Here is a 57,671-nt window from a genome sequence, read left to right as displayed (position 1 = left end):
CCTGGCTCACTCACCACGTCAATACGTCCCTGATGCAGTTCGGCAATGCGGCGGCAGATGGACAACCCAAGTCCGAAGCCATCGTGTGAACGCGCATTGTCGGCCCGGTAGAAAGGATCGAAGATATGGATTAGCTGATCGGGTGAAATTCCGATTCCCTCATCAGCTACCCTGATCCGGCAGTTAAGCGAGTCGGTATCAATCTGAACCTCAGCCCGGTGGTTTTCGCTGTACTTGCAGGCATTGTCAAGCAGGTTAAGCACCATTCGCCGTAGCAACGCTTCATCACCAAGTACCTGTGGGTAGTCATCAGCCTGCGACAAATTCATAAGATTCACATCGACCCGGTAGTGCGGGTGGGCGCTACACAGTTCGTCAAGCGCAGAAAACACCACATCGTCGATCAGGACGGGTTCACGCAGTAATTGAAGGGGGGCATCGAGCGCGCGAGCCAATAACAACAGGCTGTTGGTCAGGTTAACGATCCGGTCTGTATCTGCGGTAAGCTGACCCAGGATAGCCCGGTACTGCGGCACCGACAATTCATGGCGCAAGCCAAGCTGTAATTCTGATTTGAGGGCGGTCAGGGGCGATCGCAGTTCGTGTGAAGCGTGCGAAATAAATGTGCGCTGCTGCTCGAATGCCTGTTGAAGCCGCCCCAGTACCCGGTTGAAATTGATGGCCAGTTGAGCCACTTCATCCTGCCGATTTCCTTCGTCGAGCCGTTTCTGTAGGTTGCCCGCGTTGATACTACTCACCTCCTGATTGATACGGCTGATAGGTCGGAGTGACTGTCCGGCAAATAAAATACCCAGCCCGACAGTGAGGCCAATGCCAATCAGTAAGCTCCAGCTCAGAGTGCGGCGCAGGTCGAGCATGTCAGCCTCGCCAGACCGGTCTCGCGCCGAAGCCACTACAGTGAGTGCCTGCTTTCCTTCGGGTGCATACAAGCCAAACACCTGTTGATCAGCCAGTTTTAGTTTTACAATCCCTTTGCGCCGAATGTCGGTGAGCAACCACGCAGGTACCGCCAGCGAGTCATCGTCAATGCTGGCATAGAGTAACCGGTTGCGGGCGTCGAACACCAGTACCTTCTGCTCATACAGGGTAATGAGCGTGTTGCGGTCAATGACGCGCAGCAGGTTTTGGTCCAGCTCTTTTACCTCCGTCAGGAACCGGACAGTAGTACGTGCCCGCTGTTCAAGGCGATTGTAGAATTCCCGCTGGCGGTACTGCTCAGAGCGGACGTACGTATTCAGCGAAAAGACGAGCAGAATACAGGCTACAATGAGCGAAAACTGAAGCGCAATCCGGTCACGAATGGTCATGGATTACTCGTTTTTAAGCACGTAACCAAACCCGGAGCGGGTGTGAATAAGCTTGGGCACAAAATCACGGTCGATTTTGCGGCGTAGATAATTGATGTACACCTCCACCACATTTGTCCCCGAGTCGATGTGCAGGCCCCAGACGTGTTCGGTCAGGTCGGCCCTGGATACGACTCGCCCCTGATTCTGCAACAGATAAGCCAGCAGGGTAAACTCACGCGCGGTCAGCTCGATGGGTACGTCGCCCCGACGAACAAGTTTAGTCGACATATTCACCACCAGGTCAGCTAATTGCAGGATTTCCTCCTGTGGCGACGGACGTTGCCTCGATGAACGCCGCAGTTGGGCCGCAATGCGGGCACTTAGCTCGCGCAGGTCGAACGGCTTCACCAGATAATCGTCAGCTCCCAGTTCCAGCCCCTCTACTTTATCTTCAATTTCGCCCAACGCCGTGAGCATGATGATCGGGAGGTCTGGTTTTTTACTCCGCACACCCCGGCACACTTCGAACCCGTTAAGCCCCGGCAGGTTGATATCCAGAATTAATAGATCAATCGGCTTGTCGAGTGCCAGTTGCCGACCAGCATACCCCTCATAGGCTACCTCGGTGAGGTAGCCTTCGTCGCGGAGACTTCGGCTAATATTCTGGGCAATACGGCGATCATCTTCAACAATTAATATAGTTTGCATACAGGAATTCACAGCCATTGAGTCACCTATCAGCACGCCAGAACCGGTTAATTCAGGCTCATTGCGCCATCGACAGAATCAACTAAAAAGCGCGGCAGATAGTCGCAAATGTTATTAAAAACACGTTAAAGAACTGCGTGTCACTGCACAGCCTGAATGGGTTCATCAGCCAGAATGAAGTATCTTTGCCCCTCTTTTCACAGGCACAGCACAACCAGTCAATTGGCCGTTCAGGACCAGACAAAGCTGCTGCAACAGGTATTTTTCCCGTATGCAACAACCACCCGACAGACACCAGATTACCACGTACCTGCAAGGTCTTCAAGAGCAAATCTGCACCGCGCTCGAGCAGGCCGATGGGTCAGGTACGTTTCGCGAGGACCATTGGCAGCGCCCCGGTGGTGGAGGCGGCCGGTCGCGCGTGCTGGCCGACGGGACAATCATTGAGAAGGGAGGTGTTGGCTTTTCGGCCGTTGAAGGTGAGGCGTCGGAAGCGACCCTCCGGCAGTTGAACCTGACTGACCGGGCTGCCGGACCACCGCCGACTTTTTACGCCACAGGCGTTTCCATCGTGATTCACCCGCGCAATCCGCGTGTGCCGATCATCCACATGAACGTGCGCTACTTTGAGCTGAGCAACGGCACTTACTGGTTTGGTGGCGGTATCGACCTTACGCCGCACTACGTTGTGCCCGACGATGCGCGTTGGTTCCATCAGCAGCTTAAAACCGTTTGTGACCAGCACGACCCGAGTTATTACCCGCGCTTCAAAACCTGGGCCGACGACTATTTCTTCATCCCGCACCGGCAGGAAACACGCGGCGTTGGCGGTATATTTTTCGACTATCTGAAGGAAAGCGACACGGTCAGTAAGGCTGATCTGTTTGCCTTTCACCGGGCAGTAGGCGAATCGTTTGCGCCCATTTACACGCATTTCATGCAGCAAAACCACAACCTCCCCTACTCGCCCCGCGAACAGCACTGGCAGGGGTTACGCCGGGGCAGGTACGTTGAGTTCAACCTAGCCTGGGACCGGGGTACCAAATTTGGGCTGGAAACAAACGGCCGTACTGAGTCGATCCTAATGAGCATGCCCCCGCAGGCCAACTGGATCTACGATTACCACCCCGAAGCGGCCTCACCCGAATCCGATACGCTGGCTTGGTTACGAAAGGGCGTCAATTGGGCAGACGTGTAGGGGGCGGTCCCTACATGCCCGCCATCTTGGTCATCAGGTAATAATTGGCGTCGATGTTGACGTCTTTTACGTTGGCCTGCCGGAGAGTCTGCCAGTTGGTCGACGGAGTTACGGTGCGCACCGGGCCGGCATCGTTCAGACAAATCTGCACGGGCATAGTGAAGCCTTTCTGGCAGTCGGTGAAGCGGTAGGCTACACCCTGGGGTGTCAGCTTATACTCCAGCGTAGGTACGCGTGCGTCGCGGAGATACTGATCGAATACCGGTTTCAGGGGCAGGCCCGTTTGTTTGGTCAGGAAGGTCTCAATCTGCTGCGTTGTCACGGTCTGGTGGTAGAAGGTCTTGTTCAGGCCCCGCAGAATCTGCCGCCACTTCTCGTCGTTACCCACCCATTGCCGAATCATGTGCAGCATGTTGGCTCCTTTGTAATACATATCGCCCGACCCTTCGCTGTTGACATTGTAATCACCAATGATCGGCCGGTCATTACGGATGCCTACGCGTGTACCGATCACGTATTGGGCTCCGGCGTTTTTACCAAACAGCGCTTCGGTATAGAGGTTCTCCGAGTAAGCCGTAAAGCTCTCGTGAATCCACATGTCGGCGATATCTTTGTAGGTAATGTTATTGGCGAACCACTCATGCCCTGATTCGTGCACGATGATAAAATCCCAGCGCAATCCCCAGCCCGTCCGGGACAGATCGCGACCCAGGTACCCGTTTCTGAAGCGGTTTCCGTAGGTAACCGAACTCTGGTGTTCCATACCCAGGTAAGGCACCTGCACCAGCTTGTAGCCATCTTTATAGAACGGATACGGCCCAAACCAGTTTTCGAATACGCGCAGCATCGACTTTGCCTGCTGAAACTGTTCGCGTGCGGCGGCTTCGTTCTGGGGCAGGGCGTAGTAGGATAACGCCAGTGGCCCGGCCTCACCCTGATACGTTTCATTCCAGGTTACATACTTCGCAATGTTGACGTTGACGCCGTAGTTATTAATCGGATTTTCGACCGCCCAGTCGTAAGTACGTGTCTGATCGGCATTGGTGACCACCCGCCGTAGCGTTCCGTTCGACACGTCCATGTAGGGCTGAGGCACGGTCACGCTGATCAGCATCGAGTCGGGCTCATCGGCCATGTGGTCTTTACAGGGCCACCATACGCTGGCACCCAACCCCTGGCAGGAGGTGGCGATAAACCAGCTTTTGGTAGAGTCGCGTGCCCACGAAACGCCGCCGTCCCAGGGGGCATTGCGGGCCACGCGGGGTTTTCCGGCATACTCCACCGTGATGGTTTCAGTGCGGCCGGGGCGTTGTGGTTTAGTCAGCGTAACAAAATGCGCGTTGCCGTCGGTGCGCACGGCCAGCGGCTTTCCATCCTGCTCGGCCCGAATCAGCTTCATAGGCGATTGCAGATCGATCTGCATAACCTGGCCGGCTTTCAGAACCCGGTAGCGGATGGTGTTGCGGCCAGCAAACGTACTATCGTCGGGCGTAACACGTACCTGTAGGTGGTAATGGTTCAGGTCCCACCAGCTTCGTTCGGGGGTCATGGTGCCGCGCAGGGTATCCTGACGGGTGTAAGCCTGTTTGTCGACAAGTAGTTGACCAAAGGCGGGTATCGAGCCGATAAAGAGCAGGTAACCCACCAGCAAACTGGCAGGAAGGCGGAGACAAGCAGTTGATGGCATGTGTTAAAAAAAGGAAATTCAGACTATCGTAAACCGGACTACGGGCGCAAGCCATTCAGGTGCCACGGGGTAGCCGGGTCATAACGCAACGTACCCGCGTCGATGCGTAGCGGGCTGCTGATGTTGTTATGATACAACTGACCGGTACCAAGCCCCTGGGGAATCAGGTTCTTAAACTGCGATGCGTACTGGGCAATGGCATTCAACCCGATATTTGATTCCAGCGCCGACGTGATCCACCAGCCGATAGACAACCGGTTAGCTAGTTCAATCCATTCGTCGCAGTGACGCAGGCCACCCAACAGGGTTGGTTTCAGAATGATATACTGCGGCTGAATCTTCTTGAGCAACCGAAATTTATCGACGTATTCCATGTGGCCGATTAGTTCCTCGTCGAGGGCGATGGGCAGGGGCGTTTGCCGGCAGAGGTCGGCCATAAGCTCGTGCTGACCGGCGGCGATGGGCTGTTCAATGGAATGCAACTGGTACTTAGCCAGTCGCTCCAGCTTCGCCAAGGCCTCGTCGGGCCGGAACGCACCGTTGGCATCAACGCGCAGGGTGATCTGTTCGGGGCTATATTGCCCGCGAATGTAGTCGAGCAGTGCGCACTCCTTGTCGAAGTCGATTGCCCCGATTTTGAGCTTGATGGTGGTATAGCCCGCCGCAATCTTCTGATCGATCTGTTCGCGCATGGCTTCGTGAGAGCCCATCCAGACTAGCCCGTTGATGGGGATCGCCCGCCGACCGTGCACAAATTCAGTATCACGAATAAGCCGGTTTCCGCCCGACAAAAAGTCGTGCATGGCCGTTTCCAAACCGAATAAAATGCTGGGGTGCTGCTGACTGATAAGCTGGTTCAGTATAACCGTAACATTCCAGTCAAACAATTGGAGGTCAAGGTGATTGAAGTACTGGCAGTATTCCGAGAGCCGGTCTTCAAAATCAGGAATATCGTCGAGGCTCAGGCCGCGTAGAGGACCACATTCACCGTAACCAACTACATCGGGTTGGTCAGAATCGACTAAACGAAGAAAATAGGAGTCTTTTTGGGTAAGCGTCCCCCGCGAGGTGCCAGCCTCGAAGGTGAAGTTAAGCGTATATTTCAGGTAGCTGACCCGGAGACTCATTGGATACGGTGGCGGAGGGAAACAAACCGTTAAAACTACTACTTTTGACCCCACCAGCAAAAACATGTTACGAAATTGTTGCCCGAAATGTGACTTACAAATTTCTGCTAAAACCGCTGTCTCTAGCGTATGGAGGTCTCTTATCAATCCGGAATTCGCTATATGACCATCAGCTTGTCGCTACCCACATTCCTACTCAACGGTGCATTTCGGTGGGTAACCTCACCGTGGGTGGCACGGGTAAAACACCGGCGGTAGAATACCTGCTCAGGTACCTGCTTACATTAGACCAGCAGTTGACCGGCAGCATTGCCACCCTCAGCCGGGGTTACGGCCGAAAAACCCGCGGATTTCGTATCGCCACCCCCGCCGATTCGGCCGCTGCCATTGGCGACGAACCCCTGCAGCTATTCCGAAACTTTGCGCCTCAGGTCTGTATCACCGTTGGGGAGCGCCGCGCCGAAGCCCTGCAGCAACTAGCCATGATTCGGCCCGACATCCGTACGGTGGTGCTCGACGATGCCTACCAACACCGGGCTGTGCAGCCGCAGTTGAATGTGCTACTGTCCGATTACAATCGCCCTTTTTATACCGACGATCCGTTTCCGGGTGGGCGGCTTCGCGAACGCCGACAAGGTGCCCGCCGCGCCGACGCCGTCCTTGTCACCAAATGCCCGCAGCCGCCCTCACCGGCCGAGCGGATTGCTATTACCAACCAGATCCGCCGGTATACCGAATCTCAACCTGGCAAAGCCGACGTACCTGTTCTGTTTGCCGGACTGGCCTACGACCCGCCCCGTCCCTTTAGCGGCCAGCCCGCCACATCCATTACAGGCCCCGTGCGTTTAGTGTCGGGTCTGGCCAACGCCGAACCGCTGGTCAGGTACGTGACGGCTACCTGGGGACTAGCCCACCATGACGACTTTGGCGATCACCACGCCTACACCCGCGACGATGTGACACACCTGCTCAGCCAGACCCCACCCGATACCTGGCTACTGACGACGCAGAAAGACGCCGTAAAACTGGACCCGTTATTAACCGACGAAGAGCGGCAGACCCGGCGCCTGGCGTACGTGCCGGTGGGCATGCGTTTGTTCGAGCCCGACGACGAAGCCACGCTGGCCCGTTTAGTCTATGACTGCCTACGCGGCCCGGCACTTAAAAATCGTTAACCACTAACCTCGGCGCGGCCCGGCACCCGTTTTGGCTTATTTTTGCGTATGCAGTTTTCGGCACTACTTTTTCTAGCCTCATTTCTTTGTGTGTCCACCCTGGGTCTGGCGCAGCAATTCCCCGGCGGCGCAGGTACCTTCCCTACCACTCCCGGTAGTTTTCCCGGCACAACGAGCCCCAACGGAGCGGGCCGCCCCGGCGGTTCGGGCGCAGGCGTGGGCATCGATGATTCAACGAAAGTGATCTATGGGCCTACAACAGCCCGTTTTTTTCTGGAGAGCGACGTATTCAACAACCGGAAGAAATTGTACCTGACCGACACCTCGCTGGTTGGTACCCATCAGTTCGAATTCACCAAACGCAACGATAACCGCTATACGGATTTGGGCAATCTGGGCACCCCAATGCGGCCCGTTTTTTACGAGACACCCACCCAGATAGGCGAACAGCAGGGCTATTACGTGTTTTCGCCCTACGCCTTTCAGACAAGTCAGGTACGGTATTACGACACTAAATCGCCGTTTACGGATATGTATCTCGTGCTGGGACCGCGCAATCAGAACATCCTGAACTTCGATTTTAACCAGAATATTAATCCACGGCTCAACGTAGGGTTCAACGTGCAGCGATTTACCTCCGAGCGGCAGTTTGGCACCAGCGCGGCACGTACCCAGACCGAACGGCTGCTGGCACAAAACTGGGGTGTGCTGGTTCATGGCAACTACCGCACCCAAAACGACCGGTATACCCTGCTGGCTCATATTAACCACATGAACCACAGCCTGCCCGAGCAGGGCGGCAACGTGTTTAGCCGCACCGCCAGCGGCGACACGCTGGCTTTTGATTATGAGGGACAAGCCCGGCTGGCGAGCACCCTGGGCTGGGAGCGCCGCACCAACGTTCACCTGTATCACCAATACGCACCGGTCGATGGTATCCAGTTCTTTCACCGGCTTGACTATCAGACGAATATAAACAACTATAAGGACGATGCCCTGACTGCTAATCAGCAGTTTTCGAGTTTTTATCCACGGATCATCAACGATTCGACACGTACCCAGCAGGATGTTTACTGGAGTTCGATCGATAATACGTTTGGCGTGAAGGGCATCTATAATCGGGGGAAATCGGCGTACAACTACCGCCTGTTCTACCGCCAGCGGATATTCAGTCAGAAAAGCGACTACAACCTGTCTGCCGCATCGTCCAGCACGGCACTCAGCACCAGCACCAATCCGCAAAACCTGAATCGCTACACGGCCTCCGGTTTCGAAAACTACATAGGCGGCTGGCTGGGTTATTATTTCCCCGATAGCCTGTCGCGCCTCACGGCTGAGGCCGAATACCTGGTCGGCACCGGTGCTTTCCGGCTCAATGGCCAACTGGAAAGTCGCCTGTTTACCGTAGGGTTCACCACCATGCTGGCCGAACCCACCCTGATTTCGCAGCGGTTCTCCAGCAACCATTATGATTGGAATAATACACGTGAGTTTGGCCTTCGGGGTACCCAACATGCCTACGGCCTGCTAAATGTGCCGTATAAAAACTGGACTGTTTCGCCGGGGGCCGACTTCTGGCTACTCAACAACTACGTGTATTTCAACCAACAAGCGCAACCGGCGCAGCTGGCAACGGCCTTCACCATGTTTCGGGTCGGGCTGGGGGCCACCTACACCCGGGCGCGTTTCAGGGCAAGCACGCAGTTGTATTACACACCTCTCAACGCGGGCAACGACGTATTGCGGGTCCCGACCTTCTTTGCCAACGGTCGGGTGCAGTATGATTTCATTTATGCCAAGGTGCTGCACATTCAGACGGGCCTCGAACTACACTACAAATCAGCGTACTACGGCGACGCCTACTCACCCGTTACCCAGCAGTATTATTTGCAGGACCGGCAACTGGTTGAAGGCGCACTACTGGCCGACGCCTTCGCCAATATGCGCGTAAACCGGGTACGTTTCTTTCTGAAATTCAGCCATGTCAATCAGGGGCTATTTCAACCGGGCTACTTCGTGGCACCAGGCTACCTGCAATTGCAACGCGGCTTCGGCTTCGGCGTCGATTGGCTCTTGTTTGACTAACCGAGTCGGAACCGACGGCAAACGACTGCTTCCGTCAACTTCTACGCTTTCTATTTCATCAGACTAATGCGCTTTTTCCTCGCGATCACCCTATTTTTTGCCACACACGTTGGCTATACCCAGGCTTATCAGCCAGAACCTATTACGGCCCTACTCGGTGCGTTTGGGCCGGAGGTCGAGTTGGTCGAAAAGCAGTTGCAGAACCCGGTGGTGGTAATGAAGAACGGCATTCGGTTCGTAACGGGTCGCCTTGGCAGCCAGCAGGTAGTGGTAGCGCTGACCGGTATTGGTAAAACCAATGCGTCTATGGCGACAGCCTTCACACTGGCGTATTTCAGGCCCCGGCAGGTGATTTTTACGGGCATTGCCGGCGGGGTGAGCCCCGATCTACAACCCGGCGATCTGGTGGTGGGCCGCGAAACCGGTTACCACGACTACCGTTGGATGACCTTCGACAGCAAGCCGACCAACCAGACGCGCAATGTGATTACGGGCGAGCTGAACCCCGGCTATTTCCCCGGCGACTCGGCGCTTCTGTCGCTGGCGCTACGCACCGCCAAAGCCACCAAACTTGAAGCCATTCCCGGTTTGCCGCGTGCCCCAATTGCTGTGTCGGGTCGAATTGTGACCGGCGACGAGTTTGTTAATTCAGAGCAACGTGTAAACCAGATTCGGGCCGAGCATCAGGCCGACGCCACCGAGATGGAAGGCGCCTCTGTGGCACAAATCTGCTACCAGCAGGGCATTCCCTGTCTGGTGATCCGCAGCCTCAGCGACAAAGCCAACAGTTCGGCCCGAGCCGATATGCGCACGTTTCTGGCCATTGCTGCCCGCAACTCAGCCCAACTGGTGGTATCAATGATGGAAGCCAGCCGGTAAGTGACAACGTACTGGAGGCTTCTACTATCATTTTCTCGAATCGGTATACAACTTGTGGGCCTGCCAACGGACAGACCGTTAATTTAGCCGGACTTTTGCTCTTCATCCAGTACAACCTGATCTATGATTGACCTCCGCAGCGATACCCTTACCCGCCCCACCCCTGCCATGCTGGCCGCCATGATGGCTGCGCCCGTTGGCGACGATGTGTTTGGCGAAGACCCCACCGTGAATGCCCTTGAGCAGAAAGCCGCCCGCCTTTTTGGCATGGAAGCCGCGCTGTTCTGCCCATCGGGTACCATGACCAACCAACTGGCGATACGTACCCACGTTCGGCCCGGTGATGAAGTCATCTGCGATCAGATCTCACACATCTACCTCTACGAGGGCGGTGGCATCGCTGTTAACGCGCTGGCATCAGTGGCCTTACTGGCGGGCGAGCGGGGTAAGCTCACGCCTGAGCTTATTGCTCCGGCCATCAACAATCCCAACGACGTTCACCGACCCATTACACGGTTGGTTTCGCTCGAGAACACGGTAAACAAAGGCGGCGGCTGCTACTACACCCTGCCCGAGCTGGCCGCCATTCGGCAACTCTGCGACGAACACGGACTGGCACTGCACCTCGACGGAGCCCGGCTCTTCAACGCGCTGGTTGAAACCGGCGACGCGCCCGAAGCCTACGGCCGGGTGTTCGATTCGATCAGCATTTGCCTGTCGAAAGGCCTTGGCTGTCCGGTGGGCTCGTTGCTCGTGGGCTCAGCGGCGTTTATCACCCAGGCCCGGCGATTCCGAAAACTGATGGGCGGCGGCTGGCGGCAGGCGGGTTTTCTGGCGGCGGCGGGCATCTACGCGCTCGACCACCATATCGAACGCCTGAAAGTCGACCACTCGCGCGCGCGGCAGATTGGGCACATTCTGGCTAACCAGCCCGAAGTGGCCGAAGTATTGCCGGTTGAAACCAACATCGTTATTGTTCGGCTGGTCGATGGCATCACCAATACCGATTACCTCGCCAAACTGAACGACCAGGGCATTCTGGCCGTAGCGTTTGGCCCGCAACTGGTACGGTTTGTGACGCATTTGGACTTGACCGACGATGACGTAACCCTGTTTGAGCAGTCAGTATCCAAACTGGCTACCGCGGCATAAGGCCATTGCCCCGCTGGTACCAGAAGTAACGTGCAAGTTGGGTCAGATCAATTAATTTGCAGACTACCACTACCCTGGCCACCTACCATGCGCGTTGTCTTCCTGTTTTTACTGTTAGCCCTCAGCCATTGCGGATTGGCTCAGCAAGGGGTATTCAAGATAGACAAAGTGCCCAAAAAGGGGCTAACCCCCAAGCTGGCGTGGCGGTGGCGGGCAGGCGATCAGGCAGCCTGGGCCTCCCCCACCCTCGACGACAGCCGCTGGGACACCATCAAGGCGTCGCGTCCGATTGATCGGCTGCCGCAGGTAGCCACCGCTGGCATCAGCTGGTTTCGAACAACCATCCAGCTCGATTCGGCGGTGGCCAACCAGCCTATTCCCCTGTTTATCTTTCTGAACGGAGCCGCCGAACTCTTCGTTGACGGTCAGCCGTTTGCCCGCCTTGGCAAAGTGGGGCGTTCGGCCGAAACTACCGTGAAGCACAAGCGCGTACAGGGTGAAATTCATGTACTTCCTGGCCTGTCTGCCGGGCGTCACGTGCTGGCGGCGCGCTTTGCCACGTACCCAAACCCCTGGTACATACCGCAATACATTGAAAAACAGCGCACGTTCAGCATTGAATTTGCCTCACCAACCCGGTTCGCCGTTGGCATTGCCGACGACATCCACGCAGGCACCCTACAAGAATACCTGACTCTGGGTATGTTCCTGATGCTGGCGGCCATTCACTTCCTTTACTACATCTACCGGCGGCAATCGATCAACCTCATTTTCGGGGCTACCATGTTGCTGTTCTGTCTGGGCACCATTGCCAACGACCTCCCGCCCTACGTGCGAAGCCTGTACCTGGCCAGTTGGTTCAATTTTGTGGGTAGCCTGCTCAGTACAGCCTTCGCAGTGATGCTGCTGGCGACCTATTACAGTTACCTGCAGCAAAAACGGGGGTTGCTGTTTGGCCTGCTGGCGAGCTTTGCGTTGTTGACCACACTGGCAATGGCCATACCCATGTATAACCCCACCTTTACGCTGGCCCTTATGATTGCCCGTGGGTTTGCCCTCTTTCTGCTCTTCCTCGATGGCTTCCGAATTAGCCTGATTGCCATTCGCAACAAACAGTACAATGCCGTACTGGTGCTTATCAGCGTATCGATCCTGATCGTAGTTGTGGTGGTGGGTTCGGTGATAATCGCCATATTATCGATGAAGAAAATCGTACCTGATGGGAATGTTATTCTGATTTTCGGCACCATCATGTCTATATCGATTCCTACGATTCTGGCCATTTTGCTAGCTAAGGAGCACGACCAGACCAACGACGCCCTGCAGAACCGCCTGGCTGAGGTAGAGAAGCTATCGACGGAGAAAGAAACAATCCTGACCCAGCAGAAAGAGTTGCTGGAGCAGCAGGTGGCCCGGCGAACGGCGAAACTGAACCAGTCGCTGCAAAACCTGCGCGAAACCCAGACCCAACTCATTCAGCGCGAGAAGATGGCCTCGCTGGGTGAACTGACGGCCGGTATCGCCCACGAGATTCAGAACCCGCTCAACTTCGTCAACAACTTTGCCGACGTGTCGACCGAGTTACTGGAGGAACTCAGGCAGGAACACACGCGACCCAGCCAGGAACGCGACCTCGAACTGGAAGGCGAAATGCTGGGTGACATCTACCAGAATGTGAGTAAGATCAGCCAGCACGGGCAGCGGGCGGCCAGCATTGTGCGGGGTATGCTTCAACACTCGCGCACCAGCAGCGGCGACAAGGAAAAAACCGACCTCAACGCCCTCGGCGACGAATACCTGCGGTTAAGCTACCACGGATTGCGGGCCAAAGACAAGGCCTTCAACGCCACGCTCCACACCAGCCTCGACCCGCTGCTCGAATCGACCAATGTGGTCAGTCAAGACATTGGGCGGGTACTGCTGAATCTGTTCAACAATGCGTTTTATGCGGTTCGCGAAAAGGCCAAGGCTATGCCTGAGGGCTACTATCCAACGGTCTGGTTCATCACCGTGCAGCACCCCGACGGGCTCGAACTGCGCGTGAAGGATAACGGCAATGGCATTCCGGCCGAGCTACAACGAAAAATTTTCCAACCCTTTTTCACCACTAAACCCACCGGCGAAGGCACCGGACTGGGCCTGAGCCTCAGCTTCGATATTATTACCAAAGGTCACGGCGGTACGCTGTCGGTAGAAACGACCCCCGGCGAACAAACCACCTTTATTATTCGCTTACCTAACTAACCCTACCCCTTTCCGGAATGCCGGACCACCTGAAAACAGGAAATCGATTGGGGGTACGGTAAACATTATGAAAAATTTCCTCGTACTCTGCCTGCTGGCGTTTCCTGCGCTGGCCCAAAAAAAGCCGCTGCAAACAGGGGCCGAACAAACGCAGCTTTACCTCAGTTCGCTCACCGGCAAACGGGTCGGCATGGTCGTCAACCAGACGTCGACCATCCAGAAAACACACGTGGTCGATAGCTTGAAAGCGCTGGGCGTACCTATCCGCACCATTTTCGCACCCGAACACGGTTTTCGGGGCACAGCCAGCGCCGGCGAAAAGATCAGCAATGCCAAAGACCCCAAAACAGGCATCAGCATTGTTTCGCTCTACGGCAGAGACTACAAGCCCAGCAAAGCCATGCTCGATTCGCTCGACGTGGTTGTTTTTGATATTCAGGATGTTGGCGTGCGGTTCTACACCTACATTAGCACGCTGCATTACGTCATGGAAGCCTGCGCCGAGGCCAATAAGCCATTGATCGTCTTCGACCGGCCCAACCCCAACGGACACTATGTAGACGGCCCGGTGCTCGATCCAGCGTTCAAATCGTTCGTGGGCATGCACCCCATCCCGGTTGTGCATGGGCTGACGGTGGGTGAACTGGCCCGCATGATCAACGGCGAAAAATGGCTGGCCGGGGCACGTACCTGCGCCCTAACGGTTGTTCCGGTGCTGAACTACACGCACCAGACCCCATACACCCTGCCCATTGCCCCGTCGCCAAACCTCCCCAACCGGCAGTCAATTTTGCTGTACCCGTCGCTCTGCTTTTTCGAAGGCACGGTGGTTAGTGTTGGGCGCGGTACCGACCATCAGTTTCAGGTGATTGGCTCCCCAACGTACCTGGGCGCGGGCAATGGCAAAACCTATACCTTCACCCCCGTCGACAAGCCTGGAGCAATGAACCCGCCCAACGAAGGGAAGCTCTGCTATGGCCTCGACCTCACGAAAATCAACGCGCAAAAGCTGGGCTTTTCACTCACGTACCTGCTTGATTTTTACCGGAAATCGCCCGACAAAGACAAATTCTTCCTGGCCAGTAACTTCATCGACAAACTCGCCGGTACCGACCAGCTTCGCAAACAGGTGATCGCTGGCGTACCGGAAAAAGCCATCCGTCAGTCCTGGGAGCCAGCCCTAAGCCGGTACAAAGAGCTACGGAAAACGTACTTGCTTTACCCATAGGGCTTATCTTTGTATGTATCTGTTTAGAGTTTGACGTTTGTGATCTGACGTTACGCTGCTGATTCACAACTCGTTTCCGGGCAGCACAACAGCAAACCACAAACTACTTCGTTCCCTTTCATGACTGAGACTATTGCCCAACTATACGCCGAAATTGAGCAGGCGACCGTAACCACTAAAGACGAACTGGAGCAGTACCGGCTGCGCTACCTGAGCAAAAAAGGGGCGGTTACCGAGCTGTTCGAGGGCCTGAAAACCGCCGCCGCAGAAGATCGCCGGGCGCTGGGCCAGCAACTCAACGGCCTGAAAAACCTGGCTCAGGATCGCTTCACCGCCTTTCAGGAGCAGGTAGAGGCTCAGCAGCAGGCGGCAGGCTCGCAACCAGCCGTTGACCTTACGCTGCCCGTTATCCCGAATCTGACCGGCACCCAGCACCCGCTGAGCCTGGTTCGGCAACGCATTATCCAAATCTTTGAGCGCATCGGCTTTAACGTGTCCGACGGGCCGGAAATCGAATCAGACTGGTACAATTTCGGAGCCCTGAACTTCCCCGACAACCACCCTGCCCGCGAAATGCAGGACACGTTTTTCGTTGAGAAATCAGGTGGTGCCGTATCGGACGACATGCTGCTACGTACCCACACCTCGAACGTGCAGATTCGGCTGATGGAACACGTGCGCAACAGTCCAGGCGGATTCAAACCCATCCGGTCGATCATGCCGGGCCGGGTGTATCGCAACGAGGCTATTTCGGCGCGAGCGCACTGCCAGTTCCATCAGGTAGAAGGTATCTACATTGACCGCAATGTGGGCTTCAAAGACCTGAAAGACACGCTCTACCACTTTGTGAAAGAGCTCTTTACGAAAGAAACGAAAATCCGTTTCCGCCCCTCATACTTTCCGTTCACTGAACCCAGCGCCGAAATCGACATTTCGTGCCAGATCTGCGGGGGCAGCGGCTGCAACGTCTGCAAACACACCGGCTGGGTGGAAATTGCCGGTTCGGGCATGGTTGACCCCAACGTACTGGAAAACTGCGGCATCGACCCCGACGAGTACACCGGTTTCGCCTTCGGCATGGGTATCGAGCGCATCACGATGCTGAAATACCAGGTACGTGACCTCCGCCTCTATTTCGAGAACGACGTCCGTTTTCTGCGGCAGTTTGAAGGTCTCTGATGCGACGGGTAAAATCGACAAATCGTGAGTGAATGTTACTTTATGTGTAGATTCAATGAATCTCTCGTTCACGATTTATCGATTTCACCCGTTATTGTTTACGTACATCAAAAAAACAGCTAATCATGCAGACGTATTATGACCCGGCCGATCTCAAAAAATTCGGTCAGATTGGTGAGTTTCAAAAGGAGTTTGCCGACAAGTTTTTTGCTTACTACGGTGCCGTGTTTGCCGAGGGTGCGCTCACTGCCCGCGAAAAGTCGCTGATTGCATTAGCCGTTTCCCATACCGTGCAGTGTCCTTATTGCATTGATGCTTACACCAGCGATACGCTCGAAAAGGGCTGCTCGGAACAGGAAATGATGGAAGCTGTGCACGTAGCAGCCGCTATCAGAGGAGGTGCTACTCTGGTGCATGGCGTGCAGATGATGAACAAAGCCAAGGACCTGAGCATGTAATTAATGCCAACGCGCCGGCGCCAGGTAGTGTCGCCGGCCGTACGATGCCTGATTGCCCGCCGTACCTGATACCTGAAACGCCTTTCTACATGAAATCACTGAAAGCCTCTGGACATGCTCTGGCCAGTTCGGCGGCGCAACTCGACTTTATCGAGAACGAAACATTTGCGAAGCTGGGCCTGCCCTCCTTTAGCGATAAGATCAACAGCGTTGGCCTGTTTCCACTGACGCCCACTCAGATCGAGATTTTTCAGGTAAACGTCGGCAAAATGTGCAACCAGGTTTGCCGCCACTGCCACGTTGATGCCGGGCCGGATCGGAAAGAGATCATGACCCGCGAAACGATGCAGCAATGCCTCGACGCCCTGTCAAAAACCAACATCCCTACGGTTGACCTGACCGGCGGCGCGCCTGAAATGAACCCCGATTTCCGCTGGTTTGTCGAAGAACTCACGAAACTGGGGCGCCACGTGATTGTGCGCTGCAACCTGACCATCATTGTCGCCAACCCAAAGTACTATGATCTGCCCGAATTTTTCCGGGATCACAAGATCGAGGTGGTGAGTTCATTGCCCTTTTACAACGCCGACAAAACAGATCGGCAACGGGGTAAAGGCGTGTTTGCCGACTCGATCCGGGCCATGAAGATGCTCAACGAGGTTGGTTATGGGCAAGATGAACGTGGCCTGCTACTCAACCTGGTGTATAACCCCAACGGGGCTTTTCTCCCCGGCGATCAGGCTGGCCTGAAACGGCAGTTCAAACGGGTACTCGCCGATGAGTTTGGGCTGGTGTTCAACGATCTGTACGCCATCACCAACGTACCTGTAAGCCGCTATCTGGATTACCTGATCTCGTCGGGCAACTACGAGGGCTACATGGAAAAGCTGGTCAATTCGTTCAACCCGTCGGCAGCAGCGGGCGTCATGTGTCGCAACACCATTTCCATTGGGTGGGACGGGCAATTGTACGACTGTGATTTCAACCAGATGCTCGACCTCAACGTGGCCAGCCCCATCACCCACATTCGCGATTTCAACGCCGATACCCTGAATCAGCGCAGCATCATTGTCAATGAACATTGTTACGCCTGCACCGCCGGCGCCGGTTCGAGCTGCGGCGGCGCAACGGCTTAAAACTGGTTTGGGTTTGACGTTTGTGGTTTGATATTATGCTGCTGACCAACCGGTTCGCTGATCAGCAGCGCCACATCAACCCACAAACGTCAAATCACAAACAAAACCTCAAACTATGTCCTACCTCGACGCTACCATCGACGTTTATAAACAGGCCGCCGAAACACCGGATGTTGGCCTCTGCTGCACCACAAACCCCGTTTGGCAACTGCCCGGCCTGAGCATTCCGAAACGGATGCTGGAGATGAATTACGGCTGCGGCAGCACCGTAAATCCGCGCGATCTGGTCAATAGCCCGACAGTAATGTACGTAGGCATTGGCGGTGGTATGGAGTTGCTTCAGTTTGCCTACTTCAGTCGGAGGCCAGGGGCCATCATCGGCGTCGATATTGTCGATGAGATGCTAACGGCCTGTCAGGAAAACCTGGTGGAGGCAGAGGCGCAAAACCCCTGGTTTCAGCGCGATTTCATGGATATTCGCAAAGGCAGTGCTTTGTCGCTACCCGTTGATGACAACAGCGTTGACGTGGCGGCGCAGAACTGTTTGTTCAATATTTTCAAAGCCGACGACCTGCGCGTTGCCCTTGAAGAAGTGTACCGGGTGCTGAAGCCACACGGTCGGCTGGTGATGTCGGACCCTACCTGCGAACAGCCCATGTCGGAAGCCCTGCGGAACGACGACCGGCTGCGGGCCCTTTGCCTCACGGGTTCGTTACCACTGAACGACTATTTAGACGTGATCACCAGCGTGGGCTTCGGCACCGTGGAGGTACGTGCCAAACGGGCCTACCGGGTGTTATCGCCAAATCACTACGCCACCGATGAGCTGATTTACATTGAAAGCGTGGAAGTATGCGCCATTAAAGATCCAATGCCTGCCGATGGACCGTGTATCTTTACAGGCCGTACCGCCATCTACTTCGGCGATAACGACCATTTCGACGATCATAAGGGCCACGTCTTACTGCCCAATCAGCCACTGGCCGTATGCGATAAAACGGCGGGAGCCTTGGCTGCGCTGGGTCGCGATGATATCTTCATTTCGCCATCAACTTACTTTTACGACGGCGGCGGGTGTTGCTGAGGTTTGCAGTACGATAGACGAGCTACAATTGGCTCATTTACCAGAGTAGCCTGCCTCCCAACTGCGTAAGCCAACAGTGCCATTCGTACATTCACTATGTCTCCAATCCGTTTATCTGACCTGGCCTACACCATCGACGCCGTTCTCGAAGAAAACTTCGGTGGGAAAGCCATGTGGGTACTGGCCGAAACAAGCGATATCAAGAATTACCCCGACCGGCAATATTGCTTTCTGGGGCTGGTAGAAAGGGAAGGAAATCAGACGGTTGCCAAGCTTGATGCGGTGATCTGGCGAAAAAACTACCCCATTCTCCGGGCATTCGAAGCGGCCACGGGCGTTGCCTTTGCCCGGAACCTGCAACTGCTGATGCTGGTGTCGGTCACCTACAGCCCGGTCTATGGCATGCGGCTGGAAATTCACCAGATCGACCATGCCTACACGATGGGCAACATCGAGCGCGAACGACAGGCGGTGCTGGATACACTCGTCCGCGAGCATTCGCAGTTCGTCTGGATGGATCAGGGGCAGTACATCACCAGCAACCAGATGCTGGACCGGCCGGCTGTCTGGCAACGCATTGCCCTCATCACCGCCCCCAACTCCGACGGTTGGCGCGACTTCCGGCAGGAGCTCGTCAACAACCCCTGGGGCTACCACTTCGCCATCGACGAGTACCTTACACAAGTACAGGGGCAGGGGGCCGACAAAGCTATATGTACGCAGCTAGAAGAGATTATTCGCTGCAACGTACCCTACGATGCCGTTGTGATCGTGCGGGGCGGCGGCTCGCAACTCGATTTCGGCGCGTTCGACACCCTGCGTATGGGGGTAGCGGTAGCTAGCTGTCCGTTCCCGATTCTGGCTGGCATTGGGCACGACCGCAACGTCAGCATCACTGATATGCTCTGCCACCAAAGCGTGAAAACGCCCACCAAAGCCGCTGTTTTTTTGATTGAACACAACCGGGTATTTGAGGAAAATTGCCTTCAGATGGCCTATCGCGTGGCCGAAGCCAGCCGGGTAGCCATGCAGAACGCCCGCGAAGACGTTGACGTACTGACCGAACGGTTTCGGTATGGCACCCAGACGTACCTGCGCAACCGCCACATTGAGCTGACTGAAAAGACAACCGCCGTTCGCCACCTCGACCCGGTCAATGTACTCCGCCGGGGGTACGCTATGCTCAGCCGAAACGGCCAGATTCTAACCCGCGCCGATGCGTTTAACCCCGGAGATGACGTACAGGCCCAATTCGCCGACGGCACTATTCACTTAACTGTTACCGATTAACCGTGATGAACAACCGGCTGCATTGCCTGGGAACGTACCTGCGCAATACGGCTGATTGAATCAATGTTAATGGCCAATCAACCCAACATGACTTACCAGGAAGCATACGAACAATTGAGTTCGCTCGTTGACGAGATAGAGAACGAAGCCGTGCCCCTCGACGAATTACCCGGTCGTATCAGGCAGGCGACCGAACTCATTGCGTTTTGCCAGCAACGGCTTCGGGCCGTGGATGATGACTACCAGCAGGCACTGAATCAATTACAGAAAAGGCAGTAACCCAACATTTAATAAATGATTGAGTGGTAACCATTGAAAAAGTGTGTTTAATTTTGGGACAGGATGCGTAGGCTAGACAGCTTCACCGGGCCGTAGGGACCGACTACCTCACCCGTGCATCCGGGAGTGACCCATCCACTGATAACTACGAAGCTGGCGGAATGACCGAGGCGAATGGGCATTCGTATAGTAACTGTATACTGACCAATCATCATGACTTTATTTGGTGCGTTTAACGAAGTGCTTACCCCTGAGGTACTGGCCAAAATTGCCTTGTACGAGGATGAGCCTGCGGAGAAAACCACAAAAGCCGTTGAAGGCTTAGTTCACACCGTCTTTGGCGGCCTGCTGAAACGAACGACTACCGAAATTGGTGTTAATCAACTATTTAGCCAACTCCAGAAAAGTGGTTACGATGGTTCGCTTTCCTCCAACCTGAACAGCGTTCTGAAAGACGCAACCCAGACCCACGCAGTTATCACCACCGGCAACGAGGCCATCAGCCGGTTACTTCCGGCCATGAAAAGCTCCATCGCCGGTATGATTTCGAGCTATGCCGGTATCCGTAACTCGTCGGCGATTTCGCTGCTCGGCCTCACCGCCGGCGTTGTGCTGGACGTGTTGGGGAAGCAGGTGAAAGAAAAGAAACTCGACGCCGACGGACTGGCTGCTTCGCTGTTCGATCAGCGGGAGGCCTTCATCAATGCAGTGCCGGAAAATTTGTTTCCGCAGCTTGTTGAGAAAGTAGGCATCCAGCAGATCGTGGCAGGCGTTGCCGCACCGGCTAAACGCACGGCGCAGGCAATACCCCCACGTAGTACCAATGGACCGGCTATCCGGCCTGTTCCTACGTCGACGGTATCCTTTGAACCCGACCTCGACAACGAATCGGGTGGTTCAGCGGGCAAATGGCTCATCGGAGCCATCATCGTTGCCGCCATTGCCGTGGGCGGTTATTTCATTTGGCAGAACAGCAAGAATTTCTCAACAGACGGGTCTCAGTCATCGGATGAACTAGCGTCCCTCGGCGACACGACCCAGTCTGATACCGTAGCCCGCTCACTGGCCGTTCCTGTGGACACCACGGCCAGCCGCCCCGCAGCAACTTCAGCCACATCGGCTACTACCGCCACTGGCATGGCCACGTCGGTCCCAACAGATGCGGCCTTCAGCACCGCTCTGACCGCTTACCTAAATGATGCCGCTCAGCCTAAGGGACGCGTATTCGGCCTGACAGGTGTCACTTTCGATCCAGCATCGCTGAGTATGACAGCCGCTTCGCAGAGACAGGTCAACGAGTTGATCACTCTACTGAAGGCCCGCCCTACGCTGCAAATTCAGTTACAGGGGTATGCCAATGACGCACCCGGTCCAGCGGCCGGGCTAACGAATAAAGTATTGTCCTTTAAGCGGGTCAATGCCATCAAACAGCAGCTCGTTGGCGCTGGCATCAACTATCTCCGCGTCGACGCGATTGGCCTGGGTACTGGCGTTAAAGTGGGTGAGCTAGGAAAGCAACCTCAGAAAAAAATTAACGTGAAAGTTATTACCAAGTAAGCGTAAATACCTCGTTTGAAAAACCGGTTATTGCCTGGCAGTGACCGGTTTTTGTTTTTTATCGATAACTGCTGTTCTAGTAGAAAGCCAAACGTCGATACTTTGGCTGTCATGAAGCAACAGCTATTATCAATACTGCTAAACCGTCAGCGGTCTGACAACCGCGCGGCCCACGCTCTCCCTGACAGGGCGGAGCAGCTGGGAATAAATCGCCGGCAATTTATGCAGGCCGCTGGAGCCTCCGCACTTGTGCTGGCTGCTGGCGCTGAAAGTTTGGCGGGCGAATTTCCACCAAAATCCGGCCTGCAAATTGCCTACTCGGCTATTACCTGGGGCGGGAATGATGCACAGGCAATCACCGATATCTCCTCAACCGGTTTTAAAGGCATTCAGCTTCGCGCCAACGCGTTCGGTCCCTACCGGACCAAGCCATCCGAGCTGAAGGCAATGCTGGATCAGCATGGTTTACAACTGGCCATGTTTTCGAGTGGCAACGTAGAAATAGACCCCGCTAAGTTTCAAAGCACCATCGATCAGCACGTGGCCCACGCCAGTTTTGTGAAGGCGCTGGGCGGATCGGCTATTCAACTCACCAATTCGGTTCGGCCAAAAGATCGGCTCCCAACTACAGACGAGTTGAAGCGGCTGGCAACCGTCATGAACGAGATCGGCAAACAAACAGCTGATCTGGGCGTACAGGCGGTGTACCATAACCACATGCACCAGCTTGGCGAAACACCCGCTGAGGTAGAGGTGATTGTGCAGGCGATGAACCCCAAATTCATCCGGCTACTGCTCGATATCGCTCACTTCCAGCAGGGTGGCGGCCAGCCCGAAAAGGCGGTCATTCAATACAAGGATATCATCCACTCGCTCCACTTGAAAGACACCATGTCGCCCCTACCCGACCGGCCCGGCAATGCTTACAAGTTTGTGGAGTTAGGCCGGGGTAACGTGAACGTACCTGCGGTATTTAAGGCACTGAAAACGATTAAGTTCAACGGTTGGGGGATCGTCGAACTGGATGGCATTCCCGATCCGGGTCGTACTGCCCTGCAGTGCGCCCAGACGAACAAAGAATACATTACTCAAACTCTGAAATTCCCCATTTAAACTTGCAATTGCTTATGCATAATAGACGTGAATTTTTAAAAACATCTGCTCTCGCAGGTTTGGGCATGAGTTTCTCTGCCAGCAGCTACGGCCGCATCATCGGTTCGAACGAACGGGTACGGGTAGGCGTAATCGGCTTCTCAGACCGGTTTCGTCAGTCACTTGCACCAGCTTTCTCTGATCACGCCAAAGAGATGAACTTCTCATTCGTGGGCGTTTCTGACCTTTGGAATCGCCGTCGCGACGAGGCCAAGTCATTCCTGACGGGTAAAGGCTGGGCCGATGCCAATAATTTCGCTATGTGCCGCAACAACGATGAACTCCTCGACCGGAAAGACATCGACGCAGTAATCATCAGTACGGCCGATTTCCAGCACGCTATCCACTGCGCCGATGCGGTAGAATCTGGCCGCGACGTATACGTTGAAAAACCATTCGCCGAATCGATGGAAGACGCACGCAAAGCGCTGAAAGCCGTTGAGAAATCGAAAAAGATTGTGCAGGTTGGTTCGCAGCGCCGGTCAGCTCCCAATTACCACGCCGCCAACGACTTTATCAAGTCAGGCAAATTTGGCGACGTCTCGATGGTTGAAATGACCTGGAACGTGAACCAGCCCGGTCGTTGGCGCCGGCCTAAACTGGTATCTGAGATCCGGCAGGAAGATACCGACTGGAAGCGCTACTTACTGAACCGGCCCGCCGAAGCCTGGGACCCACGCAAATACCTCGAATACCGGTTATTCTATCCCTATTCGTCAGGTATTCCTGGCCAGTGGATGTCGCACCAGATCGATACCGTTCACTGGTTCAGCGGGCTGGATCACCCCCGTTCGGTGGTGGCCAACGGCGGCGTATACGTCTGGAAAGATGGCCGCGTTAACCCCGATACGTTTACGGCGGTATTCGATTACGGTCCGGACAATGACAAAACCAAGGGTTTCCAGGTGATGTACTCGTCGCGGATGCACAACGAGGCGGGCGGCACCAAGGAATACTACTACTCGAACGGTGGTATGATCAACCTCGACACGAACAAGATCACAGCGGAAGGGGGGTTGAAAGCTGGCGCAGCCCGCGAGATGGGCATGCAGCCCAACCTGCTGGCCGAGCAGACTCTGGCGCAGGGCCCAAAGATCGAAACCAGCGCCAATACGGGCGGTGATCAGATGACCTCGCTGCACATGCGGAACTGGATGGAGTGCGTACGCAGCCGGAAAGAACCAAATGCACCAGCCCGCGTAGGCTTCAACCACTCGGTAGCCAACATCATGGCCACCAAGGCATTACACACCGGAAAGCGCGTTACCTGGGATGCAGGTAAAAGCGATATCGTAGTCGTGTAGTCAGTCTCAAGTGCTTCGCTCACAACCAGAGGGGAATTGAGCGAAGTACCTGACACCTGAAGCTACTCTACTTCAATCACTTCCAGAATATCCATGAGCGCCCCGAAGTCACGGCTTCCGGGGCGTTCTTCATTTCCACCGGTCAGGGCAATACCAGCAACGGGCAACTCGGCCAGGAGGGCCTGAATGGTACTGGCCTCAAAGCCAATACCGAGCAATACCGAGTGGCGGCTGGCTACCTGCAATAAAGCCGTTTTCAGAGCCTCATCGAGATGGATAATCGACTGACTTTCCAACAGCAGGTAATCAATACCCGGCAATGACGTGTTGGCTACGGCGTCGAGTTGTTCCAGCGATGTCTTGGTCAGGTCAACGCGCAGCATCAGGGGTTTACCAAGCGTACTGAGGTATGGCAACAGGGCTACTTCGTCGACCTGCAACACATCGGGCTGGTAATCGGCTAGTAGTTGTTCAATCTGTTCGGGATCAACGCTATTGGTTTCGCCTACGATGTGCACACCGGCAACCCAACCCCGAATCTCGCTGAATCGGGCCGGTTCGATGTAATCCGGGCTGGTGGTATCCATCGAAAAACCAAGCAGGTCAACGCCCATGCCAGCGCAGTAACGAGCATCGCTGAGGTTTGTTACGTTCGATATCTTAACAGTTGTTTGAAGGGCCATACGTACCGGAGCTAACTTATTTTTGGAGGGGCGAAAGTAGCACACATGGCCTACTCTTCAGTTAATTCTACGTTCGAAAGTTAGGAACCCGCCTGCGCCCGTTTTAGAATACTGCCCAGAAAACTACCCGCAAAGGTCAATCCCATGGCCCCATACAGGCTGAACAGTTCAACTTCCCGGTCCACGCTCGACTCAGACGGGCCCACCACATACATATAGCCCATCCAGATAAGCACCGCTTGGAGTATAGCCAATGCCCACCCTTTACGCGGTTCGGCAAAGCCAATGGCCCCCGCTGAAAACGCCGCCAGCAGGTAGGGCCAGTGAATGACGGAACTCTCTTTAATAACATACAAAAGCAGTAGCGCATTGGCCATCGTACAGGCGGCGTTGATCAGGAAAGAGCGGTTGGCAAAGCCAGTTTTTGCCGCCTGAGACGTACCCGGCACCGCCTGAACCGCAGCGACCACCGACTCGGCTTTGGCGAGATCACGCGCGGCCTCTTCGGACTGCCCTGTTCGCTGCCGCGTAAGCCCGCGCCACTGGTAGGCATCGGCCGTTGCTCCGTGAAAAACGGCTTTGTCAAAATCCTGAAAAGCAGCCGTATAATCGCCTGACTGGTAGTGAATCTGGCCAGTTTCCAGATGTAGATCGGCAATAGTATCATCGTAACTCTTGCCCGTTTCCAGATCGTGCAGAGCGGCTTTACTGTCACCAAGTACACGGTAAATGCGGGCGCGGTAGAGGTAGGCAACGCCAAGTTTAGGTTGTGCCTGTATCGCCTGGTTGAAGTATGCCAGTGCCGCCGCAAACTGATCGGCCTGGTACAAATCGATGCCTTCGCGCAGTTGGTCAGCTTGTTTTTCAGCCGTGCTGCGCTGATCCGCGTACTTCCGTAAATAGATAATATAGCCTACAAACGTGGCTATGGTCAGTAGCTCAATCATACAAACTGATAACTCCGCTCCGGCGTATTTTGTGCCAGCCAACCGGGATATAGGCCACTAGTAGCGGCTTCCACAACCGACACACAGGAGACCCACCTGTATCCTGCCTTTTCATCTACACTGCCAACTCCCTATGATGCCACACCGGCGGGCGGACCAATTAACTTATTGCTTCCACTATGCGCTTCTGCCTGTTCACCCTCCTGCTCGGCATCTGCCTGACCAGCACCGCCCAACGCGTCATGATTCAATCTGCCGATCAATCGTTGCAAACCAACTACGCAGTAACACAACTGAAGAAAGCCTTAATCGCCCGAAAGTATATACTCAGTGAGTCAAAGGGAAAAGCAGCTTTTCTCATTCGATTGGCACCGGATTCACCCGCGCTCGGTCCCGAAGCGTATACACTTAACCGGCAGCAAAACGAATTGACAATTACCGGCGGCGATCCGCGTGGCAGACTCTATGGCTGTCTTTCACTGGTCGAGGCGCTGCAAAATGGCCAGTCACTGCAGCAGATCAAGCCCCAGACCGAACGACCACATCTGGCTCTACGGGCTATCAAATTCGATCTCCCTTGGGACACCTACCGCCACAGCTACGCGCTTGACCTTCACTACGCTACCTGCCGGGATACGTTGTACTGGCAGGCATTTCTGGATATGATGGTCGCCAACCGGTTCAACGCCCTTAGTCTGTGGAACCTGCATCCGTACACGTTTATGATCAGGCCAACGAATTTTCCGGCAGCTACACCGTTCAACGACCAGCAACTGGCCGAGTGGCAAACCCTGTTCCGGCGCATTTTCCAGATGGCTAACGAACGCGCCATTGACACGTACCTGATCCCTTTTAATATTTTCACCAGCCCCGAATTCTCGAAAGCCTACAACGTCAACCCGGCTGTCAATAACCTCGAGCATCGCCACTTTGTCGATGGAGACACTTCGGCGATTGTCAAGCGCTACACGCGGGAATGTGTAACGCAGGTACTCAACGAATACCCCGAACTAACCGGTTTTGGCCTGACCCTGGGCGAAGGAATGGGTGGCATGACGCCCCAAAAACGCGAAGACTGGATGACGGCCACCATTATTGACGGCATGCGGCTGGCAAATCGAAAAACAAAGCTGATTCACCGCATCCCGTTCTCCAGCACCACGGGATCGCTGGGCGTTACCAGTATTGAAACCGAAAAGCTGACCCGAAAATCACTGGAACGCGAGGGGTCTTTACCGTTTATCGAAGGGCCTGTCTGGGCGGATTTGAAATACAACTGGTCGCACGCTCATTCGACGCCGACGCTGGTAAAAGTGCATGGCGGCAAGCTATACGATACGTATTTCAAGCCTACGCCAACCGCTTATAAAGTTACCTGGACGGCCCGGAACGAGGATTTCTTCTGCCTTCGCTGGGGCGTACCCAGTTTCGTACGTGCACACATAGCGGCCAATAGTCAGGCCTACGTAGGCGGCTATTTCCTCGGCTCGGAAACGTACATTCCGGCTACCGATTACTTCACTACTCCCGGTAGCCCGGTCGACTGGCGCTATGCGTTTGAGCGGCAATGGCTGTTTTATAAACTGTGGGGCCGGTTGCTGTACAATCCGGGTACGCCAGACACGGTGTTTCAGGCTGAATTTGTACGGCGCTACGGTCCATCGGCCAACCGCCTCCTCGACGCCTATGCACTGGCGTCATCGACTCCGCTACGCCTGGCCTCGGCCTTCGACTTCACCTGGGATTTTTCCCTCTACAGCGAAGGCATGATGGCGCACGATGCCGATAAAAATGTAGCGTATATCTCGGTTAATCAGCTAATCACACAGCCCACGCTTGACCCCGATTACGTATCGGTGAGCGACTATGTGAAGGCCACAGCGGCGGGCAGCTCAGTTAGCTCGGCGAAAGTTACGCCGCCCCTACTGGCGACCAAGCTGGAAACCGATTGCCGGAAAGCCCTCGCGCTGGTTCAATCCATCAGTACGTCGGCCAACCGATCGTTGCAGTACGAAGTCGCCGATGTGCGGGTGTGGTCGTATCTGGGGTTGCACCTGGCCGAAAAGCTACGCGGTGCCGTTGCGTTACAAACCTATCGCACCACGGGCGATGAAGCCATGAAGCAACGCGCCGTTCAGCACCTGAAGGCCGCCCTGCGACACTGGGACGATGTTGTGGCCATCACTCGACCGCTTTACAACGACATGCCGCTTGTACACCTCAGCGAACAGAAAGGCGGCACACCGGCCCAGAACGACAAACTTCGGTTTCACTGGGCAATGCTGCGCCCCGCCGTAGCTCAGGACGTAGCCATTGCTGAGCAGGCGCGGGCTAAGTAAACGTCTCATAGGATCACTATCTCAACTTGCCAAACCATTGACCGGAAACTGCCCCTACCAGCTATAAAGAAGGCTCAGGTACGTCAACAACGTACCTGAGCCTTCTTTACGGTAGACAAGCTTACGTACCCTTACTTAGGTGCCCGCTTCACCAGTTCGTCGCGTTTGAGTGTTAGTTGCCGACCGGCGGGTTTTCCGTTGCGATAGGTGATCACACGCAGGGTAACGTTCCCTTCCGGAATGAGCAGTGGTTGGGTATAACGCGGACTAAACCGGCCGGGCATTGTGTCGTCGATCGAGTAGTAGATCTCAGTCCCGGGCAGTTCGGTATCGAGCATAGCGGTTAACTTATTATCGGCCATGGCTACGGTTACAATGGGATCGTAGGCCGCCCGCGAGTAACTGATGTCGGCTTGCTCGGCACGTTCCATCTGCGCCTCGAGCCGGGGCACGAAACCGGCCCAATCGCGACGGTTGCGGGGTGTCCAGAACACTTCAGACAAGGCCCATACGCGCGGAAACGACATGTATTCGGCATAGCTCATGGTCGGAATCTGCTCGGTCCAGAGGTTGCCCTGCGCTCCCAAAATCCGGGTTGAATCAATGCCATCGGGTACCGGCTCGAAGTTATAGCACGTTTTCAGCCGAAGACTGGCGTAGATCCGGGGTTCCAGCGTCGGGTCACTCTGCATGTAGTCAAGGTAAGCGAACGTGGTGGGCGACATCACGACGTCGTGGCCGTTTTTGGCCGCTTCGATGCCGCCTTTCATGCCGCGCCAGCTCATTACCGTAGCGCTGGGCGACACGCCGCCCTCCAGAATTTCGTCCCAGCCCATGAATTTCTTTCCCTTGGCGTTAATGATCTTCTCCACGCGTTTCATGAAGTAGCCCTGCAACTCCTCTACTTTCTGCATGCCTTCTTTCTTCATCAGCGCCTGGCAACCGGGGTCTTTCGCCCAGTAACCGTGGTAACACTCGTCGCCGCCGGCGTGAATGTATTGCCCTGGAAACAACGCGGCAACTTCGCCAAAGACCTTATCCAGAAACGTATACACAGCCTCGTCAGACGGATTCAGCGTATTATCGACCAGCATCTTGAACGTGCCATCACCGTACCACTCCGAGAATTGGGTGCCGGGATTTACCCGGGCTGAGGTGTCTTTAGTGCACGACAGTTCGGGGTAGGCCGCCAGGATAGCCATACTGTGGCCAGGTACGTCTATTTCGGGAACAATGGTAATGTTGCGCGCCTGCGCGTACCGAACTACCTCGCGAATCTCATCCTGGGTATAAAAGCCTCCGTAGGTAGCCGCTTCGCCCGGTTTAGGGTTAGGTCGTTCGCCAAAATGCCCATCGCGCGGCACACGCCAGGCCCCCACGCTGGTGAGCCGGGGCAATGATTTTATTTCGATACGCCAGCCGTTGTCATCAGTCAGGTGCCAGTGGAAGGTATTAATCTTCAACTGCGCCAGCTGGTCGATGTAGCGCATCACGTCGGCCTTCGGGAAGAAAGACCGGCTCACGTCGAGCATCACGCCGCGCCAGCCGAAGCGGGGGTAATCGACGATCTGAACAGCAGGTACGTTCAGGGTTAGCTGGGTACGTGTCTGCGGCACCAGTTGCAGCAATGTCTGCGCCCCGTAAAACAACCCCGCCGACGCATTGGCCGTAATAACAACCCCTCTAGAACTGCTGGTTAGCCGGTACCCTTCGCGGCCAAGGCGGGCATCGGGTGTGGCTGTCAGCACCAGCGCAATGGCATTGGCCGGGGCGGCAGACGCGGCTTTACTCGGTAGTGATAAGCCGGTTTGGCCGGCCAGTTGCTGTGCCACCAGAGCAGCGAGGGTCGCCGATTCGGGCTTACTGTAGGTAATGGTCGTGGCTTTTGTCAGCGCAAAATGACCAGGCTGGGTTTGCACCGATACCGGCTGTGGAATGAGGTTAACAGGCTGCTGAGCATAAGCACCCGAAGCCACCAATAAGCAGGCAAACAGGAATAGGAAACGCATGAAGCTTGGGTTTAGGTGCGCATTGTTGTTCGCAGGGAACGCTACGCAAGTTAACAAAAAGCGATGCAGGGGCTATTCCCTACTAGTGAGCTACTAATCAGCATCAAAATTAATGAAACTGCTTTCCAACCTTTCGCGGGGCTACCTGCACTTTGTCCTGAACGTTAAATCAAACCAACGCCATGACCAGACTCCTATTTTCCCTCTGCTTTATGCTGATCACCCTGTTGTCAGCCTGTACTAAAACGACCGTTGATCCTGCGGCACCAACCGAAACGGCGCAAGCACGACAGGCACGCCAATGGCTGACAGCCCAGCCCAAATGGGTGGTTGCCAAAGCCAGTCAAAACAACAGCGTATATTACGAACGCGGTGTTCAGCAGGTTGGCGAAGTCGATATGGAAGTGGAATGGCTCCGGTTTCTGACCGATAACCGGTTTGAGGTGCAGCTACTGGGTGAGGCTAAACCCCAGGCCCTGTTTTACAAGATCGATAATACAACCAACGACCTGATTGTGTCGGAAACGGCTGACTTTAAAAAGCCGCTAAACTGGGCTACTAAAATCGACAACATTCGCGAAAAGAGCGTTGACCTCTTTATTCGGGAAGGTAGCGACGATCTGGTAACGCTTACTCTTGTGCCACAAACGAATTAGGTAACATAGACTTCAGTCGGGGACACTCAGTCCCCGACTGAAGTCTATGTTACAATGCTGACACCAACGTACCTGGCAGGGCTGATTCAGGGAATGCCTGGAAGCAGATGGGCCGGGTAAACCGGTAGATGGCTGTGGTGCCGACAGAGGTACTGCGGCTATCGGTGGTAGCGGGGAACGGGCCGCCGTGCACCATCGCGTGATTCACTTCAACGCCCGTCGGGAAGCCGTTGAAGACTAACCGACCGACCTTCATACTTAGCACGTCGATCAGATCGGCGTAGTCGGACAGATCGGCTTCGGTGCCGTGGATGGTGGCGGTCAGGTGGCCGTGCAGGCTACGGGCAAACGCCATAATCTCGGCTTTCGACTCGGCCACGATCCCCACCGTCGACGGGCCAAACACTTCCTCGGCCAGTTCGGGGTATTTCATGGCGCTGGCAACGGTGGTCATCAGCAGGTGCGGCTGAACGTCATCGCCTGTCCAGCCAGCCGAAGCTGTCGTATCGGCAATGGCGCGCAGGCGGGTGATGCCCTGCTGGTAGGCCTGCTTGATTCCGGCGGTCAGCATCGCGCCACAGTTGGTTGCCGCCAACTGGCGATCGAGTTCGTCCGTGAAATCAGTTTGGCCACTTCCTACAACGAAAAGTCCCGGATTGGTACAGAACTGACCAACACCCTGCGTTACTGATGCCGCAAACCCCGTAGCAAGGGCTGCTTTATTCTCGGCGAGGGCACCCGGCAAAAAGAAGACGGGGTTTGTACTACCCATTTCGGCATAAACAGGAATAGGCTCAGGCCGACGCACCGCTAGATCATACAGGGCTTTCCCACCCCGATATGAGCCCGTAAAGCCAACCGCTTTGATGAGCGGATGCTGTACGAGGGCTTCTCCAACGCGATGGGTTGCTCCCTGAATCAGTGAAAATACACCGGCAGGCAAGCCTGTTTTTTCCAGCGCCCTATTAATGGCACGTCCTACCAGTTCGCAGGTAGCTGGGTGGGCGGGGTGCGCCTTGAACACCACCGGGCAACCCGCCGCCAGCGCAGAAGCCGTGTCGCCACCCGCTACCGAAAAGGCCAGCGGGAAGTTACTCGCTCCGAACACCGCGACTGGCCCCAGGGCAATCTGCATCTGGTGCAGCATGGCTGGCTCGCCGTTAGCCTGTTTCACCGCCTGCAGCGGACTACTGATCGGATTAATCCAGGCGTCGCTGCGAATAAAATCGGCAAACAAACGCAGTTGTCCCACCGTGCGGCCCCGTTCGCCTTCGAGGCGGGGCACCGGCAGGGCTGATTCCTGCGCAGCGGTATCGATCAACTGCGAACCCAGCGCTAGAATTTCTTCGGCAATGGCTTCCAGAAAAGCGGCGCGTTGGGCACCACTTGTTTTCCGGTATGTCCAGAATGCTTCGTCGGCCAGCTTAACGGCCTGGTCTATTTCGGCGGCAGTGGCTTCATAAAACACCGTCTCCATTGGTTGGTTGTTGTGCGGCGTATACGCCTGAAATTGCTCTAAACCCTCCCATGATGGCTCACCACCGATCCATTGTTTTCCAGTCAGTTGCATGATATTATATTAATGAAGCGCCAGCTTCGATGGTTATTGTAGCGATTTTCTACCGAAGCACCAGCGGTAACGCCCGGTTCAGCCCTACAGTTATTCAACCCAGTTCGTTAAGGCACCAATGCCCTCGATGGTGATGGTGATTCGATCGTCTGATTGAAGCGTAAAGGTATTAGGTGGAACAATACCCGTACCCGTCATCAGAAAAACACCATCGGGAAAACTGCACTCGCGAAACAGAAACGATACCAATTCGGTGTGGCTACGCTTCATCTGATTGATCTGGATGCTTTGCGAAAAGGCCACCTCACCTGCCCGTTCAATGACCAAACTGATCAGCGTTTCGGGCGCAATTGGCTGACCGGGTACGTAGAGGCAGGGACCAAGACTGGCACAACGGTCGTAGCTCTTTGCCTGCGGCAGGTACAGCGGGTTTTCACCTTCAATACTCCGCGAACTCATGTCGTTGCCAGCCGTGTAGCCAACGATCTTGCCCGACGAGGTAATAAACAGCGTCAATTCAGGTTCGGGTACGTCCCAGGTCGAGTCTTTCCGAATTCGGACCGAATCGTTGGTACCTACCGTGCGCCGGGCCGATGCTTTGAAAAACAGTTCGGGCCGCTCGGCATCGTATACTTTATCGTAAAAAGTATCGCCTCCCGCTACTTTCGACTCGTCCATCCGGGCATCGCGGCTGCGCAGGTACGTTACCCCCGACGCCCACACTTCCTGACTCTGAATGGGCGGCAGGATAGGCTGTATGGTGGTCAGCCAGTCGGCGTTTTTCAGTACGGCATCGTCACTGTTGAAATCGGCAGTTGCGTCGTCAAATAACGTATCCCGGTTGATGTAAGCGTCCCAATCGGTTGACTTGATCTGTTTAAACTGCCCTTCTGATTCAAGGACGATGCCGTTGGCGGTGCGGTATATTCTCATAGCTATTGTAAGGGTACTCCGTAAAACGGGTTCACTGGCAAAGGTCAGACGCAATACTGACATACTCAGAGGGTGCTCGTGATTTTAACGGCAAAAACTCCAAACCGCGCCTCATCCGGTGATTGATCGAAACTATTCACGCTTCGGCATTCGTTAAGTAATTTCACGCCAGTTAACATAGGCCTGGGTGGCTAAACAGACAAACCAGTACTATCGCCGGACTTTGAATCCGGTCAGATACCATGAGCAAACACGGACGAATCCTGGTCGCGATGAGCGGCGGGATCGACTCTTCGCTGGCAGCGGTGATGCTGCACGAAGAAGGTTATGAGGTCATTGGCATGACCATGAAAACCTGGGACTACGCCTCGTCGGGCGGGACCAAAAAAGAGACCGGCTGCTGTAGCCTCGACTCCATCAACGACGCCCGCAACATTTCGGTAAGCCTCGGTTTTCCCCATTACATTCTCGACATCCGCAACGAATTCGGCGACGCCGTGATCGATCACTTCACGGGTGAATACCTGGAAGGACGCACGCCGAACCCCTGCGTACTGTGCAATACGCACATTAAGTGGGACGCACTTCTCCGCCGCGCCGACCGCCTCGATTGCGAGCATATTGCCACCGGCCACTACGCGCACATCCGGCAGGATACGGCCGAGGGACCATCGAATGGCAGGTACGTCATCTCGAAAGGCGTAGATACGCTGAAGGACCAGTCGTATGTGCTCTGGGGCGTGTCGCAGGAAAGCCTGGCGCGGACAAAACTACCGCTGGGGCATTTAAGAAAATCAGAGATTCGGCAAATGGCTACCGACCGGGGCTTCATTGAACTGGTAACCAAGTCAGAATCGTACGAAATCTGCTTTGTGCCCGACAACGATTACCGGGGATTTCTGAAACGCCGCGTGCCGACGCTGGAAGCCGAAGTAGCCGGTGGCAACTTCATTCTGGAGGGGTCGGGTAAGGTAGTCGGCAAGCACGAAGGGTATCCGTTCTACACCATCGGTCAGCGGAAAGGGCTGGGCATTGCCCTGGGCCATCCGGTGTTTGTTACCGAGATTCGGAAAGAGACCAACGAAGTTATTCTGGGACTCGACAAAGATCTGTACCGCGACGGCATGATGGTAAGTAAACTGAACCTGCAGAAATACGCCAGCATTGCGGAGCCGCTTCGGACAGTGACGAAAGTGCGGTACAAAGATCCAGGTACGCTGGCAACCGTCGTTCAGACCGGGGCCGACCAGATCGAGGTACGTTTCGATGAAGGCGTATCGGCCATTGCACCGGGTCAGGCGGCCGTTTTCTACGAAGGCGACGACGTGGTGGGCGGCGGCTGGATCATGAAGAGTTTCAACCAGTAAAGGAGCGATAGCGTGAACGAGTGAGAGTTGCTTACACCGGAATGCACGGCTGATGGCAAAACGCTCGTTCACCCGTTACTCTACCACTTGTTCACCCCTATGACCATTACCGAATGCCCGCGCGACGCGATGCAGGGCCTGACGCGGTTTATTCCTACGGCGGATAAGATTCGATACCTCAACGCCCTGTTGCAAGTTGGGTTCGACACGCTCGATTTTGGCTCGTTCGTGTCGCCGAAAGCAGTGCCGCAGATGCAGGACACCGCCGACGTGCTGGCTGGTCTGGACCTGACCAACACCCAAACGAAGCTGCTGGCCATAGTGGCCAACCAGCGCGGCGCCGAGCAGGCGGTTGGGTACGAAGCGATCAGGTACGTTGGTTTTCCACTGTCGGTATCTGAAACGTTTCAGCAGCGCAACACCAACAAATCCATTCAGGAGGCCCTGACCGATGTGGCAGCAATGCAGCGCCTTTGTCAGGATGCCGATAAAGAGTTGGTGGTTTACCTATCGATGGGCTTCGGTAACCCGTATGGCGATGCCTACAGCCCCGAGCTGGTGATCGAGTATACCAACCGGCTGGCCGACCTTGCTATTCGGCATATCGTGCCTTCCGACACAGTGGGGACCGCCACACCCGATGCCATCGAAACGCTGTTCAACCACCTGGCCGATGCATTTCCACATTATTCGTTTGGGGCGCACCTGCATGCCTTACCCGGTGAAGCGCCCGCCAAGGTACGGGCCGCCGTGCAAGCGGGGGTACGCCGCATTGATGGGGCCATTGGCGGGCTTGGTGGTTGCCCAATGGCTGCCGATTCGCTGACAGGTAACTTGCCCACCGAAGAAATCGTGGCCACGCTGGGTACGTTAGGCGTCAGGACCGGTTTGGACATGGCCGCGTTTGCGGCGGCCGTCCAACTCTCGCACGAGCTTTTGTAGGCAGGATCGTGGTTCCTTTTCGAGCCTCGGCCTACATAAACATCGTCTGAATTTCTTCTTTCACCACTCGTAACGCATCGGCAGTAGGCTGGCGGTCGCGTTGAATGATGCGCTCAAAAATCCGCTTCGACAGATCGATTGCCGGAGCGTCGGGGTGCACGTCGCCGCCGGCCTGATTAATCAGGGTAGTAACGTCATTCATGGCGGTCTGCACCTGATCCCAGGCGTTCTGGCTCATGTACACCTGCTGCGACAGATTGTGGTTGTACTCATCGCGAATATCGCGGAGGAGCAGTTGCTGCAGTTCGAGGGCCGAATCGGCCGAACCGCCCAGGCGAAGCAGCATATTGTTGGGGCTGATCCGTTCCAGAAAAAGCACCATCCGCTCGTAGGCCTGTAAGCGAATGGGGATTACGTTTTCGCTGTATCGCTGTTTCACTTCATTGTGATGGCGGGCGGCCTCCCGCTCAAGCAATAGCTTTACAGTTAAGTACATACCGTACAAAACAAGGGCTGCTGGTACAAGAAGTTTGACCAGATCACTTAGAACGCTCATTTTTTTGTAGTTTAGTGTTAGTTAACTGGCCGAGACATAACTCGCCGATCAATTTATGGTGATTGCCCCCGTTCAAATTCGCCCCGAAGCCCGTGCCCAGATTATTGACACGCTTACAACGCAAAAAATTCCGGCTGAGTATGGCCTTCGAGTCGGCGTAAAAGGGGGCGGTTGTGGCTCATCCTGGCTACTTGGCTTCGACATACCAGGCCCAACAGACGAAGTCTATGCCGTGGATGGTGTGCGGGTAATCATTGACCGCCGCCATCTGCTTTATGTTCTGGACGCTACAATTGGATTTGAGCAGACAGACGAAGGTGCCGGATTTATTGTTGACCGCGCCGTTGACATTAAATAATGGCACGGTTTTAGGGCGTTTTACCTACTAAGTATCTGTTTGTCTTTGCATACACCCGTGGTTTTCATAGAACGTCATATTTTCTTACTGTTAGCAATCGTCGCCTTCTGCATGTCAGCGCTTTGCTATACTTTTTTGGAAAACAACGCGCCCGGCGCGACAGACGAGCAGTACGTCGCTTCTATTCAGAATCGGATTAAATCAGAATCAAAACAGAGCCTTAAAGAGTTAAGTCAACTGACCGCCCGGCTGGCCACCCTCCCCAATTACACGTTTAATTCTCTGAATTACCCGTCCAATTACCCCTATTTTATCTTTAAAAATAAGCGTCTGCTATATTGGTCAGATAATCGATTCATTCCTGACTTCAATCGTATTGTCGCGATTCGTTACCCTAAGCTGGTCGACTTTGATCAGGGGCGTTTTATTGTCAGTCATAACCGGACGTTTCGAAAAAAAGACACGCTTGATGTGTTCTCGCTAATTGTCGTGTATCGGCGGTATACGACAACTAATTCATTTCTTCAGTCAGGGTATAACCCAGCGTTGTTTTCGCTTGATCCTCAGTCCCTAACGACTACTAAGGGAGCGGCCTATCAAAACATTTATGATGCGACGCCAGTCTTCCTGTTTTCGGTTACTCCGCCGAAAGTAGATCCATTTCGCAACCGGTATACCCCTGTCAACACAGTCATTCTGGCTACGCTGGGTGTGTTGTTTCTGGGCCTTTATGTGATTCGTCGTTTGCGCTGGTGCGCCCAGGTACGTCGTTATGAAGTGGGACTTCTCTGGCTCAGTGGGTATCTACTGATGCTACGGGGGGTTATGCTCTACATGGGCGTTCCTTATCTGTTTATTGAGAATGATTTATTCAGTGCCAAGCATTATGCTTCCTCTGAATTAGCCCCTTCGCTGGGTGACCTGATGCTAAACGGGATAGCCCTGATGGCAGTTGCCTTCTACCTTGTCCTTAATTTTTACCGTTCTCGAACTTACGGTCTGCTCATCAGCCAGCCGCCGGTAGTGTGGAGAGTAGTTTCGGTATGTCTGGTTTTCGCCAGTAACCTTGTTTATTTCGCTTGCTTCAACCAGTTGAACGCACTCTACGAGAAATCGCAGTATACCCTAAATCTGGCCCTAACCCTTGATATTTCCGCGCTGAAGATTGCCAGTTTACTGTTCTTTATCATCCTATCCGTTATTTATTTCCTGGTTCAACATATACTGGTCAGTCTCTTTATCCGGCTTAACCGTCGGCTCTTGAAAGGGACATCTCTCTTTTTGATCGGTACACTGATTAGCCTCGTCTTTCTTGTACTCGCCAGCGATCAGCTTGAGCCATTGTATCTGCTTAACACCGTTTATTTTGGCGCGCTTTATCTCAGCAAATTTCCGAGGCTGTTGTACACATTCAGCTACAGAACGTCCCTGTACTTTTTTTTGGGGAGCTTCATTTGCGCCTCAACGGCCGCCAGTGTTGTGTATCGGCAACAGATTCGCGAGGATTTATTCATCAAACGGGACTTAGGAGAAAATTTGCTGGCCGAGAATGATGAGTACGGCGAACTGCTGCTCCACAAAGCGCAGGGGTTCATTAATGGCGATCCGGACATCCAGCGGGCTTTTGTAACCGACACGCTGGTTGCACGCCGGGAACGCATTCAAAACCGAATTAAAAGCCTTCATCTCGATAAATATTTTGACAGGTACGATACCGAAGTGTCATCATTCGATGTAGGAGGAACCCCACTGGATGCCAGCGAGAATGCCACGTCGCTGAGCGAATACGTTCGTCGTTTTCAGCAGAAAAAGTATAAAACGAAGTACGATAATTTATTCTTCATCAATGAAGTTGGCAATAAATTCATTAAGGAGTATGTCAACTTCGTTAACATGTACGCGCCAGACAGCAGTATAATTGGCTACGTTGTCCTGGACTTAAAGCTTTTAAAAGAGACACCCACTTTAGTTTATCCGGCTCTGTTGTTCAACGACCGCCTGGTGCAGTCGCCCAAAATACAGCAATACAGTCACGCCGTGTATGAACGCTCGCCAGGTAAATCGACACTGCGGCTGAAGCATAATACCGGATCCTATAACTACGAACGTAAATTACCTCAGACCACTCTGGCGGGTCATACGTTATATGATGAGGGCGTCACCATTGAGGGATTCAGGCATCTGGGTATACGAGGTACCAATGGCCGGACGCTTGTGGTTTCATCACCTGAGTATTCCTATGGGAATGTCTTTGCTAATTTCTCATTTCTCTACCTCATTCTTATTCTGTCGGTCATTGGAGTAATTCTGTTGTATGCTGTTCAATACGGGTTTTCGCGTTTTAGCCTGAATTACTCAACCCGAATTCAGATTTTACTGAACCTGGCTTTTTTCCTGCCCTTACTGTTGGTAGTCCTGATCATATTAGGCGTGATCAGTAGCAACTACGTCCGAAATCAGGAGTCTAATTATGTCAGTAATACCAAAAATATCGCCGCTAACTTCCAGGCTTATCTCGACGAGCATGTTCGGCAGGTACGTAGTAAAGAGGCCATGGAGCAGGAACTGGAAACGATCGCCCGCGACGCCGATATCGACATAAACCTTTTTGATACAACGGGGCGGCTCTACAGCACAACGCGAAAGCTGATGTACGAAAGTGGCCACTTATCGACCTACATTAACCCCCTAGCCTATATTCGAATTTCTGAGGACAAAGAAAATCAGATTCTGCTCAATGAATCGCTGGGAACCAAGAAATTCAGTACGGCCTATGCCGGCATCAAATCGTTTGACGGGCAACACCTGATGGGTATTCTCAGCATTCCGTACTTCTACGCCCAACCGGAACTAGACAGGCAATTACTGGAAGTTATTTCATCGGCACTCAGTGTGTTCACAGCTTTGTTCTTACTCTTCCTTGTGCTGTCTTATTTTGCTTCCAGCAGCATTACGAAACCCCTCTGGATGATGACGCAGAAGATCAGACGAACGAGCCTGGATCGACTAAATCAAACCATTGAATGGCATTCGGACGACGAAATTGGCGCGCTGGTGAAGGAATACAACCGAATGCTGACCAAACTGGAAGAGAGTAAATTCTCATTGGCTCAGAGCGAGAAACAGTCGGCCTGGCGCGAGATGGCTAAGCAGGTCGCACACGAGATCAAAAATCCGCTGACCCCTATGAAGCTGACGCTTCAGCAATTACAGCGTACTCTACCCGGCACGAACCCGCAGACAGACCGCGCCGTAAGCCGAACGCTCGACTCGCTACTGGATCAGATTGATAATATCAGCGACATTGCCACTTCATTTTCTGACTTCGCCAATATGCCGATGCCGCAGAATGAACTGGTCGAGCTAACGTCAGTTGTACACAAAGCGGCCGATTTATACGCCGACGATAAGCGGGTATTCATTCGACGACAAATTGCCGTCGGGCCAATCTGGATCATGGGCGACCGTCAGTTATTGATGCGCATCATGACAAACCTAATTATCAACGGCATTCAGTCTGTTCCACCCGACCAGACCCCCGTGATCGATCTTCGGCTTTTCTCGACCGACGGTAACGCCAACATCGAGGTTCATGATAATGGCCAGGGAATTTCAGAGTCGATACGATCAAAGGTGTTTTTACCCAACTTCAGTACTAAGCAGGGCGGAACAGGCATTGGCCTGGCTATTTCAAAACGCGGCATAGAGCATGCTGGAGGCAGCATCTGGTTCGAGACAGCTCTTGACGTGGGTACGTCCTTTTTTATTGCAATTCCACTAGCCAACTCGACCAAGGCAAGCGACAACTAACTGATAGCAAAAATGGGTAGCCTCAAGGCTACCCATTTTTTTGCGAAGCATAGGCCATTGCGGGAGTCGCCTGGTGAAAGGTCTGCTCGTCTTCAAGCACAACGTGTTTCCAGTTCTCGCCCGATCGAATTCGGTTGAGTTGAGTGTGTGTTATGCCAAACTGCCGGGCTATCATTTTCAGGCGGTTTTTGTCATTACGCAAGAGCTTTTTGATCATCCTCACCTTGCTCTCAGTGAGTTTATAATTTCGGGTACGTTTGGGCAATGGCCGGTTTAGCACATTCGGATTGGTTCGATTATGCTCAATCATCTCCTCCTGAGTAGCCCACTTCAAATTCTGCACCCTGTTATTCAACTTGTCATGGTCGAGGTGCAACACGTACGTCTGGTCTGGTTTGCCCTCCGGCAAAAAATACTCAGCCACCAATTTATGTACGTAGCGGTTGAACGTTTTACCCTTCTTGCGAATGTTTAACGATTTATACCCCTGTATGATAGATCCTTTGATAATCTTGCCTTCACCGCCTGCCTGAAAGCTACGCAAACGGCCGTAATTAGACACTTGATAATTGGGTGGGTCTTCAATGTCCTGAAACACAATGGGTACCCATTGCTCATTCCAGTAAGTAGCTGGCATCTTGGTCATCATGGCTGGAAGTGATTGTAAACTAGCAGGTAAACCTCATTAAGTCTGTTTAATTAAAGTTAAACAAACAAATAGACGATTGGTTAGTGATTCACAATTATAATTTCTCGTCCTACTCAGCTCATCTTGGAAATTACTCAGCAGCGTGGCTTAGTGTAGGCCTTCTGAGCATTTCCGGGTTGTTTAAGAAATCATCAACAAATATATTAAATAAATAAGACTACTAACTAAATAGGATTTGCAAACAACAGCCAACAGGGTTTAGTAGTTAGAAAAAGACAATTTTCGCATACCCATGAAAACGCTAGTAATTGGCGCATCCGAAAATACCAACCGGTACGCAAACAGAGCCGCCCGCACTTTACTACAATATGGCCACGATATTGAGTTGGTTGGTCTAAGGGCGGGGCAGATCCAGGGACACCCTATACAGACAGGGCTACCCGAGCTTACAGACGTTGACACGGTAACCATGTATGTCGGCGCCCGCAATCAGGCAGGCTACGTTGATTACTTAAAAACGCTTAAGCCCCGGCGGGTCATCTTCAATCCTGGCGCAGAAAACTCCGACTTAGCCCGGCAGTTGAAAGAAGAGGGTATTGAGCCTATCGAAGCCTGCACACTGGTAATGCTTTCCGTAGGGACTTACTAGTGGCAGTGGTATGTAGCAACGCTAACAATCCGCCCTGTATGACCAAATTAGGTTCATCCAGGGCGGATTGTTGTTTTCAGGATGCCTGTCTACCAGCGAATCAGCGCCGATGCCCAGGTAAATCCACTTCCGAAAGCGGCCAGACAGACCAAATCGCCAGGCTGAAGCCGACCCTCATCGTATGCCTCAGTCATGGCAATAGGAATTGATGCTGCGGTCGTGTTGCCGTATTTATGTATGTTGTTATACACCTTTTCGACTGGCAAGTTCATCTGCTGACGGACGTACTCAGAAATACGAATATTAGCCTGGTGTGGTACCAGTAAGTCAAGATCGGTGGCAGCGTAGCCGTTGGCTTCCAGTGCCTCGTTGATAACTTCCATAAACCGCACCACGGCATGCTTGAATACGGCATTGCCGTTCATCGCAACGTTGTAGTCACCAGCTGCCAGTGTGGCTTCCGTCAACCAACGGCCATCACGACTGCTACCCGGATCCTTCACCATCAGGTCTTCGGCATAGCGGCCATCAGCGTGAAGGTGGGTGCTCAGTACACGGTGTTCGGGATCAGTGGTAGCCTGTACAACCGCAGCCCCTGCCCCATCGCCAAAAATTACGGCTACATTACGCCCTTCGGTAGACTTGTTCAGTAAAGACGACTGGATTTCGGATCCGACAACCAGCACGGTTTTATACATGCCACCTTTAATAAACTGGTCGGCAATCGACAAGGCGTATACAAAGCCTGAACACTGCTGACGAACGTCGATAACGGCGGTGCCTTCCAGCCCCAGTTCGCGCTGCATCAGAAATGCCGATCCCGGGAAGTAATAGTCGGGCGTAATGGTTGCGTATACAATCAGATCAACGTCGGTAGTAGCCACACCGGCCCGCTCAAGTGCCATACGGCTGGCGGCAGTGCCCATGCTGGCGTTAGTGTCTTTACCATAGGTAAAATACCGGCGCTGCTTGATACCAGTCCGTTCCTGAATCCAGGAATCGGAGGTTTCCATGTACTGTTTCAAATCGTCGTTCATGACGATGTTGTCGGGTACGTAGAAACCCAGGCCGGTGATTTTCGAGTAAGTTGATGTCATAAAAAGAATGCGTCATTCACAGTCATTGGTAGCTGACCAGTGCTGGCTGTAGCTGATACAGTACCTAACAATGCCAACTACCAATGCGGATGTATAAATGACTTAGTGACCGTTTTAGGCCGTCTTAAGCGTAATGCTGTACTCTTCCATAATCAGGTTAGCCAGCAGTTGGCGGCAGGCAGCGTCGACCGTTTCACGGGCTTGCTCTTCACTGTCGGCCTGCACTTCGAGGCGGATATGTTTACCAATCCGGACGTTGTCGATGGTATCCATATTGAGGTTATGCAGGCCTAGTTTTACGGCTTTGCCCTGGGGGTCCAGAATTTCCTTCTGGGGCATGATGTCGATTTCGGCGAGGTACGTCATAGAAGAGAGTGAGCAACGGATTGGTACGTAAACAGATGAGGTAGCTTTAGACAGGCTTATCGACTGTCCAACAACCGGTCATTACTTTACTTGTTGAATCTGCCGCTCGTTTGTTAAAACAGAAAGAAGAATATACAACAGGATTATTAACGGAATAGCGGCGAACTGCAGCACGCCAAACAACACAACGGCAGCAATCAGAAAGCCATACTTGATCTGGTTTCCCTGCCAGCCGTAGCTTTTGAATTTAAACGCCATTAGTGGCAACTCAGATACCATCAGGCCCGACATGACCACGATATACCCAAAGAGAAAGGGTACCGACAGGAAAAAATCAGTCAGTGGCTTTACGGTCCCGGCCCCAGCAGCCATTAGCGGCAACGACGCCACGACCAGTGCATTGGCCGGAATTGGTACGCCCAGAAACTGATCGGTTTGCCGGGTGTCGATATTGAACCGAGCCAGCCGTAACGCCCCAAAAATGGCAATCGCGAACGCGGCGTACGACAGTTCGTTCAGGCTATTACCTGAAGCTGACCGCAGCAGTTCGAGTAAAATAAAGGAGGGCAATACACCAAACGTTACCACATCGGCCAGCGAGTCAAGTTCTTTGCCAAATGGGCCAGACACGCCAACCATGCGAGCTACCAGACCGTCGCCGAAATCGAGAACACCCGCCAGTATGATTAGCCAGGAGGCGGTAATCAGATCACCTTCTGTAGCCAGCAGGATGCCAATACAACCACAAAGCAGGTTGCCACAGGTCATGGTATTGGGCAGGTGTTTAAGCATAGAGCGTAAAGTAGAGGTAAGTCGTCAGCATGCCGTGTCCACTACAGGAGCGTAGATGAATCGGCATGGTTTGTCGCTTACTATCTCATTCTTCGTTTAGTTGGTATAAGGATTTGTACGTTTCTCCTGCCCAATGGTGGTAGGGTCCATGTGGCCGGCATACACAACATAATCGTCGGGAAGGGTATAGAACTTCGATCGGATACTGTCGAGTAATGTTGCGTGGTTACCGTAGGGAAGATCCGTGCGCCCAATACTATTCTGGAATAATACATCCCCTCCAATGACGTAGCGGTCGGCGTGGTTGATAAACGCCACGTGGCCCGGCGCATGGCCCGGCGTTTCAACTACGGCCAATTCACTATTTCCAAAGCGAATCACATCACCTTCGGCCAGGTTGTGATCGCGGTCGGCATGCTCGTAACCGCGGAGGCCGTAGAGCTGGCAACGCGTAGGTACGTCGTTCAGAATGGGAATATCCAGTTCGTTGAGGTACATCTCTACCCCATACTTGCGCTTCACATAGGCGGCTCCAAATACATGGTCGAGGTGAGCGTGGGTAAGCAGCAGATAGCGAACCGTTAGGTTCTCACTGGTAATGAAATTGGCTAACTCCTCTTTTTCTGCCTGATCATAGCAGCCGGGGTCAATAACGACCGCCTCACGCGTGCTATCGTCGGCTATGACGTAGGTGTTTTCCTGAAATGGAGAGAATACGAATGACTTTACCATAATGCGAGCGCAAAAGTACGAAATTGCCCGCTACCTTGATTCTCGACCAGAACAGCGAACCGGTAAATGACTATCTGGTTCCGGCGGCAAGCTCCTTCCCTTTTCTTCGCACACCTCTCAGGCTGCATTTAGTTCGTTGACTGACAGCGATATAGGCACCTCGAGGCGAATATGAGTTCCCTGTTGGTTATCTATCGTCAGGTGTGCATCCAGCTGATTACTGAGGCTACGGATAAGCTGTTTCCCAAATGACCCGCCTGGCGCGTTCCAGGTACGCAGATCAAGGCCGGGTCCGTTATCTTCGATTTGCAGCAGCAGCCATGCGCCTTTCATCTCAAGGGTTACACTCAAAAACGGTCTGGGTACGTTCTGAAATGCGTATTTGAATGCATTGGTGAGTACCTCATTTATAATCAACCCCAACGGAATGGCTACGTCTGCCTCCACAATGTCAGCATCCAGTGATAAGTGTAGATCGAGGGCACTGGCGTTTTGCCCATAAGTTTTCATAAGCGATTGCACCAGGTTGCTGATGTATTCGCGCAGATCGATGCCCGTAAGTTCGCTGGTCTGGTACAGGCGCTGGTGAATAAGTGACATGGCGTTGATTCGCTGTTGCCCTTCCCGGAAGGCCTGCCTGATGTGCCTGTCTTCGGTGCGGTTAGCCTGCAATTCGAGTAAGCCCGACACAATAGCCAGGTTATTTTTTGCCCGGTGGTGTAATTCTTTCATCAACAGCTGCAACTGATCAGTCTGGCGCCGAATGCGCTGGCTTCCCTGCCGCAGCCGTTTAGACTGGTGAAGACTAAGCCCCAATAATAAAGCCAGCAGCACAGACCCAATGCCCAAACCGGCCAGTTGCCAGGTACGTTGCTCACTGGTTTTTTTGAGCTCTTGAATCTGTACTTCTTTCCGTTCCGCTTCGTATTTCGCCGTCACCTCCTGCATCTGCTTTTCCTTATCCCTGGTGAACAGCGTATCCTGTTGTGCCTTCGAGAGCTTGAATTCACTTAGGGCCCGTTTTAAATCACCTTTTGCTTCGTAAAGCGCCGACAGCGCCTCGTGTACGTCTGAATGGATCATAAGCCGGTCGGTTGTTTTGCCCGCCATAGCCAGCGCTTTTTGGGCGTAGCTAATACCCTCATCGTACCGTTTCAGACCCAGCAAAGCACGGGGCAGATTTGCATACACCATTGTAAGCGCATAGGAGTCACCCTCTTTGGCAAAATAGGCGGCACACGACTCATATTGACGAACAGCCGCTGCGTACTGCTTTAGATTCTTTCGGGTGATGGCCGTGTTCAGCAAAGCCACGTAGTAGCTGTTATCATCACCAGCAGCGCGGGAAAGCAACGCCGCTGTATCGGCATAAGCGAGTGATTTTTCCTGATTTTTGAGCTTCCCTTCCAGGATAGACAGGCTATTGTAGGTGCTGGCTACCAACCGCTGATCGGCGGCACTAAAAAGCCGCTGGTCGCGGGCATAGCGAAGGGCGTCGGTCAGTGACTGGCGAACCTGCGTAAAATCATTGTTATCAGTCTGCACCTGGCCGATCCGCAGTTTCATCAGCAAGACCAGATGACGCATAGACGCCGCATTGGCTTTGTCGTCAGCAGCAAGTTGGGTGTAGGTACGTTCGGCCTGCTGAAACAGCCGAAGCGCTACCGGCCAGTGGCCGGCGACCCATTCCAGTTCGCCGCGCAGTTGCATCACATGATTGAGAAGCACAGCAGATCGCGCCTCCTTCGCCTCCGCTTCGGCCCGTTCCAGGTAAGGAAGTGCCTCATGATAGCTACCAGCCCGATCGTACAGGATCTTTAAACCAAGCCGGGCCCACTTTACTATACGGGTCGAATCGTGGGTTATTTCACTGATGCGGATAGAATCTTGTCGGGTTGATTGTGCACGACCTGATAAGGTGATTACTAACAGGCCAATTGCCCAAATAAGTCGACGTAGCATGGCAAAGAATGGAAGGCAGAAAATCAGCTCAAAATAGCAAAAAGATGGTTGGCTTTTTGTGCAGATCAGGTGGATTACCTTTCCATTGCTTTACCGTTTTTGTTTGAATAAGCGCATCGGGTGCCGTCACATTGGCAGCAATACACAGGCGAGTGTCGGGCAGAGCGGTCGCCAGCAAATCGGTCAACAGCCCATTATTCCGGTACGGGGTTTCCATGAAAATCTGGGTTTGCTGCCGCTTTCGGGCGTCGGTTTCCAATTGCTTCAGCGTACGGCTCCGGTCGGCCCGATCGATGGGTAAGTAGCCGTGAAAAACGAACGATTGCCCACTCATCCCCGATGCCATCAACGCCAGCAGGATAGATGATGGCCCCACCAGTGGTTCGACCCGGAAGCCCAGTTCGTGAGCCAGCCGAACCGCGACTGCTCCCGGATCTGCCACGCCGGGGCAACCAGCCTCCGACAGTATGCCCGCATCCCGGTTTTGGGCCAACAGACCGATCAACTGCCGTTTGGTGTCGGCTTCGGGTGTATCTTTATGCAGGTCAAAAAAGGTGGTTTCGTCGATCACGCGGCCGGTTCGTAGTCCACTGATGAAGCGGCGCGCCGTTCGCAATTCTTCCACAAAAAAACAATCGAGTCGGGCCACCGCCTCTGCAATTGGTGGCGACAGCACCTGCGCGGCCGTGTCAGGAGCCAGGGGTGTCGGAATCAGATAGAGTGTTGGCATAGTATTTCACAAAGTTTGTTAAAAAAGCCGTTAACCACTATTAGCTGCCCCCACGAACCGACCGCCAACCGTTTAAGTTTTCTGACGGGATATGTTGAATTAGCCGGCTTCTCAGTTCGGCTTGGTTGTCGCACTTAGCCAGACAATCCCGTGCATCCTGTCAGAAAATTCCGCTTCCACCACCATGAATCTTTCCATCGACTGGGGAAATACACGCATAAAAGCAGGCTGGTTCGAGGGTAATAACCTGGTCGAAACCACCCGTTATGCCTCGGCAGAAGCACTGCGTGCGGCCGTCGTGCATACACCACCCAGGTACGTTATCGCCTCGTCGACCAGCCGGCTGGTCAGCGAGTTACGGCAGTTGCTCGACGAATTCGACGGCGGCGCTAACTGGCTGTTAATGAGCCCTGACTTAGCTATCCCTATTCAGAATAACTACGAAACACCCCGTACGCTGGGAGCCGACAGACTAGCAGCAGCCGTAGGCGCATCAGATCTTTTTCCGGGGCAGGACTGCCTGATTCTCGACTTGGGTACGTGCATCACCGCCGATTTCTTGTCGGCAACTGGTTGCTTTCAGGGCGGGCTTATTTCACCGGGGCTTCGCATGCGGCTACAAGCTATGCATGCGTTCACGGCCCGCCTGCCTCAGATCGACAACGTTCCCGACCTGACCGACTGGCCACCCCTCACAGCCCGCAATACAAGAGAGGCTCTTTTGAGTGGCGCTATGAATGGAATGGCCCTCGAACTGGCCGGAATCATCGATGAATATACCAACCTTCACCCTGCTCTTCGGGTCATTGTCTGCGGAGGCGACGGACCATTGTTCATAAACCGCCTGAAACCGGGTATATTTGCAGTACCGGAGTTGGTACTTCAAGGCCTGAACCGCATTCTGTTGACTCATACGCAACCGTAATGCCGCTGTTTTCTGCATTTGATCGAAACCGACCGGCATCTGACACGTTTTTTTGTGAAAAAGTTAATTCTTCTGGCCGCTGGCCTTAGCCTGCTGGCTACCTATACGTTACAGGCTCAGGGCCTTGGCAACTCTCCATATTCAGCCCTTGGCCTCGGCGAAGTCTTGCCCGCCACCAATGTTGCCAATATTGGCATGGGAGGCGTTGGTGTCAGCTACGCCAGCCCGTTTTACCTCAACAGCCAAAACCCGGCCCTGCTGGCCCGCCGCAGCCGGTTCACGATTTTCGAAATCGGGTTGCTGGGGCAGCAAAAGACCATTAGCCAACTGGTACAGAATGAGCCGATCACGCAACGCGATTTTGGCGGTAACCTGAGCTACCTGGCGCTTGCCTTCCCGCTGTCGTCGCGCTGGAACACGTCGATTAGTCTGCGGCCCTACAGCTACATTGATTACCAGACTCGGAAATACGGAAAAATTGACGGGACGATCTACGAAACTCAGTTTGACTACACCGGCAAAGGAGCACTCAACCGGGCTTCGATCAGTAATGGCGTACGGGTGGGCAAGAACATTTACCTCGGCGCCGACGCCTCGTTTATTTTTGGTAACGTTGCCAGCAGTTCAAACTCACAGGTGCTGATCAATTCAACGACTGACATTGTTGTCTCGCGCCTCAATCGGGTAAGCTACAGCGATATTGTCTGGAATCTGGGGGCGGCCTGGCGGCCATCGCTTGGTAAAGACTATGTACTGAACGTGGGCGCTACCTTCGCGCCCAAATCGAACCTCAGCGCCAGCGAGACCGATGTGTACCAGCAGCTTTTATCGGGCCGCGAAGTATCGGGCAGCGACACGATCCGGTCTAACGTTGATGGTCGAGTTCCCCTGCCACAAAACGTTCAGTTTGGCATTACGCTCGAGAAGAACAACCAATTGGCAATCGGTATCGAAGCCGGCATGCAATCGTGGAGCCAGTTCAGAACCATCACTGACCAGCCAGGCAATCTCCGCGATGGTCTTCACACGGCCATTGGTGTCGAATACACGCCAAAACCAACCTCAACCCGGTACCGTGACCTGATTACGTACCGCGCGGGTTTTCAATATAACAAAATGCCGTATCAGGTCGATGGTACGCAGCTGACTGATGTGAATGGTAGCCTCGGTTTCTCGATTCCGGTAGGGGCCTATTTTGTGAACCACATCAATCTGGCCTTTGTAGGCGGACAACGCGGGGCTTTGACCGGGGCGCAGGTACGTGAGAAATACTTTAAGGTAGCCATTGGTTTCTCATTGAACGACTGGTGGTTCCGTAAATCGGTTATCGACTAGTGTACCAACAATGAGGAATGACGTTTCTTTTCGCCACTTGGCCCTATGTGATGCGTTATGCAGTTTAACGCGTCAACCAGTTTATCTGCTTTGCTTCGCCCTGCTGATTACACTTGTTTCCTGCGAAGAAGACAAAAAGCCGGTTCAGGCTCAGGCATACAAGGGGCCAATTGAGGAGATCAACAATGTGAAACTCCTCTACAGCGAAGCCGCCCAAATGCGGGTGAAATTAACCACTGCCCGGCAGTTAAGGTATAGCAATGAAGACCGAAAATATCCGAATGAGGTGTTCATAGACTTCTACGATCCTACTGGTTCACAGATAGTAACGACCCTCCGCTCCGATTCTGGCAAATACGACAAAGCCAAGGATTTGTATACGGTCATGGGACATGTGGTAGTTGTCAATAAAGCCAAGCAGGAAAAGCTCCAGACCAATTTGCTTAACTGGAATCCGAATACCAGAAAAGTATATACCCAGGAACGAGTGGTTGTATCGAGCCAGCTTACCGGCGAAAAACTCTACGGCCTTGGTCTCGACGCCAACCAGGACTTTTCGCACTACTCGATTCGTAAACCAACGGGTCGGTTCAATATCGAAGGTGGTATTTAACGTACCTACTGCAATACGGACACCCAGTTCGTTTTGAGCAGCGTAAAACGGACTAAGCGCCCGCACACTGGTTAATTAGCGCACTCTTTCAGCAACGCTTCGGCTTCCTTGGCAGTCACCAGGCGTTTATCATCACCCCACTGACTATAGATATAGGTTGTAATTTCAGCTACCTCCAGGGCACTAAGCTGTAACTGAGGTGGCATGACCCGGTTATAAACCTTTCCGTTTACCTTAATTGGCCCCTGCTGCCCGTAACGGATCGAACAGATAACAGCGTTTTTGTTTGCCTTCAGGTAGTCTGAATTGGCTAGTGGTGGATACAGGTTAGCCAGACCAGCCCCATCGGCCTGATGGCAGTTGGCGCAGTTCCGCCTGTATAGCAAAATACCTTCAGTAACGTATTTCTGTCGCATGGTTTCTTCCTGGCTCTGGCAGGAAGACATAACAACGGGAAGAAGCAGACTGACGAGCGCGGCGTAGAAAACAGAATTCGTAGACAGTGGGGGCATACGTGGCGGCTTGGGATATCTACCCATTAATTACTCTTTTTCACTCAGCAACTTCTCCATATCGGTCATGAGTTTATCCACGCCAACCTCAGTTGTGCCGTCGTAAATACCCCGAATGTGGCGGTCCTTATCGACCAGGATAAACGCGCCGCTGTGCACTACCCCGCCCGGTGCCGACGAATCTTCCTGCGCCGTAACCATATAGCTATTCTGACCGATGTCATAAATCTTGTCGCGATCACCCGTTACGAACAACCAGTTTTTGCCGGTTACACCCAGCTCATTCGCAAACTCTTTTAGTACGGGTACCGAGTCGTGGTCCGGGTCAATCGTGTGTGAGAGTAACAACACATCCGGGTTGGTGTTGAAACGCTCATAAACGCGCTTCAACTGTGTTTTCATCTTGGGGCAGATGGTGGGGCAGGATGTAAAAAAGAAGTCAGCAACGTAAATTTTGTTTTTGACCGTCGCCGCCGTTATAGTATCGCCATCCTGACTAACAAACTTAAAATCAGGAATGGTGTGGTAAACCGAATCGGTGACAGTTTTCCCATCTACCTGTTTGGTGATTACCTCCCGCTCACCCAGAATTGGTAGTTTTTCGGTTTGTGAGCAGCCAGTCAGCCCTACGAACAGAGCGATGACTGGCGCAAACAGGAGTAATCGAGCGATCAGGCTACTGTTTAAGGTAGTTTTGCGACTGCGCGATACTCTGGTTAATTTTTGCTTTTGCATTGTTGATAAGCTGCTTCTGTTCAGCCAGATAACGTAAAGCGTCGGCTTCAGGCAATTTCTTCAGTGTGTCGCCCTTGTATTGATCCATCCAATCCATCATCAGACTGTTGGCCTCAGTCAGGTGGCGAACCAGCTGACGTACCTGCGCTTTCTGCTCGTCGATCCGAACTGTTTCGCTGGGTGTACCCCGCATACTATCTAAAGCGGTCAATTTGCCGTTCAGTTCCTTTTTAAGCTTCATGATATCATCGACGCGGGGCATCACTTCATCATGCAACGCCATTACCTCCTGCTGAGCTTTATCGATTGGCGTACCGGCTTCGGTCATGGCCATGTTATGGCCTTCATGGCCACTTTTTTCCTTTGAACCGCAAGCGGCGAGTGCCATTGCCAGGCTAATGGTGAGTACTAGGTGTTTCATTGGTTACTAAGTAATTAATTGGTTGTAACGGGGAAGTTAGTAGCTAGCTTTCCCTTTCTACAGAGTTATACAACGGCGTTCTGTTCCAGAATTTCGCGGGCGCTGTTAACCGCACTTGGCGATGGTGACTTACCACCGATCATCTGGGCAATTTCCTGAACGCGTTCCTCAAAGGTAAGCTTACGTACCCGGCTTACTGTTTTAGCGGCCGAATGATCTTTATACACAAAATAGTGTGCCATACCTTGAGCGGCAATCTGAGGCAGGTGGGTTATTGAAATCAGCTGGTGGGTATGCGCCATATCGCGCATCATCTGCCCCATTTTGATCGCAATCTCACCCGACACACCCGTATCAATTTCATCGAAAATGATGGTAGGCAACGACCGTTTACTGGCCAGTATGTACTTGATCGCCAGCATCAGACGGGAAAACTCGCCACCCGACGCTACATTTTTCAACTGTTGTGGCTTCACGCCTTTGTTGGCACTGAACAGGAACGAAACCGTGTCGATACCTGTCGGTGTAGGGCGGCCCCGCTCGGCCTGAATCTGGAGCGACGCATTGGGCATACCCAGTGCATCGAGTAGTTCCTTTATCTCTTTCTCAATGGGCTTCAACGTTGCCATGCGCACTTTCGACAGGGCTTCGGCGCTGGTATTCATCTTCTTCTGAGCAGCCTCGGCTTTGGCTTTGGCCTTTTCAATCTCTTCGTCCAGATTCAACACCATGCTCACTTTCTGCTCCAGTTCATTCCGAAGGGCAATCAGCGTAGCCACATCTTTGGCCTGGTGCTTTGTTTGAAGCTGATAGATCAGATTAAGCCGTTCGCGTACAGATTCGGTCCGGGTATCGTCCATTTCAACACCTTCCTGTTCCGTCGATATCTCATCGGCCAAATCACGCAGTTCAATCAGGGCACTCTGTGCCCGCTCTTGCAAAGGCCGGTACTGATCGGCTACTTTGCTTACCTGATTCAGACAGCCAACGGCACTTTTCAGCAACGCTACCACCGATTGCTCCGGATTATCCAGGTATTCGGAAGCCAGCAGTAACCGTTCTTTAATTTCACCTGCATTTTCCAGTACGTTCAATTCCTGTTCCAAGGTCTCCTGCTCGTCGGCTTGCAGGTTAGCCTTAGCCAGCTCTTCGTACAGAAAATTGTTGTAATCGAACTCCCGGCGCATAGCACCGGCTTCGTTCATCAAATGATCGTAAACTGTTTGTCGCTCCCGGAATATCTGGTAATCGGCGCGATACCGTCGCAATAGATCATCATCCTGCGCGTAGGTATCAACGATTTGCAATTGATACTCATTAGACCCCAGGGATACGGAATCATGTTGCGAATGAATGTCCATGAGCTGGCTGGTTACCCGCCGCATGGTTTCCAAGTTCACCGGTGTGTCGTTGACAAATGCCCTGGATTTTCCCGCCGGGCTAATTTCACGGCGAACAATGCAGGTTGGCGCAAAGTCCAGTTCTTCTTCCTCAAAAATCGTTTCGATCACGTACCCAGCCACATCAAACGATCCTTCGATGATGCACTTCACAGACGGATCATACAGTACGCGGGTATCAGCTCTGTTGCCCAATAACAGGCCAATAGCCCCCAGCATGATGGATTTTCCGGCACCCGTCTCACCCGTAATGATATTCAGGGCGTGATCGGGGGTCATTTCCAACTGGTCAATAAGCGCGTAATTCTTAATCAATAAGTGCGATAGCATACGAATAAGAAACAATTAGGCAGGGTAAAAAAGTTGGCAACGGCAGTCCATAGTCCACAGTTTTCTGCTGCGGAACGGTATGTGATCGTTGCGGATCAGTCAGGCTATAACCGCCGTAACCGACATCTGTTAATTCAACAGCCGTCTATAATTTTCTGTTTTGCCCGGATCCAAAAATGAAAGCAGGTCGAAGGCACGCTTGCGTTCATCGCGCGTACCTTCAGCCATAATATTCAGTAGTTCGTCCGATTTAGCATCGAAAAACGAATTGAGCAAGACGGCTCCGGGCTTCTGCAAGGTAATCTGCCGAATGCTCGTCAGCAAATCCATGGTGTATTTCCGCGCCTGCACCGGGTTACCGGCAAAGGCATCGAGACCCAGTCGGTGGTAAGTATAAAAGCCATCGCGAAAGGGAATCACTTGCTGGTTTTGTAGGTTCTCGACCAGCCAGTACCGGTTCCGGCGGCTATTGTCCTGCGCCGACCAGGCACCGTTATCCGACACGGCCTGCGCCACATTGACGAGCTGGAACGCCCGTTGTACATAGACGTTACCCCCCTGCCGGGAGAAAGAATCATAATCCACGGCCAGAATTACATTGGCATAGAACGCCAGCGCATGTGTCAGCTCATCCGAATACTGGTTTTCGCGGTAAAAGAACGGCTGCGAGGGTAGCCAGCTGAAATCGAAATTACGATCTACGAAACTGAGGGTCGTTGTCTGATAATTGGTGCCATATACAGGCCGTGTTACGCTCAATTGGGCATTACCCCGAAACACACCAACTGCCGTCGACTGGATGAGGTTGATCGTTAACGTGCAGTTGATCTTCTCGGCGGGGGTGAACTGATCAGTCGACCAGCGCCGGTTGTTCATAAACTCTGAAATAACGCTCTTCAACTGGTTGAAGTACGTCAGATCGGTCTTCTGCGCAGCTGCTAGTTGGTCGGTGTTCAACGTCACGGTGCAGTTCAGTTCCTGGGCCCAAACAGGCCCAATTGTGAATAGTACGAAACTGATTAAAAGTACGATACGTGTCATAGTCAGGCGCATTTACCTATAGGTTGCGGGCAATGATCGAAAGCAGATCGGCAGCCACTTCATCTTTGGTTTTGAGGCCAAATTCAGTTACCACTTCCTGCCTATCCATAACGGTAATTTTGTTGGTGTCGTGCCCGAATCCAGCACCAGCATCACGCAATGAGTTCAGCACGATCCAGTCCAGGTTTTTCCGATGTAATTTTCCAAGCGCGTTTTCACGCTCGTTATTTGTCTCCAGTGCGAAGCCCATCATCAGTTGATCGGCCCGTTTTTGGGTACCCAGCGTGGCGGCAATATCTATGGTTTTGGTGAGTTCAACGGCAAACTGCGCCTCTTTCTTTTTTATTTTTTCTGTGGCCGGGTGCGCCGGTGTATAATCAGCCACGGCAGCATTCAGAATCGTAATATGGGCCGATGGAAACGCCACTAACGCCGCTTCATACATGGCCTGCGCCGATCGTACATCCACCCGCCGGATTGTGGGTTCGGGCGTGGCCAGGTACGTTGGTCCACACACCAGAGTAACGTCGGCACCGGCCAGCGCAAAAGCGCGGGCAATGGCGAATCCCATTTTCCCGGTCGAATGGTTACTGATGTACCGCACCGGATCGATGGCTTCCTGCGTGGGGCCAGCCGTAATCAGCACCGACTTCCCCACCAGTACCGCCTGCTGGCTAAAATGACGCTCCAGTGTTTGCACGATGGTTTCCGGTTCGGCCAGGCGACCCTCTCCTACCAACCCACTGGCCAGCTCGCCATGCTCGGCATGGATAATGTAATTTCCGAATCGCCGCAGCCGATCCAGATTCTCCAGCGTGGCCGGGTGCCGGTACATATCCAGGTCCATGGCCGGCGCTACAAACACCGGGCACTTGGCCGACAGGTAGATTGCCGACAGCAGATCGTCGCAAAGGGCCATTGAGCAACGCGCCAATGTACGGGCCGAGGCCGGGGCGATTACCAGCACATCGGCCCAAAGTCCCAACTCGACATGGTTATTCCAGACGCCATCTTCATTGGCCACAAAAGTCGACAGGGCTGGTCGCTTCGATAGCGTAGCCAGCGTCAGGGGTGTAATAAATGCCTTCGCTGATTCGGTCATAATAACCTGCACCTCGGCACCGGCTTTCACTAGCAGGCGCACCAGCAATGCCGACTTGTAGGCAGCAATACTGCCCGACACACCCAATACAATTCGTTTACCTCGCAGGGGTTCCATAGGCAGCAAAAATCCCACGTGACGCACAAAGATGTACAGAGTTTATGCAGACTCCGTGCCTCTATGCTTCACGTGGGACAGCGTGTTAATTCGTTCTACTATTTCTCTTCGCCTTCTTCAGGGTATCGGAAGTACACTTTACCGGCCAGAAATTCGTCGGTTGCCAGCGTTGTCGGCTTTGGCATACGCTCGTAGAATTTCGAGATTTCGATTTGTTCCCGATTTTCAAATACCTCTTCGAGGTTATCAACCGCCGACACAAATTCAGATAGTTTGTTGCTCAGCTCTTCTTTGTTCTTCGTCGAGATTTGACGGGCGCGTTTCGAGATGATCGAAACTGATTCGTACAAATTGCCAGTCAATGCCGCAATCTTGTCGGTATCGCGCGTGATAATCGAAGGATTCGATGCCATAGTTTTATCAGTTTGCCGAGGTCACCTTCGCCGGAGCGTTGGGGTTCGGCTGTTGTTGCTTTTTAAACTCCTCGCGGGCTTTCTCTTCTTTAGCAATCCGATCCAGCTCTTTCGTGCTGTTCTCATGCATCTTTTCGGCCTGCTTCAAATACTTGCTATTGGGGTATTTTTCCTGAAATGCTTTGTAAAACGCCACCGCATCCTGAAAACGTTCCTTTTGTTTCTCGGCAATTGAGTTAGCCGCCAGGTTATACTCGGCGTCTACTTTCAGATAAGCCAATTCCTCATTGTACTCCGAGTCGGGAAATTCGCGCTGGAAGTTGTTGATCGACACAACCGATGATTTGTAGTTGGCGATACTAAACCCGCTTACTTTGTAATACTGTTTGGCACGTTCGTAAGCTTTCCGCTCCAACCGACGACGCAGGTCAAGAATCAGGCCCGTACAGTCTTTAACATGCTCACTATCAGGGTTTGTGTTTACAAAATCCTGTAGTGCCGACATAGCGCTGATGGTGTTTGACTGGTCCAGATTGAAGCCCGGCGTCGATTTGTACAGAGAGAGCGCGTACATGTACATTGCATCGGGGGCTGATTCGCTCCGGGCAAACGTTTCATAGAATCGCTTGAAGAGTTGAGCCGCCGGTTCGTACAAGCCCTGGTTATACTGCGTATAGGCGTAGTTGAATTGAGACAGTTCCTGTTCGGTGCTTCCTTTCAGCTTCGGAATGATTTCTTCAAACAGAACGCCGGCCCGGTACCAGTCTTTCTTGGTAAAATACTTCTGGGCGGCTTTGTACTTCTCATCGTCGGTGCCATTTTTCTGAATTTTAGAAAAATCGCTACAAGCCGACAGCCCCAGTGCTAGTACTCCAACTATAATGGCAAAAAAACGACGGTTTCGCATAAGATCGCAAATATACAAAAAATAATGGCTACACCTTTTAAACGAGGGTGTAGCCAATCTGGTGCGTTGCTTAACAATTCTTAAGATTCAGGAATTGGCAGGCATTATTGATGTTTAACGAGCAGTTTCTTGGTAGCTACTTTAACGCCCTCAATAGAAAGCTGGTAAAAATAGTAGCCGGTTGGCAAGTCGCGAGTTTGCAGACGAATCTTGCGCTCTGAGCGATCCAGCGTATACTCGGCAACCGGAGAACCCAGGATACTGAGTAGTGTAATTGAAGCGCTACCCACGTTGCTGTTCATTATGTAGTCAATTTCAGCAACGTCGTGGGCAGGGTTTGGATAAATGTTCGATACAGTCAGGCGATCGCTGGTATACATGCGGTCATCGATCCGTACGGCTTCTTCAGAAGATCGCTCTGTTCCGGTTCCCGACACCATA

General features: G+C 53.3%; 52 protein-coding genes (2 of these 52 only partly in view). 26 read left to right on the top strand and 26 right to left on the bottom strand.

What is annotated here, in order from left to right:
• Together F7231_RS03260 and F7231_RS03255 are read right to left on the bottom strand one after the other, a co-directional pair.
• Positions 1 to 1,328: the 5' portion of a sensor histidine kinase gene (locus tag F7231_RS03260; RefSeq protein WP_166690872.1), read on the bottom strand. Its footprint begins 55 nt before the window's first position; 1,328 of the gene's 1,383 nt are visible here — the first part of the coding sequence; its start codon is at positions 1,326 to 1,328; the stop codon falls past the left edge of the window.
• A gap of 3 nt (positions 1,329 to 1,331) precedes the next feature.
• A complete protein-coding gene (locus tag F7231_RS03255) occupies positions 1,332 to 2,018 on the bottom strand; it encodes a response regulator transcription factor (protein ID WP_166690871.1) in 687 nt (228 codons plus the stop codon).
• Positions 2,019 to 2,289: 271 nt separating this feature from the next.
• Between F7231_RS03255 and hemF the strand changes: the two genes are divergently transcribed.
• On the top strand, positions 2,290 to 3,216 hold the full coding sequence (gene hemF / locus F7231_RS03250) for an oxygen-dependent coproporphyrinogen oxidase (RefSeq protein ID WP_166690870.1): 927 nt from the start codon (positions 2,290 to 2,292) through the stop codon (positions 3,214 to 3,216).
• 10 nt (positions 3,217 to 3,226) lie between these two features.
• Here the strand turns inward: hemF and F7231_RS03245 are convergent, their stop codons facing one another.
• Both F7231_RS03245 and menC read right to left on the bottom strand, forming a co-directional pair.
• On the bottom strand, positions 3,227 to 4,903 hold the full coding sequence (locus F7231_RS03245) for a M1 family metallopeptidase (RefSeq protein WP_085414715.1): 1,677 nt from the start codon (positions 4,901 to 4,903) through the stop codon (positions 3,227 to 3,229).
• 38 nt (positions 4,904 to 4,941) lie between these two features.
• Positions 4,942 to 6,030, bottom strand: coding sequence for an o-succinylbenzoate synthase (gene menC / locus F7231_RS03240; RefSeq protein ID WP_085414716.1), 1,089 nt, complete (start codon positions 6,028 to 6,030; stop codon positions 4,942 to 4,944).
• A gap of 89 nt (positions 6,031 to 6,119) precedes the next feature.
• Between menC and lpxK the strand changes: the two genes are divergently transcribed.
• The 15 genes from lpxK (at position 6,120) to F7231_RS03165 (ending at position 24,232) form a co-directional block, all read left to right on the top strand.
• Complete coding sequence (gene lpxK / locus F7231_RS03235; RefSeq protein ID WP_310589275.1) at positions 6,120 to 7,205, top strand: tetraacyldisaccharide 4'-kinase; 1,086 nt, start codon at positions 6,120 to 6,122, stop codon at positions 7,203 to 7,205.
• Between the two features lie 90 nt (positions 7,206 to 7,295).
• Positions 7,296 to 9,290: a putative porin gene (locus tag F7231_RS03230; protein WP_229364979.1), complete on the top strand. Its 1,995-nt coding sequence runs from the start codon at positions 7,296 to 7,298 to the stop codon at positions 9,288 to 9,290.
• A gap of 66 nt (positions 9,291 to 9,356) precedes the next feature.
• The gene (locus F7231_RS03225; RefSeq protein ID WP_166690869.1) at positions 9,357 to 10,169 is read left to right on the top strand and encodes a 5'-methylthioadenosine/adenosylhomocysteine nucleosidase; all 813 of its coding nucleotides are present in this window, start codon (positions 9,357 to 9,359) and stop codon (positions 10,167 to 10,169) included.
• A 123-nt stretch (positions 10,170 to 10,292) separates the two neighbouring features.
• Positions 10,293 to 11,321, top strand: a complete 1,029-nt coding sequence (locus tag F7231_RS03220; protein ID WP_166690868.1) for a threonine aldolase family protein — start codon at positions 10,293 to 10,295, stop codon at positions 11,319 to 11,321.
• 87 nt (positions 11,322 to 11,408) lie between these two features.
• Positions 11,409 to 13,565, top strand: coding sequence for an ATP-binding protein (locus F7231_RS27295; RefSeq protein WP_229369558.1), 2,157 nt, complete (start codon positions 11,409 to 11,411; stop codon positions 13,563 to 13,565).
• Between the two features lie 67 nt (positions 13,566 to 13,632).
• On the top strand, positions 13,633 to 14,793 hold the full coding sequence (locus tag F7231_RS03210; RefSeq protein ID WP_166690867.1) for an exo-beta-N-acetylmuramidase NamZ family protein: 1,161 nt from the start codon (positions 13,633 to 13,635) through the stop codon (positions 14,791 to 14,793).
• 120 nt (positions 14,794 to 14,913) lie between these two features.
• A complete protein-coding gene (gene pheS / locus F7231_RS03205; RefSeq protein ID WP_085414721.1) occupies positions 14,914 to 15,972 on the top strand; it encodes a phenylalanine--tRNA ligase subunit alpha in 1,059 nt (352 codons plus the stop codon).
• A gap of 125 nt (positions 15,973 to 16,097) precedes the next feature.
• Positions 16,098 to 16,430 (top strand): arsenosugar biosynthesis-associated peroxidase-like protein, encoded by a 333-nt coding sequence (locus F7231_RS03200; RefSeq protein ID WP_085414722.1) that lies wholly within the window; start codon positions 16,098 to 16,100, stop codon positions 16,428 to 16,430.
• A gap of 89 nt (positions 16,431 to 16,519) precedes the next feature.
• The gene (gene arsS, locus F7231_RS03195) at positions 16,520 to 17,566 is read left to right on the top strand and encodes an arsenosugar biosynthesis radical SAM (seleno)protein ArsS (RefSeq protein ID WP_166690866.1); all 1,047 of its coding nucleotides are present in this window, start codon (positions 16,520 to 16,522) and stop codon (positions 17,564 to 17,566) included.
• 115 nt (positions 17,567 to 17,681) lie between these two features.
• The gene (gene arsM / locus F7231_RS03190; protein WP_085414723.1) at positions 17,682 to 18,650 is read left to right on the top strand and encodes an arsenosugar biosynthesis arsenite methyltransferase ArsM; all 969 of its coding nucleotides are present in this window, start codon (positions 17,682 to 17,684) and stop codon (positions 18,648 to 18,650) included.
• A gap of 96 nt (positions 18,651 to 18,746) precedes the next feature.
• Entirely contained in the window at positions 18,747 to 19,940 is a 1,194-nt protein-coding gene (locus tag F7231_RS03185) for an exodeoxyribonuclease VII large subunit (RefSeq protein ID WP_166690865.1), read from the top strand.
• Positions 19,941 to 20,027: 87 nt separating this feature from the next.
• Positions 20,028 to 20,219 carry an exodeoxyribonuclease VII small subunit gene (xseB, locus tag F7231_RS03180; protein ID WP_166690864.1) on the top strand — a complete coding sequence of 64 codons (192 nt, stop codon included), beginning with the start codon at positions 20,028 to 20,030 and terminating at the stop codon, positions 20,217 to 20,219.
• Positions 20,220 to 20,432: 213 nt separating this feature from the next.
• A complete protein-coding gene (locus F7231_RS03175) occupies positions 20,433 to 21,776 on the top strand; it encodes a DUF937 domain-containing protein (protein ID WP_166690863.1) in 1,344 nt (447 codons plus the stop codon).
• A 204-nt stretch (positions 21,777 to 21,980) separates the two neighbouring features.
• Positions 21,981 to 22,889 carry a sugar phosphate isomerase/epimerase family protein gene (locus F7231_RS03170; protein WP_374757368.1) on the top strand — a complete coding sequence of 303 codons (909 nt, stop codon included), beginning with the start codon at positions 21,981 to 21,983 and terminating at the stop codon, positions 22,887 to 22,889.
• 14 nt (positions 22,890 to 22,903) lie between these two features.
• Positions 22,904 to 24,232: a Gfo/Idh/MocA family protein gene (locus F7231_RS03165; protein ID WP_085414728.1), complete on the top strand. Its 1,329-nt coding sequence runs from the start codon at positions 22,904 to 22,906 to the stop codon at positions 24,230 to 24,232.
• Positions 24,233 to 24,294: 62 nt separating this feature from the next.
• Here the strand turns inward: F7231_RS03165 and F7231_RS03160 are convergent, their stop codons facing one another.
• Both F7231_RS03160 and F7231_RS03155 read right to left on the bottom strand, forming a co-directional pair.
• Positions 24,295 to 24,915 carry an N-(5'-phosphoribosyl)anthranilate isomerase gene (locus tag F7231_RS03160; protein WP_166690861.1) on the bottom strand — a complete coding sequence of 207 codons (621 nt, stop codon included), beginning with the start codon at positions 24,913 to 24,915 and terminating at the stop codon, positions 24,295 to 24,297.
• Positions 24,916 to 24,995: 80 nt separating this feature from the next.
• The gene (locus F7231_RS03155; RefSeq protein ID WP_166690860.1) at positions 24,996 to 25,862 is read right to left on the bottom strand and encodes a tetratricopeptide repeat protein; all 867 of its coding nucleotides are present in this window, start codon (positions 25,860 to 25,862) and stop codon (positions 24,996 to 24,998) included.
• Between the two features lie 179 nt (positions 25,863 to 26,041).
• Here F7231_RS03155 and F7231_RS03150 point away from each other — a divergent pair, with 179 nt between their 5' ends.
• Entirely contained in the window at positions 26,042 to 28,201 is a 2,160-nt protein-coding gene (locus F7231_RS03150) for a glycoside hydrolase family 20 zincin-like fold domain-containing protein (RefSeq protein WP_166690859.1), read from the top strand.
• Between the two features lie 131 nt (positions 28,202 to 28,332).
• On the opposite strand, the gene F7231_RS03145 is transcribed toward F7231_RS03150, so the two are convergent.
• Complete coding sequence (locus F7231_RS03145) at positions 28,333 to 30,210, bottom strand: beta-N-acetylhexosaminidase (RefSeq protein ID WP_166690858.1); 1,878 nt, start codon at positions 30,208 to 30,210, stop codon at positions 28,333 to 28,335.
• A gap of 182 nt (positions 30,211 to 30,392) precedes the next feature.
• Here F7231_RS03145 and F7231_RS03140 point away from each other — a divergent pair, with 182 nt between their 5' ends.
• Positions 30,393 to 30,866 (top strand): hypothetical protein, encoded by a 474-nt coding sequence (locus tag F7231_RS03140; protein ID WP_166690857.1) that lies wholly within the window; start codon positions 30,393 to 30,395, stop codon positions 30,864 to 30,866.
• A gap of 49 nt (positions 30,867 to 30,915) precedes the next feature.
• Here F7231_RS03140 and F7231_RS03135 read toward each other — a convergent pair whose 3' ends face one another.
• Together F7231_RS03135 and F7231_RS03130 are read right to left on the bottom strand one after the other, a co-directional pair.
• Positions 30,916 to 32,436 carry an aldehyde dehydrogenase (NADP(+)) gene (locus F7231_RS03135; protein WP_166690856.1) on the bottom strand — a complete coding sequence of 507 codons (1,521 nt, stop codon included), beginning with the start codon at positions 32,434 to 32,436 and terminating at the stop codon, positions 30,916 to 30,918.
• 90 nt (positions 32,437 to 32,526) lie between these two features.
• On the bottom strand, positions 32,527 to 33,369 hold the full coding sequence (locus F7231_RS03130; RefSeq protein WP_166690855.1) for a fumarylacetoacetate hydrolase family protein: 843 nt from the start codon (positions 33,367 to 33,369) through the stop codon (positions 32,527 to 32,529).
• 242 nt (positions 33,370 to 33,611) lie between these two features.
• Between F7231_RS03130 and mnmA the strand changes: the two genes are divergently transcribed.
• Entirely contained in the window at positions 33,612 to 34,736 is a 1,125-nt protein-coding gene (gene mnmA / locus F7231_RS03125; RefSeq protein WP_085414736.1) for a tRNA 2-thiouridine(34) synthase MnmA, read from the top strand.
• A gap of 99 nt (positions 34,737 to 34,835) precedes the next feature.
• Positions 34,836 to 35,678 carry a hydroxymethylglutaryl-CoA lyase gene (locus tag F7231_RS03120; protein WP_085414737.1) on the top strand — a complete coding sequence of 281 codons (843 nt, stop codon included), beginning with the start codon at positions 34,836 to 34,838 and terminating at the stop codon, positions 35,676 to 35,678.
• A gap of 31 nt (positions 35,679 to 35,709) precedes the next feature.
• Here the strand turns inward: F7231_RS03120 and F7231_RS03115 are convergent, their stop codons facing one another.
• A complete protein-coding gene (locus F7231_RS03115; RefSeq protein WP_085414738.1) occupies positions 35,710 to 36,234 on the bottom strand; it encodes a DUF7935 family protein in 525 nt (174 codons plus the stop codon).
• Positions 36,235 to 36,289: 55 nt separating this feature from the next.
• On the opposite strand from F7231_RS03115, the gene F7231_RS03110 reads away from it, so the two are divergent.
• Both F7231_RS03110 and F7231_RS03105 read left to right on the top strand, forming a co-directional pair.
• The gene (locus tag F7231_RS03110) at positions 36,290 to 36,592 is read left to right on the top strand and encodes a HesB/IscA family protein (RefSeq protein WP_085414739.1); all 303 of its coding nucleotides are present in this window, start codon (positions 36,290 to 36,292) and stop codon (positions 36,590 to 36,592) included.
• A gap of 135 nt (positions 36,593 to 36,727) precedes the next feature.
• Positions 36,728 to 40,402: a sensor histidine kinase gene (locus F7231_RS03105; RefSeq protein WP_310589179.1), complete on the top strand. Its 3,675-nt coding sequence runs from the start codon at positions 36,728 to 36,730 to the stop codon at positions 40,400 to 40,402.
• Between the two features lie 28 nt (positions 40,403 to 40,430).
• Here F7231_RS03105 and F7231_RS03100 read toward each other — a convergent pair whose 3' ends face one another.
• On the bottom strand, positions 40,431 to 41,051 hold the full coding sequence (locus F7231_RS03100; RefSeq protein ID WP_166690853.1) for an NUMOD4 domain-containing protein: 621 nt from the start codon (positions 41,049 to 41,051) through the stop codon (positions 40,431 to 40,433).
• 292 nt (positions 41,052 to 41,343) lie between these two features.
• Here F7231_RS03100 and F7231_RS03095 point away from each other — a divergent pair, with 292 nt between their 5' ends.
• On the top strand, positions 41,344 to 41,700 hold the full coding sequence (locus F7231_RS03095; RefSeq protein WP_085414742.1) for a CoA-binding protein: 357 nt from the start codon (positions 41,344 to 41,346) through the stop codon (positions 41,698 to 41,700).
• An 89-nt stretch (positions 41,701 to 41,789) separates the two neighbouring features.
• Here the strand turns inward: F7231_RS03095 and F7231_RS03090 are convergent, their stop codons facing one another.
• The 6 genes from F7231_RS03090 to F7231_RS03065 form a co-directional block, all read right to left on the bottom strand.
• On the bottom strand, positions 41,790 to 42,797 hold the full coding sequence (locus F7231_RS03090) for a 3-oxoacyl-ACP synthase III family protein (protein ID WP_166690852.1): 1,008 nt from the start codon (positions 42,795 to 42,797) through the stop codon (positions 41,790 to 41,792).
• Between the two features lie 114 nt (positions 42,798 to 42,911).
• On the bottom strand, positions 42,912 to 43,163 hold the full coding sequence (gene purS / locus F7231_RS03085) for a phosphoribosylformylglycinamidine synthase subunit PurS (protein WP_085414744.1): 252 nt from the start codon (positions 43,161 to 43,163) through the stop codon (positions 42,912 to 42,914).
• An 81-nt stretch (positions 43,164 to 43,244) separates the two neighbouring features.
• On the bottom strand, positions 43,245 to 43,955 hold the full coding sequence (gene pssA / locus F7231_RS03080) for a CDP-diacylglycerol--serine O-phosphatidyltransferase (RefSeq protein WP_085414745.1): 711 nt from the start codon (positions 43,953 to 43,955) through the stop codon (positions 43,245 to 43,247).
• A gap of 96 nt (positions 43,956 to 44,051) precedes the next feature.
• On the bottom strand, positions 44,052 to 44,687 hold the full coding sequence (locus tag F7231_RS03075; protein ID WP_085414746.1) for an MBL fold metallo-hydrolase: 636 nt from the start codon (positions 44,685 to 44,687) through the stop codon (positions 44,052 to 44,054).
• Between the two features lie 117 nt (positions 44,688 to 44,804).
• Positions 44,805 to 46,649, bottom strand: a complete 1,845-nt coding sequence (locus tag F7231_RS03070; RefSeq protein WP_085414747.1) for a sensor histidine kinase — start codon at positions 46,647 to 46,649, stop codon at positions 44,805 to 44,807.
• 28 nt (positions 46,650 to 46,677) lie between these two features.
• Positions 46,678 to 47,379 carry an SAM-dependent methyltransferase gene (locus F7231_RS03065; protein WP_085414748.1) on the bottom strand — a complete coding sequence of 234 codons (702 nt, stop codon included), beginning with the start codon at positions 47,377 to 47,379 and terminating at the stop codon, positions 46,678 to 46,680.
• A gap of 184 nt (positions 47,380 to 47,563) precedes the next feature.
• Between F7231_RS03065 and F7231_RS03060 the strand changes: the two genes are divergently transcribed.
• The 3 genes from F7231_RS03060 to lptC are packed head-to-tail and all read left to right on the top strand — an operon-like array spanning position 47,564 to position 50,252.
• A complete protein-coding gene (locus tag F7231_RS03060) occupies positions 47,564 to 48,304 on the top strand; it encodes a type III pantothenate kinase (protein ID WP_166690851.1) in 741 nt (246 codons plus the stop codon).
• 54 nt (positions 48,305 to 48,358) lie between these two features.
• Entirely contained in the window at positions 48,359 to 49,639 is a 1,281-nt protein-coding gene (gene bamG / locus F7231_RS03055) for a BamG family beta-barrel-assembly machinery protein (RefSeq protein ID WP_085415278.1), read from the top strand.
• 10 nt (positions 49,640 to 49,649) lie between these two features.
• Complete coding sequence (gene lptC, locus F7231_RS03050) at positions 49,650 to 50,252, top strand: LPS export ABC transporter periplasmic protein LptC (protein ID WP_085414750.1); 603 nt, start codon at positions 49,650 to 49,652, stop codon at positions 50,250 to 50,252.
• 71 nt (positions 50,253 to 50,323) lie between these two features.
• Here the strand turns inward: lptC and F7231_RS03045 are convergent, their stop codons facing one another.
• The 9 genes from F7231_RS03045 to F7231_RS03005 form a co-directional block, all read right to left on the bottom strand.
• Positions 50,324 to 50,764 (bottom strand): c-type cytochrome, encoded by a 441-nt coding sequence (locus tag F7231_RS03045; protein WP_166690850.1) that lies wholly within the window; start codon positions 50,762 to 50,764, stop codon positions 50,324 to 50,326.
• A gap of 30 nt (positions 50,765 to 50,794) precedes the next feature.
• Positions 50,795 to 51,499, bottom strand: a complete 705-nt coding sequence (locus F7231_RS03040) for an SCO family protein (protein ID WP_166690849.1) — start codon at positions 51,497 to 51,499, stop codon at positions 50,795 to 50,797.
• Positions 51,441 to 51,920, bottom strand: coding sequence for a hypothetical protein (locus F7231_RS03035; protein WP_085414753.1), 480 nt, complete (start codon positions 51,918 to 51,920; stop codon positions 51,441 to 51,443). Before F7231_RS03035 ends, F7231_RS03040 begins: the two co-directional genes overlap by 59 nt.
• Positions 51,921 to 51,985: 65 nt before the next feature.
• Positions 51,986 to 53,650 (bottom strand): DNA repair protein RecN, encoded by a 1,665-nt coding sequence (recN, locus tag F7231_RS03030; RefSeq protein ID WP_085414754.1) that lies wholly within the window; start codon positions 53,648 to 53,650, stop codon positions 51,986 to 51,988.
• Between the two features lie 129 nt (positions 53,651 to 53,779).
• The gene (gene porD / locus F7231_RS03025) at positions 53,780 to 54,691 is read right to left on the bottom strand and encodes a type IX secretion system protein PorD (RefSeq protein WP_229364982.1); all 912 of its coding nucleotides are present in this window, start codon (positions 54,689 to 54,691) and stop codon (positions 53,780 to 53,782) included.
• Between the two features lie 16 nt (positions 54,692 to 54,707).
• On the bottom strand, positions 54,708 to 55,910 hold the full coding sequence (gene coaBC, locus F7231_RS03020; protein ID WP_166690848.1) for a bifunctional phosphopantothenoylcysteine decarboxylase/phosphopantothenate--cysteine ligase CoaBC: 1,203 nt from the start codon (positions 55,908 to 55,910) through the stop codon (positions 54,708 to 54,710).
• A gap of 98 nt (positions 55,911 to 56,008) precedes the next feature.
• A complete protein-coding gene (locus F7231_RS03015; protein ID WP_085414757.1) occupies positions 56,009 to 56,323 on the bottom strand; it encodes a DNA-directed RNA polymerase subunit omega in 315 nt (104 codons plus the stop codon).
• A 7-nt stretch (positions 56,324 to 56,330) separates the two neighbouring features.
• Positions 56,331 to 57,230 (bottom strand): outer membrane protein assembly factor BamD, encoded by a 900-nt coding sequence (locus F7231_RS03010; RefSeq protein WP_085414758.1) that lies wholly within the window; start codon positions 57,228 to 57,230, stop codon positions 56,331 to 56,333.
• 104 nt (positions 57,231 to 57,334) lie between these two features.
• On the bottom strand, positions 57,335 to 57,671 hold the 3' portion of the coding sequence (locus tag F7231_RS03005; RefSeq protein ID WP_166690847.1) for a T9SS type A sorting domain-containing protein. The gene runs 308 nt beyond the window's last position; 337 of the gene's 645 nt are visible here — the last part of the coding sequence; the start codon falls outside the window, past its right edge — the gene reads right to left on this strand; its stop codon occupies positions 57,335 to 57,337.

This window comes from Fibrivirga algicola, from assembly GCF_011742925.1.
GTDB lineage: Bacteria > Bacteroidota > Bacteroidia > Cytophagales > Spirosomataceae > Fibrella > Fibrella algicola.
The sequence above is the reverse complement of the archived record's forward strand: the minus strand, read 5'-3'. Positions and strand labels throughout refer to the sequence as shown.

What these genes read in the sequence shown, in the direction of transcription:
- F7231_RS03255 (WP_166690871.1), bottom strand. Translation starts at nt 2,018, where the DNA reads ATGCAAACTATATTAATTGTTGAAGATGATCGCCGTATTGCCCAGAAT.
- hemF (WP_166690870.1), top strand. Translation starts at nt 2,290, where the DNA reads ATGCAACAACCACCCGACAGACACCAGATTACCACGTACCTGCAAGGT.
- F7231_RS03245 (WP_085414715.1), bottom strand. Translation starts at nt 4,903, where the DNA reads ATGCCATCAACTGCTTGTCTCCGCCTTCCTGCCAGTTTGCTGGTGGGT.
- menC (WP_085414716.1), bottom strand. Translation starts at nt 6,030, where the DNA reads ATGAGTCTCCGGGTCAGCTACCTGAAATATACGCTTAACTTCACCTTC.
- F7231_RS03225 (WP_166690869.1), top strand. Translation starts at nt 9,357, where the DNA reads ATGCGCTTTTTCCTCGCGATCACCCTATTTTTTGCCACACACGTTGGC.
- F7231_RS03220 (WP_166690868.1), top strand. Translation starts at nt 10,293, where the DNA reads ATGATTGACCTCCGCAGCGATACCCTTACCCGCCCCACCCCTGCCATG.
- F7231_RS27295 (WP_229369558.1), top strand. Translation starts at nt 11,409, where the DNA reads ATGCGCGTTGTCTTCCTGTTTTTACTGTTAGCCCTCAGCCATTGCGGA.
- F7231_RS03210 (WP_166690867.1), top strand. Translation starts at nt 13,633, where the DNA reads ATGAAAAATTTCCTCGTACTCTGCCTGCTGGCGTTTCCTGCGCTGGCC.
- pheS (WP_085414721.1), top strand. Translation starts at nt 14,914, where the DNA reads ATGACTGAGACTATTGCCCAACTATACGCCGAAATTGAGCAGGCGACC.
- F7231_RS03200 (WP_085414722.1), top strand. Translation starts at nt 16,098, where the DNA reads ATGCAGACGTATTATGACCCGGCCGATCTCAAAAAATTCGGTCAGATT.
- arsS (WP_166690866.1), top strand. Translation starts at nt 16,520, where the DNA reads ATGAAATCACTGAAAGCCTCTGGACATGCTCTGGCCAGTTCGGCGGCG.
- arsM (WP_085414723.1), top strand. Translation starts at nt 17,682, where the DNA reads ATGTCCTACCTCGACGCTACCATCGACGTTTATAAACAGGCCGCCGAA.
- F7231_RS03185 (WP_166690865.1), top strand. Translation starts at nt 18,747, where the DNA reads ATGTCTCCAATCCGTTTATCTGACCTGGCCTACACCATCGACGCCGTT.
- xseB (WP_166690864.1), top strand. Translation starts at nt 20,028, where the DNA reads ATGACTTACCAGGAAGCATACGAACAATTGAGTTCGCTCGTTGACGAG.
- F7231_RS03175 (WP_166690863.1), top strand. Translation starts at nt 20,433, where the DNA reads ATGACTTTATTTGGTGCGTTTAACGAAGTGCTTACCCCTGAGGTACTG.
- F7231_RS03165 (WP_085414728.1), top strand. Translation starts at nt 22,904, where the DNA reads ATGCATAATAGACGTGAATTTTTAAAAACATCTGCTCTCGCAGGTTTG.
- F7231_RS03160 (WP_166690861.1), bottom strand. Translation starts at nt 24,915, where the DNA reads ATGGCCCTTCAAACAACTGTTAAGATATCGAACGTAACAAACCTCAGC.
- F7231_RS03155 (WP_166690860.1), bottom strand. Translation starts at nt 25,862, where the DNA reads ATGATTGAGCTACTGACCATAGCCACGTTTGTAGGCTATATTATCTAT.
- F7231_RS03150 (WP_166690859.1), top strand. Translation starts at nt 26,042, where the DNA reads ATGCGCTTCTGCCTGTTCACCCTCCTGCTCGGCATCTGCCTGACCAGC.
- F7231_RS03145 (WP_166690858.1), bottom strand. Translation starts at nt 30,210, where the DNA reads ATGCGTTTCCTATTCCTGTTTGCCTGCTTATTGGTGGCTTCGGGTGCT.
- F7231_RS03140 (WP_166690857.1), top strand. Translation starts at nt 30,393, where the DNA reads ATGACCAGACTCCTATTTTCCCTCTGCTTTATGCTGATCACCCTGTTG.
- F7231_RS03135 (WP_166690856.1), bottom strand. Translation starts at nt 32,436, where the DNA reads ATGCAACTGACTGGAAAACAATGGATCGGTGGTGAGCCATCATGGGAG.
- F7231_RS03130 (WP_166690855.1), bottom strand. Translation starts at nt 33,369, where the DNA reads ATGAGAATATACCGCACCGCCAACGGCATCGTCCTTGAATCAGAAGGG.
- mnmA (WP_085414736.1), top strand. Translation starts at nt 33,612, where the DNA reads ATGAGCAAACACGGACGAATCCTGGTCGCGATGAGCGGCGGGATCGAC.
- F7231_RS03120 (WP_085414737.1), top strand. Translation starts at nt 34,836, where the DNA reads ATGACCATTACCGAATGCCCGCGCGACGCGATGCAGGGCCTGACGCGG.
- F7231_RS03115 (WP_085414738.1), bottom strand. Translation starts at nt 36,234, where the DNA reads ATGAGCGTTCTAAGTGATCTGGTCAAACTTCTTGTACCAGCAGCCCTT.
- F7231_RS03110 (WP_085414739.1), top strand. Translation starts at nt 36,290, where the DNA reads ATGGTGATTGCCCCCGTTCAAATTCGCCCCGAAGCCCGTGCCCAGATT.
- F7231_RS03100 (WP_166690853.1), bottom strand. Translation starts at nt 41,051, where the DNA reads ATGATGACCAAGATGCCAGCTACTTACTGGAATGAGCAATGGGTACCC.
- F7231_RS03095 (WP_085414742.1), top strand. Translation starts at nt 41,344, where the DNA reads ATGAAAACGCTAGTAATTGGCGCATCCGAAAATACCAACCGGTACGCA.
- F7231_RS03090 (WP_166690852.1), bottom strand. Translation starts at nt 42,797, where the DNA reads ATGACATCAACTTACTCGAAAATCACCGGCCTGGGTTTCTACGTACCC.
- purS (WP_085414744.1), bottom strand. Translation starts at nt 43,163, where the DNA reads ATGACGTACCTCGCCGAAATCGACATCATGCCCCAGAAGGAAATTCTG.
- pssA (WP_085414745.1), bottom strand. Translation starts at nt 43,955, where the DNA reads ATGCTTAAACACCTGCCCAATACCATGACCTGTGGCAACCTGCTTTGT.
- F7231_RS03075 (WP_085414746.1), bottom strand. Translation starts at nt 44,687, where the DNA reads ATGGTAAAGTCATTCGTATTCTCTCCATTTCAGGAAAACACCTACGTC.
- F7231_RS03070 (WP_085414747.1), bottom strand. Translation starts at nt 46,649, where the DNA reads ATGCTACGTCGACTTATTTGGGCAATTGGCCTGTTAGTAATCACCTTA.
- F7231_RS03065 (WP_085414748.1), bottom strand. Translation starts at nt 47,379, where the DNA reads ATGCCAACACTCTATCTGATTCCGACACCCCTGGCTCCTGACACGGCC.
- F7231_RS03060 (WP_166690851.1), top strand. Translation starts at nt 47,564, where the DNA reads ATGAATCTTTCCATCGACTGGGGAAATACACGCATAAAAGCAGGCTGG.
- lptC (WP_085414750.1), top strand. Translation starts at nt 49,650, where the DNA reads ATGAGGAATGACGTTTCTTTTCGCCACTTGGCCCTATGTGATGCGTTA.
- F7231_RS03045 (WP_166690850.1), bottom strand. Translation starts at nt 50,764, where the DNA reads ATGCCCCCACTGTCTACGAATTCTGTTTTCTACGCCGCGCTCGTCAGT.
- F7231_RS03040 (WP_166690849.1), bottom strand. Translation starts at nt 51,499, where the DNA reads ATGCAAAAGCAAAAATTAACCAGAGTATCGCGCAGTCGCAAAACTACC.
- F7231_RS03035 (WP_085414753.1), bottom strand. Translation starts at nt 51,920, where the DNA reads ATGAAACACCTAGTACTCACCATTAGCCTGGCAATGGCACTCGCCGCT.
- recN (WP_085414754.1), bottom strand. Translation starts at nt 53,650, where the DNA reads ATGCTATCGCACTTATTGATTAAGAATTACGCGCTTATTGACCAGTTG.
- porD (WP_229364982.1), bottom strand. Translation starts at nt 54,691, where the DNA reads ATGACACGTATCGTACTTTTAATCAGTTTCGTACTATTCACAATTGGG.
- coaBC (WP_166690848.1), bottom strand. Translation starts at nt 55,910, where the DNA reads ATGGAACCCCTGCGAGGTAAACGAATTGTATTGGGTGTGTCGGGCAGT.
- F7231_RS03015 (WP_085414757.1), bottom strand. Translation starts at nt 56,323, where the DNA reads ATGGCATCGAATCCTTCGATTATCACGCGCGATACCGACAAGATTGCG.
- F7231_RS03010 (WP_085414758.1), bottom strand. Translation starts at nt 57,230, where the DNA reads ATGCGAAACCGTCGTTTTTTTGCCATTATAGTTGGAGTACTAGCACTG.